Annotated in this window: 66 protein-coding genes and 1 pseudogene (2 of these 67 cut by a window edge); 21 read left to right on the top strand and 46 right to left on the bottom strand. The window is 31.9% G+C overall.

The genetic code is table 11. From position 1 onward, the window contains the following. On the bottom strand, positions 1 to 1,258 hold the 5' portion of the coding sequence (locus tag P8625_RS07100; RefSeq protein ID WP_279652927.1) for a 3-hydroxyacyl-CoA dehydrogenase/enoyl-CoA hydratase family protein. It extends 1,196 nt beyond the left edge of the window; only the first 1,258 of its 2,454 coding nucleotides appear in the window; it begins with the start codon at positions 1,256 to 1,258; its stop codon lies beyond the left edge, outside the window. Further along, the gene (locus tag P8625_RS07095) at positions 1,230 to 1,691 is read right to left on the bottom strand and encodes a MarR family winged helix-turn-helix transcriptional regulator (RefSeq protein ID WP_279652762.1); all 462 of its coding nucleotides are present in this window, start codon (positions 1,689 to 1,691) and stop codon (positions 1,230 to 1,232) included. The genes P8625_RS07100 and P8625_RS07095 overlap by 29 nt, the downstream gene beginning before the upstream one ends. A gap of 190 nt (positions 1,692 to 1,881) precedes the next feature. On the opposite strand from P8625_RS07095, the gene P8625_RS07090 reads away from it, so the two are divergent. The 5 genes and pseudogenes from P8625_RS07090 (at position 1,882) to P8625_RS07070 (ending at position 7,673) form a co-directional block, all read left to right on the top strand. Beyond that, complete coding sequence (locus P8625_RS07090; RefSeq protein ID WP_279652761.1) at positions 1,882 to 2,811, top strand: ABC transporter ATP-binding protein; 930 nt, start codon at positions 1,882 to 1,884, stop codon at positions 2,809 to 2,811. 3 nt (positions 2,812 to 2,814) lie between these two features. Beyond that, a complete protein-coding gene (locus P8625_RS07085; RefSeq protein ID WP_279652760.1) occupies positions 2,815 to 4,137 on the top strand; it encodes an ABC transporter permease in 1,323 nt (440 codons plus the stop codon). A gap of 10 nt (positions 4,138 to 4,147) precedes the next feature. Beyond that, positions 4,148 to 4,993, top strand: coding sequence for a mechanosensitive ion channel family protein (locus P8625_RS07080; protein WP_279652759.1), 846 nt, complete (start codon positions 4,148 to 4,150; stop codon positions 4,991 to 4,993). A gap of 50 nt (positions 4,994 to 5,043) precedes the next feature. Continuing rightward, positions 5,044 to 6,195 (top strand): annotated as a pseudogene (locus tag P8625_RS07075) (sigma-54-dependent transcriptional regulator); the annotation flags it as partial. Between the two features lie 257 nt (positions 6,196 to 6,452). Further along, entirely contained in the window at positions 6,453 to 7,673 is a 1,221-nt protein-coding gene (locus P8625_RS07070; RefSeq protein ID WP_279652134.1) for a transposase, read from the top strand. Positions 7,674 to 8,097: 424 nt separating this feature from the next. On the opposite strand, the gene P8625_RS07065 is transcribed toward P8625_RS07070, so the two are convergent. The 3 genes from P8625_RS07065 to katG all read right to left on the bottom strand — a co-directional run bounded on the left by P8625_RS07065 (position 8,098) and on the right by katG (position 11,204). Then, entirely contained in the window at positions 8,098 to 8,460 is a 363-nt protein-coding gene (locus P8625_RS07065) for a hypothetical protein (protein WP_279652757.1), read from the bottom strand. Next, positions 8,460 to 8,822 (bottom strand): YtxH domain-containing protein, encoded by a 363-nt coding sequence (locus P8625_RS07060; protein ID WP_279652756.1) that lies wholly within the window; start codon positions 8,820 to 8,822, stop codon positions 8,460 to 8,462. The genes P8625_RS07065 and P8625_RS07060 overlap by 1 nt, the downstream gene beginning before the upstream one ends. 183 nt (positions 8,823 to 9,005) lie before the next feature. Continuing rightward, complete coding sequence (gene katG / locus P8625_RS07055) at positions 9,006 to 11,204, bottom strand: catalase/peroxidase HPI (protein ID WP_279652755.1); 2,199 nt, start codon at positions 11,202 to 11,204, stop codon at positions 9,006 to 9,008. Between the two features lie 282 nt (positions 11,205 to 11,486). Here katG and P8625_RS07050 point away from each other — a divergent pair, with 282 nt between their 5' ends. The 3 genes from P8625_RS07050 to P8625_RS07040 all read left to right on the top strand — a co-directional run bounded on the left by P8625_RS07050 (position 11,487) and on the right by P8625_RS07040 (position 12,795). Further along, positions 11,487 to 12,128: a peroxiredoxin gene (locus P8625_RS07050; RefSeq protein ID WP_279652754.1), complete on the top strand. Its 642-nt coding sequence runs from the start codon at positions 11,487 to 11,489 to the stop codon at positions 12,126 to 12,128. Positions 12,129 to 12,226: 98 nt separating this feature from the next. Continuing rightward, a complete protein-coding gene (locus P8625_RS07045) occupies positions 12,227 to 12,535 on the top strand; it encodes a thioredoxin family protein (protein WP_279652753.1) in 309 nt (102 codons plus the stop codon). Positions 12,536 to 12,537: 2 nt separating this feature from the next. Continuing rightward, complete coding sequence (locus P8625_RS07040; RefSeq protein WP_279652752.1) at positions 12,538 to 12,795, top strand: DUF6952 family protein; 258 nt, start codon at positions 12,538 to 12,540, stop codon at positions 12,793 to 12,795. A gap of 610 nt (positions 12,796 to 13,405) precedes the next feature. Here the strand turns inward: P8625_RS07040 and P8625_RS07035 are convergent. From P8625_RS07035 to P8625_RS07025, 3 genes are all read right to left on the bottom strand, one after another. Next, positions 13,406 to 13,582 (bottom strand): hypothetical protein, encoded by a 177-nt coding sequence (locus P8625_RS07035; RefSeq protein ID WP_279652751.1) that lies wholly within the window; start codon positions 13,580 to 13,582, stop codon positions 13,406 to 13,408. Next, positions 13,575 to 15,017 (bottom strand): sodium:solute symporter, encoded by a 1,443-nt coding sequence (locus P8625_RS07030; RefSeq protein WP_279652750.1) that lies wholly within the window; start codon positions 15,015 to 15,017, stop codon positions 13,575 to 13,577. Before P8625_RS07030 ends, P8625_RS07035 begins: the two co-directional genes overlap by 8 nt. A gap of 88 nt (positions 15,018 to 15,105) precedes the next feature. Continuing rightward, a complete protein-coding gene (locus P8625_RS07025; RefSeq protein WP_279652749.1) occupies positions 15,106 to 15,735 on the bottom strand; it encodes an NAD(P)H-dependent oxidoreductase in 630 nt (209 codons plus the stop codon). Between the two features lie 117 nt (positions 15,736 to 15,852). Here P8625_RS07025 and P8625_RS07020 point away from each other — a divergent pair, with 117 nt between their 5' ends. Beyond that, a complete protein-coding gene (locus tag P8625_RS07020) occupies positions 15,853 to 17,124 on the top strand; it encodes a DUF2851 family protein (RefSeq protein ID WP_279652748.1) in 1,272 nt (423 codons plus the stop codon). Positions 17,125 to 17,404: 280 nt separating this feature from the next. Next, positions 17,405 to 18,148: a ThiF family adenylyltransferase gene (locus P8625_RS07015; RefSeq protein ID WP_279652747.1), complete on the top strand. Its 744-nt coding sequence runs from the start codon at positions 17,405 to 17,407 to the stop codon at positions 18,146 to 18,148. A gap of 2 nt (positions 18,149 to 18,150) precedes the next feature. Here P8625_RS07015 and P8625_RS07010 read toward each other — a convergent pair whose 3' ends face one another. Then, a complete protein-coding gene (locus P8625_RS07010; protein ID WP_279652746.1) occupies positions 18,151 to 18,912 on the bottom strand; it encodes a helix-turn-helix domain-containing protein in 762 nt (253 codons plus the stop codon). Positions 18,913 to 19,081: 169 nt separating this feature from the next. Between P8625_RS07010 and P8625_RS07005 the strand changes: the two genes are divergently transcribed. From P8625_RS07005 to P8625_RS06980, 6 genes are all read left to right on the top strand, one after another. Beyond that, entirely contained in the window at positions 19,082 to 19,672 is a 591-nt protein-coding gene (locus tag P8625_RS07005; protein WP_279652745.1) for a hypothetical protein, read from the top strand. Positions 19,673 to 19,742: 70 nt separating this feature from the next. Further along, positions 19,743 to 22,097, top strand: coding sequence for an outer membrane beta-barrel family protein (locus P8625_RS07000; RefSeq protein WP_279652744.1), 2,355 nt, complete (start codon positions 19,743 to 19,745; stop codon positions 22,095 to 22,097). 126 nt (positions 22,098 to 22,223) lie between these two features. Further along, positions 22,224 to 22,430, top strand: a complete 207-nt coding sequence (locus P8625_RS06995) for a hypothetical protein (protein WP_279652743.1) — start codon at positions 22,224 to 22,226, stop codon at positions 22,428 to 22,430. Between the two features lie 69 nt (positions 22,431 to 22,499). Then, positions 22,500 to 22,709, top strand: coding sequence for a hypothetical protein (locus tag P8625_RS06990; protein WP_279652742.1), 210 nt, complete (start codon positions 22,500 to 22,502; stop codon positions 22,707 to 22,709). A 514-nt stretch (positions 22,710 to 23,223) separates the two neighbouring features. Continuing rightward, the gene (locus tag P8625_RS06985; RefSeq protein WP_279652741.1) at positions 23,224 to 24,534 is read left to right on the top strand and encodes a radical SAM/SPASM domain-containing protein; all 1,311 of its coding nucleotides are present in this window, start codon (positions 23,224 to 23,226) and stop codon (positions 24,532 to 24,534) included. Beyond that, a complete protein-coding gene (locus tag P8625_RS06980; protein WP_279652740.1) occupies positions 24,443 to 26,746 on the top strand; it encodes a peptidase domain-containing ABC transporter in 2,304 nt (767 codons plus the stop codon). The genes P8625_RS06985 and P8625_RS06980 overlap by 92 nt, the downstream gene beginning before the upstream one ends. 98 nt (positions 26,747 to 26,844) lie before the next feature. Here P8625_RS06980 and P8625_RS06975 read toward each other — a convergent pair whose 3' ends face one another. The 37 genes from P8625_RS06975 to uvrA form a co-directional block, all read right to left on the bottom strand. Beyond that, complete coding sequence (locus P8625_RS06975) at positions 26,845 to 29,298, bottom strand: alpha-ketoacid dehydrogenase subunit alpha/beta (RefSeq protein ID WP_279652739.1); 2,454 nt, start codon at positions 29,296 to 29,298, stop codon at positions 26,845 to 26,847. Between the two features lie 117 nt (positions 29,299 to 29,415). Further along, the gene (locus tag P8625_RS06970) at positions 29,416 to 32,214 is read right to left on the bottom strand and encodes a gluzincin family metallopeptidase (protein WP_279652738.1); all 2,799 of its coding nucleotides are present in this window, start codon (positions 32,212 to 32,214) and stop codon (positions 29,416 to 29,418) included. Positions 32,215 to 32,369: 155 nt separating this feature from the next. Beyond that, positions 32,370 to 33,080 carry an LOG family protein gene (locus P8625_RS06965; RefSeq protein ID WP_279652737.1) on the bottom strand — a complete coding sequence of 237 codons (711 nt, stop codon included), beginning with the start codon at positions 33,078 to 33,080 and terminating at the stop codon, positions 32,370 to 32,372. A 441-nt stretch (positions 33,081 to 33,521) separates the two neighbouring features. Next, complete coding sequence (locus tag P8625_RS06960; RefSeq protein ID WP_279652736.1) at positions 33,522 to 33,680, bottom strand: hypothetical protein; 159 nt, start codon at positions 33,678 to 33,680, stop codon at positions 33,522 to 33,524. A gap of 432 nt (positions 33,681 to 34,112) precedes the next feature. Continuing rightward, entirely contained in the window at positions 34,113 to 34,298 is a 186-nt protein-coding gene (locus P8625_RS06955; RefSeq protein WP_279652735.1) for a hypothetical protein, read from the bottom strand. 18 nt (positions 34,299 to 34,316) lie between these two features. After that, a complete protein-coding gene (locus P8625_RS06950; protein WP_279652734.1) occupies positions 34,317 to 34,502 on the bottom strand; it encodes a hypothetical protein in 186 nt (61 codons plus the stop codon). 224 nt (positions 34,503 to 34,726) lie between these two features. Further along, positions 34,727 to 34,918 (bottom strand): hypothetical protein, encoded by a 192-nt coding sequence (locus P8625_RS06945; RefSeq protein WP_279652733.1) that lies wholly within the window; start codon positions 34,916 to 34,918, stop codon positions 34,727 to 34,729. Between the two features lie 13 nt (positions 34,919 to 34,931). Beyond that, positions 34,932 to 35,150, bottom strand: coding sequence for a hypothetical protein (locus tag P8625_RS06940; RefSeq protein ID WP_279652732.1), 219 nt, complete (start codon positions 35,148 to 35,150; stop codon positions 34,932 to 34,934). Positions 35,151 to 35,289: 139 nt separating this feature from the next. Next, the gene (locus P8625_RS06935) at positions 35,290 to 35,481 is read right to left on the bottom strand and encodes a hypothetical protein (protein ID WP_279652731.1); all 192 of its coding nucleotides are present in this window, start codon (positions 35,479 to 35,481) and stop codon (positions 35,290 to 35,292) included. 1,107 nt (positions 35,482 to 36,588) lie between these two features. Further along, entirely contained in the window at positions 36,589 to 36,789 is a 201-nt protein-coding gene (locus P8625_RS06930) for a hypothetical protein (protein ID WP_279652730.1), read from the bottom strand. A 154-nt stretch (positions 36,790 to 36,943) separates the two neighbouring features. Next, entirely contained in the window at positions 36,944 to 37,141 is a 198-nt protein-coding gene (locus P8625_RS06925) for a hypothetical protein (RefSeq protein WP_279652729.1), read from the bottom strand. Positions 37,142 to 37,259: 118 nt separating this feature from the next. Further along, on the bottom strand, positions 37,260 to 37,451 hold the full coding sequence (locus P8625_RS06920) for a hypothetical protein (protein ID WP_279652728.1): 192 nt from the start codon (positions 37,449 to 37,451) through the stop codon (positions 37,260 to 37,262). Between the two features lie 104 nt (positions 37,452 to 37,555). Then, positions 37,556 to 37,720 carry a hypothetical protein gene (locus tag P8625_RS06915; protein WP_279652727.1) on the bottom strand — a complete coding sequence of 55 codons (165 nt, stop codon included), beginning with the start codon at positions 37,718 to 37,720 and terminating at the stop codon, positions 37,556 to 37,558. 769 nt (positions 37,721 to 38,489) lie between these two features. Then, positions 38,490 to 38,660, bottom strand: a complete 171-nt coding sequence (locus tag P8625_RS06910; protein ID WP_279652726.1) for a hypothetical protein — start codon at positions 38,658 to 38,660, stop codon at positions 38,490 to 38,492. Positions 38,661 to 39,008: 348 nt separating this feature from the next. Beyond that, entirely contained in the window at positions 39,009 to 39,170 is a 162-nt protein-coding gene (locus P8625_RS06905; RefSeq protein ID WP_279652725.1) for a hypothetical protein, read from the bottom strand. Between the two features lie 84 nt (positions 39,171 to 39,254). Further along, on the bottom strand, positions 39,255 to 40,541 hold the full coding sequence (locus P8625_RS06900; protein ID WP_279652724.1) for an HlyD family secretion protein: 1,287 nt from the start codon (positions 40,539 to 40,541) through the stop codon (positions 39,255 to 39,257). A gap of 73 nt (positions 40,542 to 40,614) precedes the next feature. Beyond that, positions 40,615 to 40,821: a hypothetical protein gene (locus P8625_RS06895; protein ID WP_279652723.1), complete on the bottom strand. Its 207-nt coding sequence runs from the start codon at positions 40,819 to 40,821 to the stop codon at positions 40,615 to 40,617. A gap of 12 nt (positions 40,822 to 40,833) precedes the next feature. Then, positions 40,834 to 41,043 carry a hypothetical protein gene (locus P8625_RS06890; protein WP_279652722.1) on the bottom strand — a complete coding sequence of 70 codons (210 nt, stop codon included), beginning with the start codon at positions 41,041 to 41,043 and terminating at the stop codon, positions 40,834 to 40,836. A gap of 16 nt (positions 41,044 to 41,059) precedes the next feature. After that, positions 41,060 to 41,287 carry a hypothetical protein gene (locus P8625_RS06885; protein WP_279652721.1) on the bottom strand — a complete coding sequence of 76 codons (228 nt, stop codon included), beginning with the start codon at positions 41,285 to 41,287 and terminating at the stop codon, positions 41,060 to 41,062. Positions 41,288 to 41,359: 72 nt separating this feature from the next. Continuing rightward, positions 41,360 to 41,515, bottom strand: coding sequence for a hypothetical protein (locus P8625_RS06880; protein WP_279652720.1), 156 nt, complete (start codon positions 41,513 to 41,515; stop codon positions 41,360 to 41,362). Between the two features lie 30 nt (positions 41,516 to 41,545). Next, positions 41,546 to 41,743: a hypothetical protein gene (locus P8625_RS06875; protein WP_279652719.1), complete on the bottom strand. Its 198-nt coding sequence runs from the start codon at positions 41,741 to 41,743 to the stop codon at positions 41,546 to 41,548. Positions 41,744 to 41,758: 15 nt separating this feature from the next. After that, positions 41,759 to 41,932, bottom strand: a complete 174-nt coding sequence (locus P8625_RS06870; protein WP_279652718.1) for a hypothetical protein — start codon at positions 41,930 to 41,932, stop codon at positions 41,759 to 41,761. A gap of 85 nt (positions 41,933 to 42,017) precedes the next feature. Further along, complete coding sequence (locus tag P8625_RS06865; RefSeq protein WP_279652717.1) at positions 42,018 to 44,204, bottom strand: peptidase domain-containing ABC transporter; 2,187 nt, start codon at positions 44,202 to 44,204, stop codon at positions 42,018 to 42,020. A 67-nt stretch (positions 44,205 to 44,271) separates the two neighbouring features. After that, positions 44,272 to 44,448 (bottom strand): hypothetical protein, encoded by a 177-nt coding sequence (locus tag P8625_RS06860; RefSeq protein ID WP_279652716.1) that lies wholly within the window; start codon positions 44,446 to 44,448, stop codon positions 44,272 to 44,274. 12 nt (positions 44,449 to 44,460) lie between these two features. Beyond that, a complete protein-coding gene (locus P8625_RS06855; RefSeq protein WP_279652715.1) occupies positions 44,461 to 44,616 on the bottom strand; it encodes a hypothetical protein in 156 nt (51 codons plus the stop codon). Positions 44,617 to 44,651: 35 nt separating this feature from the next. After that, positions 44,652 to 44,810, bottom strand: a complete 159-nt coding sequence (locus tag P8625_RS06850) for a hypothetical protein (RefSeq protein WP_279652714.1) — start codon at positions 44,808 to 44,810, stop codon at positions 44,652 to 44,654. 44 nt (positions 44,811 to 44,854) lie between these two features. Further along, positions 44,855 to 45,103, bottom strand: coding sequence for a hypothetical protein (locus P8625_RS06845; protein WP_279652713.1), 249 nt, complete (start codon positions 45,101 to 45,103; stop codon positions 44,855 to 44,857). Positions 45,104 to 45,119: 16 nt separating this feature from the next. Then, on the bottom strand, positions 45,120 to 45,302 hold the full coding sequence (locus tag P8625_RS06840) for a hypothetical protein (RefSeq protein ID WP_279652712.1): 183 nt from the start codon (positions 45,300 to 45,302) through the stop codon (positions 45,120 to 45,122). Between the two features lie 16 nt (positions 45,303 to 45,318). Continuing rightward, positions 45,319 to 45,507 (bottom strand): hypothetical protein, encoded by a 189-nt coding sequence (locus P8625_RS06835; RefSeq protein ID WP_279652711.1) that lies wholly within the window; start codon positions 45,505 to 45,507, stop codon positions 45,319 to 45,321. 47 nt (positions 45,508 to 45,554) lie between these two features. Next, on the bottom strand, positions 45,555 to 45,740 hold the full coding sequence (locus tag P8625_RS06830) for a hypothetical protein (protein WP_279652710.1): 186 nt from the start codon (positions 45,738 to 45,740) through the stop codon (positions 45,555 to 45,557). Between the two features lie 2 nt (positions 45,741 to 45,742). After that, positions 45,743 to 45,901, bottom strand: coding sequence for a hypothetical protein (locus tag P8625_RS06825; RefSeq protein ID WP_279652709.1), 159 nt, complete (start codon positions 45,899 to 45,901; stop codon positions 45,743 to 45,745). 346 nt (positions 45,902 to 46,247) lie between these two features. Further along, on the bottom strand, positions 46,248 to 46,484 hold the full coding sequence (locus tag P8625_RS06820; protein ID WP_279652708.1) for a hypothetical protein: 237 nt from the start codon (positions 46,482 to 46,484) through the stop codon (positions 46,248 to 46,250). Positions 46,485 to 46,495: 11 nt separating this feature from the next. Further along, positions 46,496 to 46,705 carry a hypothetical protein gene (locus P8625_RS06815; RefSeq protein ID WP_279652707.1) on the bottom strand — a complete coding sequence of 70 codons (210 nt, stop codon included), beginning with the start codon at positions 46,703 to 46,705 and terminating at the stop codon, positions 46,496 to 46,498. A gap of 16 nt (positions 46,706 to 46,721) precedes the next feature. Beyond that, positions 46,722 to 46,916, bottom strand: coding sequence for a hypothetical protein (locus tag P8625_RS06810; RefSeq protein ID WP_279652706.1), 195 nt, complete (start codon positions 46,914 to 46,916; stop codon positions 46,722 to 46,724). A gap of 127 nt (positions 46,917 to 47,043) precedes the next feature. Next, positions 47,044 to 48,633: a vitamin K epoxide reductase family protein gene (locus P8625_RS06805; RefSeq protein WP_279652705.1), complete on the bottom strand. Its 1,590-nt coding sequence runs from the start codon at positions 48,631 to 48,633 to the stop codon at positions 47,044 to 47,046. Between the two features lie 115 nt (positions 48,634 to 48,748). After that, complete coding sequence (locus tag P8625_RS06800; protein ID WP_279652704.1) at positions 48,749 to 49,432, bottom strand: DNA-binding response regulator; 684 nt, start codon at positions 49,430 to 49,432, stop codon at positions 48,749 to 48,751. A 138-nt stretch (positions 49,433 to 49,570) separates the two neighbouring features. Next, entirely contained in the window at positions 49,571 to 52,396 is a 2,826-nt protein-coding gene (uvrA, locus tag P8625_RS06795) for an excinuclease ABC subunit UvrA (protein ID WP_279652703.1), read from the bottom strand. A gap of 114 nt (positions 52,397 to 52,510) precedes the next feature. Between uvrA and P8625_RS06790 the strand changes: the two genes are divergently transcribed. The 5 genes from P8625_RS06790 to P8625_RS06770 all read left to right on the top strand — a co-directional run. After that, entirely contained in the window at positions 52,511 to 52,738 is a 228-nt protein-coding gene (locus P8625_RS06790; protein WP_279652702.1) for a PspC domain-containing protein, read from the top strand. Beyond that, positions 52,735 to 53,739: a potassium channel family protein gene (locus P8625_RS06785; protein WP_279652701.1), complete on the top strand. Its 1,005-nt coding sequence runs from the start codon at positions 52,735 to 52,737 to the stop codon at positions 53,737 to 53,739. Before P8625_RS06790 ends, P8625_RS06785 begins: the two co-directional genes overlap by 4 nt. Next, positions 53,739 to 54,638 (top strand): dTDP-4-dehydrorhamnose reductase, encoded by a 900-nt coding sequence (gene rfbD, locus P8625_RS06780; protein ID WP_279652700.1) that lies wholly within the window; start codon positions 53,739 to 53,741, stop codon positions 54,636 to 54,638. Before P8625_RS06785 ends, rfbD begins: the two co-directional genes overlap by 1 nt. A gap of 88 nt (positions 54,639 to 54,726) precedes the next feature. After that, on the top strand, positions 54,727 to 56,343 hold the full coding sequence (locus tag P8625_RS06775; protein ID WP_279652699.1) for an alanine/glycine:cation symporter family protein: 1,617 nt from the start codon (positions 54,727 to 54,729) through the stop codon (positions 56,341 to 56,343). A 90-nt stretch (positions 56,344 to 56,433) separates the two neighbouring features. Beyond that, on the top strand, positions 56,434 to 56,793 hold the start of the coding sequence (locus P8625_RS06770; protein WP_279652698.1) for a ComEA family DNA-binding protein. 477 nt of this gene lie beyond the right edge of the window; only the first 360 of its 837 coding nucleotides appear in the window; its start codon is at positions 56,434 to 56,436; its stop codon lies beyond the right edge, outside the window.

Here is a 56,793-nt window from a genome sequence, read left to right as displayed (position 1 = left end):
CATTTTCCCAACCGAAACCTGCTTTCATGGCATCGTCAATTCGATATAATTCGTCAGAAATTTCTGGAATTCTATTTTGAACATAGGCAAACATAGCTGCAAAGTTCTTGCGGTAGAATTCTCCCGCTTTATCTTTTCCGCCAACTAACACTTTAAATCGGTCAATTGGCTTATCAATTGTTTTCGTTAACTCAAGGGTTGCAAATTTTGCTTTTTTAGACGGACGGTATTCCATCGTGTCTAGGTCTAATGCTAAAATTTCACGTTTTCCTTCAGCATTGGTTGTTTTTTTATAAAACCCTTGTTTTGTTTTATCTCCTAACCATTTATTTTCCATCATGGTATTGATGAAGTCTGGCAACTTAAACAAGTCGTGTGCTTCATCGTTAGGACAGTTGTCATAAATACCGTTCGCAACATGCACTAAGGTATCTAAGCCAACCACATCAACTGTTCGGAACGTAGCTGATTTAGGGCGTCCGATAACAGGTCCTGTTAATTTATCAACCTCTTCAACCGTTAAGCCTAATTCTTTTACTTGATGAAACAACGATTGGATTCCGAAGATACCAATACGGTTGCCTATAAATGCTGGGGTATCTTTGGCTAATACCGAAGTTTTTCCTAAGAACTTAGAGCCGTATTCCATCAAAAAGTCTGTAACCTCTTGTTTACAGTCTGGACCTGGAACAACTTCAAATAATTTTAAATAACGAGGAGGGTTAAAAAAGTGTGTTACTGCAAAGTGCTTACGAAAATCTTCACTACGTCCTTCGTTCATGAATTTAATAGGAATACCAGACGTATTTGTAGAAACGATCGTACCAGGAGTACGGTATTTTTCAACTTGCTCAAATACACTTTTTTTGATATCCAGACGTTCTACAACTACTTCCATTACCCAATCTACCTCTTTAATTTTGTGTAAATCGTCTTCAAGATTTCCAGTGGTAATTCTATCTGCAAATTTTTTATGATAGATAGGTGAGGGTTTTGATTTTAGTGAAGCAGCCAACGCATTATTTACCAAACGGTTACGAACTACGTTGTCTTCTAAGGTAAGTCCTTTTGCTTTTTCTTGGTCGGTCAGTTCTCTTGGAACAATGTCTAGTAATAAGACTTCAACGCCAATGTTAGCAAAATGACATGCAATACCTGAGCCCATGATACCAGAACCGATAATTGCTACTTTTTTTAATTCTTCTTGCCATTTGTTTGTTAGTTTGTTTTTATACAGCTTCTTTATTGATACTTTCATCATATATCAACTTATCTGTAATTAATTTGTTTATAGTTGTTGTTACTTTAAAGAAGGTGTTTAATTCTTCTTCTGTAATATGTTCCCTTACTTTATTATTGAATTGATATACGTGCCCTTTTGAAACTTGGCGCATTTCTTTACCGTATTTGGTAAGTTTTAAAATAACACTTCTGCCGTCATTAGGATTTTTCTCACGGTATATAACTCCTTTGTCTTCCATGGTTTTTAACAAACGAGAAAGACTGGTAGGCTCCATTCCCATTAGCGGTCCTAAAGCTGTCGAAGGGGTTCCATTTTCGTAATCTATATTCAACAAAGCAAAAGCTGTAGCCATCGTACTATCGTGCTTTGCGGCTTGCTCATTATACATTTTAGCAACTGCTTGCCACGTAGCTCTTAATTGGTGATCTATTGATTTGTCTTTGTCCATCGATGCCAAATATATAAAAATTTATTATGCATGCATAGTATTCTGCAAAAAAATTATGCATGCATAGTAAATTTAACAAAAAATTAAACTTGTAACGTTTGGCAATAAGAGTATACTAATTGAGTATAAAAATATGTAAGTTTGTCGCTACTGTTTTTAAACAAGCGGTAATTAATCAACTATAAAATCTATGAACAATTTATTAGAAGTAAATAATGTGGTAAAACGCTATGGCGATTATACGGCATTAAACAACGTTTCCATGCATATTCCTAAAGGAAGTGTATTTGGATTACTTGGACCTAATGGGGCAGGAAAAACATCGTTAATCCGAATTATAAATCAGATAACCATGCCCGATGCTGGTGAAATTATTTTAGATGGAGAAAAACTAGCTCCTAACCATATAGAATATATAGGATATTTACCAGAAGAGCGCGGTTTATATAAAAGTATGAAAGTGGGAGAACAAGCGTTGTATTTAGCTCAATTAAAAGGATTGAGTAGGTCTGAAGCAAAAAAACGATTGAAATATTGGTTTGATAAGTTCGACATAGGTGCTTGGTGGAATAAGAAGATTGAAGAACTTTCAAAAGGAATGGCGCAAAAGGTGCAATTTATTGTTACCGTGCTGCATCAACCTAAATTATTAATTTTTGACGAGCCGTTTTCTGGATTCGATCCTATCAATGCAAAATTGATAGCAAAAGAAATATTACAGTTGCGTGATGAAGGAGCGACCATAATTTTTTCTACTCACAGAATGGAAAGTGTAGAGGAAATGTGTGATTATATCGCTTTAATCAATAAGTCGAATAAAATTTTAGATGGGAAACTAGAAGATATTAAAAAAGAATTTAGAACCAATACCTTTCAAGTGGGCTTGGCAACATCGAAAGCTAAAGAGGTTGAAATGAAGCTCAGAGAAAAATTTACGGTATTGCCTGCGGATTTTAAGTTGTTAAATGACGGACTAAAACTAAACGTAAAATTAACCAGCGGAAATTCAGCAAACGATTTACTATCCTATTTAACCACTCAAGGAGAAGTACAGCATTTTGTAGAGTTAATACCAAGTGCCAATGATATTTTTATTCAAGCAATTCAAAAAAACAGTTAACCAATGAAAAGATTACGATTAATTATAGAACGCGAGTTTATTGCTAAAGTTAGAAATAAATCGTTTATCGTTATGACTTTCTTAAGTCCGTTGTTAATGATTGGTATGGGGGCTTTGGTAATATTCTTAATGAAAAAAAACGATGATAAGGTTAAGAAAATAGTATATGTTGATCATTCAGGCATTTTTTTTAAAGATGTTTTTAAAGACTCAAAAACAGTAAAATACCAAGATTTTACAGCTTTAGGAATTGAAGAATCAAAAAAGAAGGTGGAAGATGGAGATTATTACGGAGCGTTATACATTCCGAAACAAGATAGTTTAGAAGTATTGGCAAAATCAATTGAGTTTTTTTCTAAAGATTCTCCTAGTATGTCGGTAATAGAAAGTATAGAAGATAGTATCGACAAAGAACTACGCCATAAGAAGTTAGAGGGTTTTGGTATAAATATAGCTCATATTGAAGAGTCTAAAATTTCATCAGAAATAAAAATGTTTGATTTTTCTGGCGAAAAATCATCAAAACTCATCAACGGATTAAAAATTGGTGTGGGTACTATTGCAGGGTATTTACTCATGATGTTTGTTATGATTTACGGTACTTCAGTGATGCGGAGTGTTATTGAAGAAAAAACAAGTAGAATTATTGAAGTGATTGTTTCTTCAGTAAAACCTTTTCAATTAATGCTAGGAAAAATTATAGGAAATGCCTCTGCTGGCTTATTACAGTTCTTTATTTGGGGAGTGTTGTTTTTAGTGCTTGGTTTGATAGCATCATCTTTCTTCGGAGTTGATATGATGGAAATGCAATCGGCAAAAGTTTCTTCTGAGCAACTAGATGCTATTCAACAAACAGCAATGAATAAAGGAGAAATGATTGTGCAAGAAATCTTTAGGTTGCCCTTAGTAAAAATGTTCTTCTTATTTATTTTTTATTTCCTTGGAGGGTATATGTTGTATAGCTCTTTGTTTGCAGCCATTGGTGCTGCGGTAGATAATGAAACCGACACACAACAATTTATGATGCCTATTATGTTACCCTTAATGTTAGCGGTGTATGTAGGTTTTGCTACAGTAATAAATGATCCTCACGGCCCAGTATCGGTTGTGTTTTCTTATATACCGTTCACATCACCCATTGTGATGCTTATGAGAATTCCGTTTGGAGTAGCTTGGTGGGAAATAGCCATTTCTATGTTGCTATTAATTCTTACTTTTATCGTAATTGTATGGATTGCTGCCAAAGTGTATCGCGTTGGAATTTTAATGTACGGAAAAAAACCAACGTATAAAGATTTATGGAAGTGGATTCGTTACAGTGGATAATTAATACTTTATGAAAGAAATTATAAAAGAAGTAACTGATTTTTTAAATGTTAGAATTCCCATGGGTGGGAAAGACGTAGATATTACAGTACAGACAGTTTTAGCTTTAATTATAGGTTTAATTCTTGTTAAGTTCTTGCTGAAGTATCTTAAAATGATTGCTAGAAAGAAACTAGATAAAGAAGATAAAAATAAATTTGACACCATTTTTTCATTTACCAGCTGGTTGGCATACGTAATTGTTTTTTCAATAGTATTGAGTTCAGCGGGTGTAGATTTGAGCGCTATCTTAGTAGCCTCATCTGCATTGTTAATCGGTGTTGGGTTGGCTTTGCAAACTTTTTTTCAAGATATTATTTCTGGAGTTTTTATCATTCTAGATAAGAGTGTGCATGTTGGAGATATTATTGAGTTAGAAGGAAAGATTGGTAGAGTTGAAGAAATTAAGTTAAGAACCACAAGAGCGGTAACTATTGAAAATAAAGTATTGGTAATTCCTAATCACAAATATTTAACTCATAGTTTATATAACTGGACTCAAAACGGAACGACTACTCGTGAAAGTGTTACAGTTGGAGTGGCATACGGAAGTGATGTAGCGTTGGTTAAAAAGTTGTTGTTAAAAGCGGCAAATGAACACCCAAAAGTATTTCAACATCCAGCGCCCATGGTGGTTTTTGAAAACTTTGGAGATAGTGCTCTAGAGTTTAAATTAGTGTTTACCTTAGGCGATAGTTTTCAGGCGCTCATCCCACAAAGTGATATTCGATACAGAATAGACGAATTGTTTAGAGAGCACAATATAAGTATTCCATTTCCTCAAAGAGATATTCATATTATAAGGAATAAGGAATAGTGGCTTAATTATTGTACCTCACAAAAATGTATTAAAAGAATAAATAACGTATGGCTAAAATATTATTAATCGAAGATGAAGCTGCAATTCGCAGAGTATTAAAAAAAATTATTTCTGAAGAAAACGATTCTTATGAAGTTGAAGAAGCCGAAGATGGCTTGCAAGGAATTGAAATGATTAAAAAAACAGATTACGATTTGGTACTTTGTGATATTAAAATGCCTAAAATGGACGGTGTTGAGGTGTTAGAAAAAGCTCGAAAGTTAAAACCAGAAATACCCATGGTAATGATTTCTGGTCATGGAGATTTAGACACTGCTGTAAACACGATGCGATTAGGAGCCTTTGATTATATTTCGAAACCACCAGATTTAAACCGTTTGTTAAATACGGTGAGGAATGCATTAGACAGAAAAGAACTGGTGGTAGAAAACAAACGCCTAAAAAAGAAGGTGAGTAAAAACTATGAAATGATTGGTGAAAGTGATGCCATTACTCATATTAAAGAAATTATTGAAAAAGTTGCAGGTACCGATGCTAGAGTGTTAATTACAGGACCTAATGGAACTGGAAAAGAATTGGTAGCGCATTGGCTGCATGAAAAATCAGATCGTTCAAAAGCACCTATGATCGAAGTGAATTGTGCTGCTATTCCTACAGAATTGATAGAAAGTGAATTGTTTGGGCATGTAAAAGGAAGTTTTACAGGGGCAAACAAAGATAGAGCAGGGAAGTTTGAAGCTGCTAACGGAGGAACGATTTTTTTAGATGAAATTGGTGATATGAGTTTGTCGGCGCAAGCCAAAGTTTTGCGTGCATTACAAGAAAATAAAATTCAGCGTGTAGGTTCTGATAAAGATATCAAGGTGAATGTACGCGTAGTTGCCGCAACGAATAAAGATTTAAAGAAAGAAATTGAAGAAGGACGCTTTCGAGAAGATTTATACCATCGATTGGCTGTAATTTTAATTAAAGTACCTGCACTGAATGATAGGAGAGAAGATATTCCTTTATTAGTAGATTTTTTTGCTAACAAAATCTCGGAAGAGCAAGGAATGCCTAAAAAAGAATTTGAAGAAAAAGCGATTAAAAAATTACAAGATTACGACTGGACAGGTAATATAAGAGAGTTGAGAAATGTAGTTGAGCGGTTACTTATTTTAGGTGAAAAGAAAGTTTCAGAGAATGATGTAAAACTATTTGGGCACTTTCATAAAATAGAAATCCCTTGTTTTTACAGGGGATTTGTTGTACCTTATCTTCAAAACAAACCCCGAAAATCACCTAAAAAGGCAAAAAACGGGGTTTTCACATTACTTAATTATGAAAATACGAAGAATTTCTGAAATGCAACACCGTATTTCAATTTTTTCCCCTAAGCGAGAATTATGATGCTCATTATGCACGTTTTTTAGAGGGAGATTTAGGCAAAATCCATGCTGCTATTCCTTGGGATGATTTGGTAAATACTTTTGGTATCCACGAACAATCAACAGGGCGAAACTATCTTTTTAGTCCTAAAGGGAGGCTTGGTTTAATGTTTTTGAAGCATTACGCTAATTGTTCAGATAAGAAATTAATAGAGCAATTAAATTCTAATCTTGATTATCAATTTTTTTGTGATATTGAACTAGGATTTGAACGTTTGACCAATTATAAAATAGTAAGTCAAATACGTTGTGAATTATCAGAGAAATTAGAGATTAGTTCAGTTGAAAAAGTTCTTTTTTCTTTTTGGAAAGGTCAAATAGAGAGCGCCAATCAAATAGTTATGGATGCAACTTGTTATGAGAGTGAACTATCTTATCCTAGCATTCAAAAATTACTTTGGCAGTCTGTGCATTGGCTTTATAAACAACTACAAAAAACCTGCTCAGTGTTAGGAGTTAAAATGATTCGAAGTAAGTATTTGAAATGGAAGAAACGGTATCAAGGGTTTAGTAAAATGCGAAGAAAAACCAAATCAAAACGAATCTCATTAACTAGAGCATTATTAAAATTACTATTGAAGTTTATCAATTTTGAAAAAGAACTACAAATCCATTCTAACCTAGAGTTTACCCCACAATATTATAAGAGAATAACTACAATTCAAAAGATTTACGAGCAACAAAAGCATCACTTTGATACAGGAGAGAAAATAAAGGATAGAATTGTGAGTATTCATAAGGATTATATTCGTCCTATTGTCAGGGGAAAAGAAGTAAAACCTGTTGAATTTGGAGCAAAAGTGAACAAAGTTCAAATAGACGGGATTAGTTTTATAGAACACATCAATTTTAATGCTTTTCACGAGGGAAATCGTTTTATACAAACGGTTCAAAAAGTGCAAGGATTAACTCGAAAGAAAGTAAAAATAGCTGGAGCAGATAAAATTTATGCCACCAATAAAAACAGAAAATACTGTAGTTCTAAAGCTATACAAACAGACTTTATTCCTAAGGGGAAAAAATCTAAAAACCACAAAGAAAAACAGAAACTTAGAGCTATTATTTCCAAAGAAAGAGCTACAAGATTAGAAGGGTCTTTTGGTAAGGATAAAGAACATTATCATTTAAAAAAGATAAAGGCTAAAACTAAAAAAAATGAGATTCTTTGGATTTTCTTTGGAATACACACAGGGAACGCACTTGAAATTGGTCGTAGAAAAGCGAGAGAAATAGACAAAAAAACAGCCTAATTTTAAAGCCCAAAAATAAGGTTAATGAGAGAGGTATGTCTTGTCGGATCTTTTTCCTAAAATTTTACCTTGAAGAAACTCAAAAAAGCCACTAAAATCAAAAATCGGGATTAAATTTGTAAAATTCGAATACCGATTTTTCTTAAATCTCAGAAAACAATCTGTTTTCTGAAAGTGCCTATTTGCTAGCAAATAAAATAAAATCCCTAGAAGTAACTAACTGCTAGGGATATTTTATTACCTTAAGATTCTTCTGGTTAGATTAAAAATACCGAATTTACCAAAAGCTTGAAGTGCTGTTTTTAACCAACTATTGAGCGATAAGTCTTCTTGAAATTGCCTTTTCACAAGCTTTATTTCCTCTAGAGAAATATCTCGTTTTAACTTTAGTAGCTTTAGTTCTCTTTGTATCTCACTATTATTTTTATAATATTTCTTCATCGTCAAAATATTTCTTTGATAAGTTTTTTATAATGAAAGACTCTACATTCTTTCTTAAAAGATAGGCTATTAACGCTAATAAAATAAACAACAAAGCTACTACTAGGTATCCTAACACCATGCTGTTTAGATATTCTCCTATAGTTGCTGCCATGGTTACAGCAAAAAACACAAAAGCAATGAGCGAAAAAATGCCGATAATAGCAAAATTAAATACTAGGGCTAAAGTATACGTTAATACCTGAAAAACTTTAAGCTTGTAATATTTTTCAGAGTATTTGATAAATTCTTTACCCTTTTCAATTGCTTTGTCTGAATTGTTATGTAATGATTCGAAAATAGACATTACTTTGTTTGTAATTTTTTATTCTTTGCTTTTAACACTTTTAACTTTTTTTCTAATTCTGAAATCACATCATCAGCTTTGTAGCTAGCATCTGTAACTATCGTGTCTAATTGTTCTTCTAACGTGTTGCTTTTGTTTTGTAATGTGTCTGAAACATTATTTTTTAAGGTTTCAGCTCTTTGTGCAACTTCCTCTTTAAGATGTGTTGCTTCAGACACAATAGTATCTCTTGCTGAGGCTGCTCCATCCGCTATTTTTTGCCTAGTTTTACTTCCCTTATCGGGGGCAAATAAGATACCTAAGCCAGCGCCTATTGCCGCTCCTACTAATAAACCAAAAATACTGTTGCTCTCGTTACTCATAATATTTTTTTTAGATTGCTATTAATTACTTTAAACACAAAGATAAATTAGTCTTATTTAAGTGTTTGACTCTATACGTTTAAATATTAACTCAGTTGCCATAAATAAAGGAGTTGAGAAGTTTTTTTCTCAAAAAAAGAAGGATTTTTTTACTTCTTTCCTTGTTTTTATTTTGAGTAGTATTTATGCTAAATCGTACCTGTCAGCATTCATTACTTTAGTCCATGCAGCAACAAAATCTTTTACAAATTTTTCTTTGTTGTCATCTTGTGCATATACTTCAGCATACGATCGAAGAATTGAATTTGAACCAAAAATTAAATCCACCCTTGTAGCTGTCCATTTGGTAGCACCTGTTTTACGATCGACAATGTTGTAAAGGTTGTCATCTACTGGTTTCCAAGAAAATTTCATATCGGTAAGGTTTACAAAGAAATCATTACTCAGTACGCCTTCATTATCAGTAAATACACCGTGTTTTGTGTTTCCGTAGTTGGTTCCTAAGACACGCATTCCTCCAATTAAAACGGTCATTTCAGGAGCGGTAAGTCCCATAAGTTGTGTTCTGTCTAATAATAATTCTTCGGGCTTTACATTGTAATTTTTCTTCAACCAATTTCTGTATCCATCGTGTATGGGTTCTAAGGCATTAAAAGAAGGAGCATCTGTCACTTCAGCAGTAGCATCACCTCTTCCTGGCGCAAAAGGAACGTTGATATCGAATCCACCATCTTTTGCAGCCTCTTCAATAGCGGCAGTTCCTCCTAAAACAATTAAATCAGCAATACTTACTTTTTTGTGTAAGCTAGATTGAATTTCGGTTAAAGTATTCAATACCTTATTTAGTCTTGTAGGTTCATTTCCTTCCCAATTTTTTTGAGGGGCTAAACGAATACGTGCTCCATTAGCGCCTCCTCTAAAGTCTGAACCTCTATAGGTTCTAGCGCTATCCCAAGCAGTATTAATCAATTCGGTTCTGGTAAGACCACTGTTTAGTAGTTTGTCTTTAAGAGTTTCAATTTCAGATTCATTCAAGGTATAATCTACACTAGGAACCGGGTCTTGCCAAATAAGATCTTCTTCAGGGGCATCAGTGCCTAAGTAACGTGTATTAGGACCTAAATCACGATGCGTTAATTTAAACCAAGCACGAGCGAAAGTTTCGTCAAAATACTTAGGATCTTTGTAGAATTTTTCAGAAATTTTTCTGTATTCAGGATCCATTTTCATTGCCATATCAGCATCGGTCATAATAGGGTTTCTCTTGATGTTTGGGTTGTGAGCATCGACAGGTTTGTCTGCTTCATCCATATCAATGGGCTCCCATTGCCATGCTCCAGCGGGACTCTTTTTTAGCTCCCATTCATGATTTAATAATAAATGAAAATAGGTATGGTTCCATCTGTCAGGAGTAGTGGTCCATGCACCTTCCAAACCACTGGTTACTGTATTTTCAGCGTTTCCACTACCTTTAGGGTTCATCCATCCGAAACCTTGATGCTGAATTTCTGCACCTTCAGGACTTGCACCTAGTACACTATCGTCTCCATTACCATGAGCTTTTCCAACAGTATGTCCTCCCGCCGTCAAAGCAACGGTTTCTTCATCGTTCATAGCCATTCGTTCAAAAGTTTCGCGAACGTCTTTTGCTGTTCTAAGTGGGTCGGGTTTTCCATCAACACCTTCGGGGTTTACATAAATTAATCCCATTTGAACGGCAGCCAAAGGATTTTCGAGAGATTCACGATTTTCATCGTTGTCGTATCTACTTTTAGTAGGCGCTAGCCATTCTTTTTCTGCGCCCCAATAAATATCTTTTTCAGGGTGCCAAATATCTTCACGTCCTCCAGCAAAACCAAATGTTTTGAATCCCATCGATTCATAGGCTATGTTGCCAGCCAAAATGATGAGGTCTGCCCAAGATAATTTATTACCATATTTTTTCTTTATAGGCCATAATAGACGTCTAGCTTTATCAAGGTTTCCGTTGTCTGGCCAACTATTTAATGGAGCGAATCGCTGATTTCCAGTATTGCTACCGCCTCTACCGTCGGCAATTCTGTAGGTGCCTGCCGCATGCCATGCCATACGAATCATCAGTCCTCCGTAATGCCCCCAATCTGCAGGCCACCAATCTTGGCTATCGGTCATTAAATTTTTAAGATCGTTTTTAACCGCTTCTAAGTCTAATTTTTTAAACGCTTCGGCATAATTAAAGTCGTTGCCTAATGGGTTTGTTTTAGTGTCGTGTTGATGTAAAATATCTAGATTCAGTGATTTAGGCCACCATTCCATAACATTATCATGTATCTCTGTGTTAGCACCTTGAGAAAAAGGACATTTTGCTTTGTTATGAGAAGAGTTTGGGTTAGCATCTTTCATATTGTTTATTTTTTACAGGTTAGAATATAAACTCAAATCTACGATAAAACAATGGATAATTTTTATCTATATTTTTTATTTCAGCATAGTATTTTCTTATTTAATTTTTTTAAGTTGTTGATTTTAAATATTGTATTTGTTTTTATGATAGTAATGCTTTTATAGTATTGATTATTCTTATCATGTGATAAAAAAATATTTTTAGATTCATTCTTTTAATGATAAGAAACAAAATACCTTTGTAATAAGGTAAAATTATTAATTAATAAAAAAGATTATAGAATGGCAACAGCAGTAGGAAAAAAGTTTCCAGATTTAAATGTAGACGCAATGAATGAAATGGGTGATACGTTTAAATTAAATGTATTAGAAGAAGCAGTTAACAACAAGAAAAAAGTGTTATTATTTTGGTACCCAAAAGATTTTACTTTTGTTTGTCCAACTGAGTTACACGCTTTTCAAGCTGCATTATCAGAATTTGAAAAAAGAAACACAATAGTTATTGGAGCTTCATGTGATACGCCTGAGGTTCATTTTGCTTGGTTAAACCAAAGCAAAGATAACGGAGGTATTGAGGGAGTTACGTATCCTTTATTAGCAGATAGTAATCGTAATTTATCGTCTGTTTTAGGTATATTAGACATCACTAACGAGGTTTATGATGAAGCTACAGGAACTGTTCAAGTAGAAGGAGATAACGTAACTTATAGAGCTACTTATTTAATAGATGAAGAAGGAACTGTTTTTCATGAAGGAATAAATCACATGCCTGTTGGGCGTAATGTAAACGAATACTTACGTTTAATTGATGCCTATACTCATGTGCAAGAAAAAGGCGAGGTTTGTCCTGCAAACTGGGAAGAGGGTAAAGAAGCAATGCAAGCAAATGCGAAAGCAACTGCAGCATATTTAGCAGCAAACTAAGATATTTAACTTACTAAAGAAAGGAAATATGCTCGTGTAAGATAGGTGAAGGGGTCGAACACGAGCTCCTTCCTTTCGAAAGAATCAATTTTAAGTTTATGTTACAAGAATTAAGTCAAGATAATTTATCGGAAATTGTCGCAGATAACAAAAAGGTAATAGTTCAGTTTTCGGCTACTTGGTGTGGTAACTGCCGTATCATGAAACCGAAGTTTAAGAAGTTATCTTCTGAAAATGACGATATAGTTTTCGTTATTGCTGATGCTGAAAAGTTTCCTGAAAGTAGAAAATTAGCCGATGTGAGTAATTTACCAACATTTGCAACTTTTGTAGATGGTAAGTTTTTTAATCAAACACAAACAAACAAGTTTGATGTATTGAAGGATTTAGTAAACGAAGTTGCTTGATTATGAAATTACCTGTAATTAAACACTTAACTTCATTTATTGAAGAAAACGACCAAGACTACCTATTAGAAACCATTGAAACTTTAGAGGCTCTTACAGAAGTTCCGTCATTAAAAGATGAAGAATTGGATGTAATTGGTGAACTAATCTCAAATATGTATGGGGCGATTGAAGTTCATAAAATGATTAAAGAAGGAACACCTAAAAAAGAAGCATTGAACAGTTTTATGCAACGTGTTTTAGGTTCTATTGATAAATAAAAAAAACGAGTTTTGCTCGTTTTTTTTATGACTTATTATTTTAAAGTGCTTTCCGTGTTGTTATACGATTTATGGTTTCTTATTTCGCATTTAGGTCTATTGTCTCTTCGAGTAAAATTAGTTGAATGAAATGAAAACAATTTTGTATCGAGAAGTGAAGCTTGGTTCTCGATAGCTTTACTTAGCGTAGCCAACGTATACTTTTTAACTCATTACCATTCTTAAAAACCACTACCATTGACATCTTTTCTTGACGACTTAGATTTTACATGGAATACTCTTTTTTCTAAACTGTTTTTCTTTTTCCATTGATGAGAACCCTTCGGCTACGCTCAGGATAAAACAAGACAAAAAATCTAGTCTTAACCAGCCTGCACTTAAAAATAACCATCTTCGAGTCTAAATTAAAATAACTCGCTACCACCCAAACAGATTTTAATTTTTAACGATTCTTGCGGTGTTATTTTTGGCTAGTCTGCTTATGACGAGGTGCTTTTTAGTATTCTCGTTAATCAAAGTAATTTGTCTTTCAAAAATAACTCTATAGCTGTCATTACATTTGCTTGACAATTTTTTGTCTGTTGTCTCGAACTGACAGTACATGAAAAAATTATTCGTAAATTGTATTAGTACTTATTTCTTTTTGCTCGTTTGCTTTTTTAATAATTGCCTTCAAACGTTCTTTAGTTCGCTGTTTTTCTAAACGAAGTTTATTTTCTTTCTGTTTTAGCAAGCGTGTATGTTTTGCTTTGTTCACTGTGTTTTTTGCTTTTCCTTTTTTAGGCATTTTTTGATGTTTTAATGGCCAACAATCCTAAGAAAGTTAAGCATCCGTTTACTATTAGTATAAAGAAACCAAAATCAAACCCGAACTGCTCTTTGCTGTAAAAACTTATAAAATAAGTTACTATGGGAGCAATTAAGCAAACTATGGGTACCAATTTATCTTTTATGTCTAGTTTGGTAAATAATCCGAAAGCATATAAACCTAATAGTGGACCATAGGTATAACCAGCAAACTGAAATATTTTTGCAATCACACTTTTATCAGCAATGGAATACCTAAAAATTAAGATAGTGGCTACTAAAATAAAAGAGAAAAGTACATGTATTTTTTTACGAATACGTTCCTGTTCTTCTTTGTCTTTCTTTTTTTCTACTTCAAGAATATCGATGCTAAACGAAGTGGTTAAAGAGGTTAATGCGCTATCGGCACTTGAGTAAGCAGCAGCAATTAAACCTAATAAAAAGAACAGCGACGTAGCGATGCCCAAATCGCCACTCATGGCTATGGTAGGAAATAATTCGTCTTTATGCGCATTGATTTCATTTGCGGTGGCATAATCTGTTAACAATACTCCAAGAGCTAAGAAGAAAAAATTTACAATGACTAACACGATAGTAAACCAAAACATATTTTTTTGTGCGTCTTTTAAATTTCGACACGTTAGGTTTTTTTGCATCATATCTTGATCTAATCCTGTCATTACAATCGAAATAAAAGCTCCAGAAAAAAACTGTTTCCAGAAATAATTTCCTGCTTTTACATCGTCAAAAAAGAAGGTTTTTGATAAGCGATTGTCTGCGATATATGAAAACAAATTATCAATTTGCATTTCATTCTTTATCATCACAATACATACACCAACGGCAATTAGCATGAACAAAGTTTGTAAGGTATCTGTCCATACAATAGTTTTAATTCCTCCTTTAAAAGTATATAGCCAAATTAGTAAAATGGTAATGGTTACGGTTACCCAAAACGGAATTCCATAATCATTGAACAAAATAAGTTGTAATACATAAGCCACTAAAAATAAGCGAAAGGCAGCACCAATAGTTCTAGAGAGTAAGAAAAATGAAGCACCTGTTTTATAGGAGTACCTACCAAAACGTTCTTCTAAATAAGTATAAATAGAAGTTAGATTTAATCGGTAATAAAGCGGAAGTAACACCAGCCCAATAACAGCATACCCTAATACATAGCCTAGTACCATTTGCATATAGCTCATTTTGTTTCCTTCAACCCAACCCGGCACAGAGATAAAAGTAACACCTGATAGTGAAGCGCCAATCATACCAAAAGCAACTAAGTACCAAGGGGAAGAGTTATTTGCCTTAAAAAATGTTTGATTGTTTGCCGACTTACCTGTAATGTGCGAAATAAGAATTAATACACCGAAATAGGCTAAGATAAGGAGGAGTATATGTAGTGGTTGCATAGGGTTACTTACGAATTATAAAGTACGAATGTACTAATTTAGTTTTTAGCTCACGCAAATTTATAATTCGTAAGTAACAATTAAAAAATTACAGTTCTATAACTACTTCTTCTGTTTTTTTACGAACCTTTTTAAGATCTTTCATATAGTCGTCTTCTGCTCTAAAACCTACGGGAAGTGCCAAAACCGATTGCAAGCCGTATTTTTCTAAGCCTAAGATTTCATCATATTTTTCAGGAACAAAACCTTCCATGGGACAGCTATCAATTTTTTCATTGGCAGCTACAGTCATTAGGTTTCCCAGTGCAATATAGGCCTGGTTTTTCATCCAATGAAACAATACTTCTGGAGATTTATTTTTGATATCGTTTACTAAGAATTCTTTAAATGGATTTAAAATTTCATCAGGTGTATTTCGAATATCTTTTACTAATTTAAAGTAGTTCTCAACATCGGTAGTAGTTAATGTTTTAGGAATACATAGCACTAGTAAGTGAGAAGCTTGCACCACTTGATGTTGGTTCCAAGAATGAGCAACTAATTGTTGTTGTACGTCTTTATCCTTTAATACGACCATTTTAACAGGTTGTAATCCGTACGAGGTAGCCGTTAGGTTAAAAGCTTCTTTTAAAATATTGAGTTGTTCTTCGGAAAGAAATTTATGTTCGTCAAATTTTTTTACAGCGTAGCGCCATTGTAAATTTTCTATGCTATTCATGTGGTTTATTTTGATGTTACAAAAATAGTAGAATATATGGTCGTTGAGAAATACTTGGAATCATAAAAATTGATAGCATTATAAGAATATTTTGTATCTTGTAAGATAAAAAAGCTAATGAAGGAAGATTTTCTACATTTTTTGTGGCAGTACAAATTATTTAATCAAGCCAACTTACAGTCTGTAAAAAACGAATCTATAGAAATTATAAATTCGGGAGGATATAACACTAATTCTGGACCTGATTTTTTAAATGCAACATTGAAAATTGATCGTCAGCTATGGGTAGGAAATATTGAAATTCACATAAAATCATCTGATTGGTATGTACACCATCATGAAAAAGATGTGAATTACGATGCCGTTATTTTACATGTTGTATGGGAACATGATACGGATGTTTTCATGAAGAATAATCATCCACTCACTACTTTAGAGCTACAAAAAATAGCCCCAAAAGATGTTTTACAAAACTATGAAAAACTGTTTTCAAAAGAGCAACGTTGGATTCCTTGTGAAAAACAGATACCTGAAGTAAGCTCTTTTTTACTGAATAACTGGTTGGAGCGCTTGTATTTCGAACGATTAGAGCACAAGTCTATTGCAATTAGAGAGTTGTTACAAAAGTTTCATAATGATTATGAGGCGGTATTATTTCAGTTGTTAGCTAAGAATTTTGGATTAAAAGTAAACGGAACTGCTTTTTTACAACTAGCACAATCGTTTGATTTTTCTGTGTTGCGTAAAGTACGCTTCAAGGAAGAACAGTTGTCAGCTTTATTGTTCGGACAAGCAGGTTTTTTAGAAGATGAAATAGAAGATAGCTATTATGAAAAACTACAAAAAGAATATACCTACCTGAAACATAAATACAAGCTAAAACCATTGCCAAAACATCATTTTCAGTTTTTTAGAATGCGACCCAGCAACTTTCCTACGATTCGGATAGCACAACTGGTATCTTTGTACTATAAGTATCAAAAATTGTTTTCAGTTTTGATGAAAGCGGACAGCGTGATAGAAATTTATGGGTTGTTTACTATCGAAGTAAATGATTTCTGGAAAGTGCATTATACCTTTCAAACGACCTCAAAGAAGTCACCTAAAAAACTCACTAAAGGTTTTGTAGATCTGTTAATTATCAATACCATCATTCCTTTGAAATTTGCGTATCAGCAGGCTAGAGGAGAGGTTGAAGAAGACAGTTTATTGAATTTGATACAAGAGTTACAACCTGAAAAAAATTCGATTATAAGTAAATTTTCTGAACTCAAAATTAAAGGAAAAAATGCTTTTGAAACGCAAGCCTTATTGGAGCTTAAAAATAATTATTGCTCAAAAAAACGTTGTTTACAGTGTGCTATTGGGAATAGTTTATTGCGAAAATAAATAGGCTTAGGGATAAAAAATACCGTGAATTTAAAATTCACGGTATTTTTTGTTTTTTATATTACAGTGAGTTTAATACAAACTCTTAAATTTGGTTGGTTTTGCTTCGTGCATAATTTCGTATACTTTTTCAAAAACATCTTCAGCAGATGGTTTAGAAAAATAGTCCCCATCGGTACCATAAGCAGGTCTGTGGGCTTTTCAAGAGACTACCTCAAAGAGTAGTGTTATAGTAACTTATTAAAGTTATATTTGTACAATATATTGTACATTTTTGGAAATGAGATATAATAGAAATAGAATTTACCTTGATAATGCAGATCAGCAAAAGATTAAACAAATTCCTATCCTACTAGGAGGAGCAGGTATAGGAAGTGTTATTGCGGAGTGTGCATTACGATTTGGCTTTGAAAATATTACTATTGTAGATGGTGATTTTGTAGAGTTAACCAATTTAAATAGACAAAATTATATTGAAGATGATATTGGCATAAGTAAAGTAATGGCTTTAAAAAAAAGACTTTTAAATATTAATTCAAATGCTAAAATTCAAACGTATAATTGTTTTATAAACAAAAAAAATATTAAATCAATAATTGATGGACATCAAATAGCAATAAATGCACTTGATTTTACTACAAATATCCCTATTTTATTTGATCAAATATGTAGGGAGAAACAAATACCAGTTTTACACCCTTACAATCTTGGCTGGGGAGGTTTGGTAGTTGTGATTGATTCCAGTAGCTTGCCTTTAAATTCTATAGTAAGAGATAAGAAGAGTTTTAATGAACTACATGTTGTGGAATATGTTTCAAGCTATATGAAGTTTTGGGGAAAGCCTCAAAACTGGCTTGAAGATATAGTTGAATCTTACAAGAAAGAAAAAGAAACATTACCACCACCTCAACTTGCGGTTGCATCTTGGTTAGTAGCGTCTATTTGTACAAACTTGTTGTACAAAATAGCGACCAATAAAAAACTAAAAATATTTCCTGAGTTTTATATGTCAACAATTGAGTGATGCTAAATTAACTTATTATTTATCGTGTATGATATAGCCTCAGCTATATTGGCTACTTCTAATTTTTCAAATAGTTTTTTTCTATGGAATTTTACAGTGTCAGAACAGACAAAAATAGATTTAGCAATTTCGTTGATTGTAAAACCCCTAATTGAAAATCTTAATATCTCTTTCTCTCTTTTAGTTAATTCTATTTTTTTTATCTTTTTCCAGTAATTTCCTTTTAAATCGTAATAATTTATAATGTTATCTCCCTCTCTGTATATTCTTATGTTTCCAGATTTTTCTTCCGTAGATAAAGAAACAATACACATTGCCTTCCAAATTTTACCCTCGCTTGTCAAAAATATTGGTGTTAATTTTTGATTGATTAATATTTTTTTAGATTCCTTATTTTCTATATGAAAATCGTACGAAATAGTGTAGTGCAATCTATCCTCTATAGGAAGTTTGTCATAAAAGTCAAAACCAATTGTGTTAATGGATAACAATAAGTCCAAATCTTTTTCTTCTACATAATTAAAATAAAAAGCATACCCCATTTTTTGAACTTCTTCGGCAGTATGTCCACATAAAAAAAGAGGGTTTTCAGAAACATACTCAAAACCTTTCTTTTCATAATCAATTATATATATGCTTTTATAGGTTACTCTAGCAAAAGCCTTTACAGCCGATAAATAGTCAGCCGCTTTTTTTCGTTCTTCATCTAAAATAGAGTCAACACTATTTTTGATAGAGAAAAAATCATCAATTTTTTTCTTCATTACTATAAATTTCGAGGACTTATTGTAAAACTAATAAAAAAATAAGAAATACGTGTTAAAAAACTACCTTTTTGAGTAGTTTTTTAACATAAATTACTTTTCTACTCTTAAGTGTAGTAGAAACTTGCTTTTCTAAGGATAAATTTGACTATATAAATAATTAGTATCTATGAGTTTTAATATTAGTTCCCCAGTCGAAAGAAAAGAAATCTCTGAAATAATAAAATTTGTTATTCAACAAAATTTTAACTATCACTATGATGAAGAAACAAATATCAGCTTAAAGAGTGATTATAAAGAAATATACAAAGAAGAGGTAGGTTTTTTAAAAAACTCAAGAATCTTTGTTTTTAAAAATGATGATAATGAAATACAGGGCTCTATAAGATTAGTAAAATGGAACTATAGAGACATTTTACCCATTCAAAGAGTTTTTAAGATTAACCCAATAGAAGTTATTGGAAATTCTCCGATAAGACACACATGGCATATAGGACGATTTGCTGTAAAAAAAGGTAACAGATCGCTTTTTAAAAAGTTAATGGTGAAAGCATTAGAACCTGTATGTAAGTATAAAAATTCAGTTGTTTTTGCAGAGTGTGATAGTAAGTTATTAAGAGTAATGAATGCTATGGGAATTAAAACAAATCAGATAGGAAATTCTTTAAATTATTTAGGATCTAAAACTGTTCCTGTTGTAATGTATTTTGATGACATTATCGATTTTTATGATAAAAATAAGCACCTAATTTTTACTTAGCAGATAAAATACATTTCAGTTGAATAGTCTTAATAATCATATCAATACGTTTTTTTAAATTTTAATATTAATGAAAAAATATTTTACCGCTTTTTGTTTAAGCCTTCAGATTTTTTGTTTTTCTCAAGTTACTCTTACTGGAAAAGTATTAAATACAAACAATGAACCTATTGAGTTGGCTGATGCAGTACTAATTGATTACAATAAAAAGATTATTGCAGGAGTTACAACGAACGATATGGGTGAATTTAAGTTAGAGGTAAAAACAGGAGTTTATACTCTAAAAGTTAGTTTTTTGGGGTATAAGATTTGGAATAAAATCGTGGATTTGACCTCTGATAAAGAAGAGATTATTCACTTACTAGAAGATAGTACAAAGTTAGATGAAGTACAAATAGAAACATCTAATAGAACTTTTAGTAGATCGGCCGACAGATTAATATTTGACGTGAAAAATAGTTTAATAGGAAAGGCTAATGGAGACATGACAGAATTGTTAAATTTTACACCAAGTGTCATTGTAGAGGGAGAAAGTATACAAGTATTAGGAAAAGATGGAGTACGTGTTTTGGTTAACGGAAGGGATTTAAAACTTTCAGGAAGCTCTTTAACAGCTTTTTTGAGATCCTTAAAAGCGTCAGATATAGATAGTATTGAACTTATTCAAAACCCGCCTGCTAAATATGAAGCAGAAGGGGACATAGCTATAATAAATATTCTTACTAAGAAAAAAGAAGTAGAATTTTGGAATAGCAATATTACGGGGGCATACCGTCAAGGGTACTATGGTATAGCTTCCTATAATGGAGCATTTAATTATAATAAAAAGAAGTTCTCTTTCTCTACAAATGTAGCTGGCGCTGATGGTTTTAGCAGAGGTGAAGAGAAAAATGAAATCTTTTACCCAGATAACTTTTGGAATCAAGAAACCTATTATAAATATCAAACTAAATATATAACAACAAATATCTCTTCGGAATATAGGATTAGTTCTCATTTATTAGTTGGAGCTCAGTATACAGGAAGTTTTAGCGAGCCAAACTCTACAAATAATGGTAATATTCGAATTCAAGAAAAAGCTCAGGCTAATAATGTTACTGAAGTAAATAATATTGGGGAGGAAGAGGGTGACAAACAGTTTAATGCCGCAAACTTTCATGCTGTTATCAATTTAACACCCAAAAGAGTTATCAATATAGATTTTGATTATTTCGACTACGAAAGAGATCAGAAAAGTGTAGTAAACTCTTTTTTTAGTCCAAGTGGAGATGAAAGCAGTATTAGTAACTCTTCTTTACAAAATGTTTCTAATTTTTCTTCAAAGATTGATGTTGAATATCCTTTCAAAAACGTGTCATTAAACTTTGGAAGTAAGCTGTCATTCTCTGAAACGAATAATCATGTATTCATAACAGGGGTTGTAAATTTCGACCAACAAAGTAGTTTTAACTACAAGGAAGATGTTCAGGCATTATACGCTTCATTGAGTAGTAGTCTTGGGCTTTCAGAATGGAGTTTTCAGTCTGGATTGAGAATGGAAAGAACAGAAACATTCGCAAAAGAAAATATGTTAGGAAGTGAAGTTAAAAATGATTATGTGAATTTTTTTCCTTCTATATATATAAACTACAAACCAAACCAACTTCATAATTTATCCTTAAACTATTCAAAAAGAATTCTTAGACCGAGATTTGATGCCTTAAATCCTTTTAGAATATATACAAGTCCGTTTTCGTATTCAGAAGGAAACCCCAATTTGCAACCTGTTTTATTAACAAACATTGGTTTAAGTCATTTGTACAAAAACTTTTTAAATACAGAAATTTATTTTTCACAAACAAAAAATGGTTCAGGACAAGTTGCGGTTTTAGATGAAGATAATTTAACACAATCTATAACTAGATTGAATTATTTTGATAGTTATGATGTTGGATTATGGGTAAATTACTTATATAATAAAAAGAAGTGGTGGCAAAGTTTAAATACCTTTCATATTTATTACAATGAGTCAACTTCAAAAATTTACCCATTAACGCCAAAATCTGTGAATGGAGTTGTAGGAATTCTTAAAACAACTAATCATTTTTCAATAGATAAAAATAACAAAACTACTATAGGGTTTGATTTTTCGTATCGTTTTCCAAATACATCTAAGGAGTTAATATATAATTATGAGCAGTATATATTAAATGCATTTGTCAAGTATAATGTGAATAATAATCTTCAAATGTCGTTAAACGCAAACAATATTTTAAGAGAATATAATTTCAACAACAAGAGTACTAGAAATCAAATAGAGGCCATATATAAAGGTTATTATGATACGCAATACGTGAAATTTTCCATTAACTACAATTTTGGTAATAAAAAGGTTAGAAGAACAAATAGAAAATTGGGAAATAAAGATGAAAAAAATAGAACATAAGAATATATAAAAAATAGTTTGTGATTGCTTTATAATGCGCAGTATAAAATAATTGTAAGCTAAAGTTGCAACAAAAGAAAAGAGGTATACTTCTTAAAATTAATTTAATTAATAAAAATTTTAATCATGAAAAAACAATTTGATTTAACAAAATTTGAAAAGTTAGAAACTTCAAATGACTCTTTAAAAGGAGGGTTTTCACAAGCATTATCTGCTACTGGAGGAATTAGTAACATTGAGTTAGACATCAACTTAGCTAGAAACTGTGGTTCTACAAATTCTGGATGTAATTTAGTTGCAGGATGTGGTGGTAGTAAAGAAATAAGTGCTTAATAAATAGGATGTTAAAAGTTATGAAGATATGTTTCGGCATATCTTCATATTAAAGTAAAAATTTTAATTATGAATAATAAAAAATTTGATTTAGCAAAATTTGAAAGATTAGAAATTTCAAATGACTCTTTAGAAGGTGGGTTTTCACAAGCATTATCTGCGACTGGAGGAATTAGTAATATTGAGCTAGATATCAACTTAGCTAAAAACTGTGGTTCTACAAATTCTGGATGTAATTTAGTTGCAGGATGTGGTGGTAGTAAAGAAATAAGTGCTTAATAAATACGATGTTAAAAATTATGAAGATATGTTTCGGCATATCTTCATATTAAAGTAAAAAAATTAATTATTAATAATAAGAAATTGGAATTAGGAAAATTTGAAAGATTAGAAATTTCAAATGACTCTTTAGAAGGTGGGATTTCACTAGTGCTCTCAGTAACAAAAGGGATAAGTACTGCTTCATTGGATATATTAACTTAACTAGAAGTTGTAGTGTAACTAATTGGTAATTTACTGGCTAGGTGTTGTAAAGAGCAAATTAGATTAAATAAAGAGACATTAAAATACCTCTTTAGAATATTAAATTATTATCATCAAATATAATTTGATAGAAAAAATATAAAAAATCAAAAGAGATCAATTTCTTAAAAAGCTAATCATTTTAGAAATTTTCAGAAATATCCCTATATCAGAGATGAGCTTTGGTCTTTATTTTTAACTATTTAATAATTGTTTTATTAAAGCAAAATATTGATTAGAAAAACAATATCAATTTATAAACTCGTAAATTATGAAATACAGTCAATTTAATTCAATAATCCCTTATAATAATCAGTTTGCATTATACAATGCATTCGAAGATAAAGTTATTTTTTTAGAAAATGATTTGAAAGAACTTCTTACAGCAGGTAAGCGTGAAGGAATAGATGAATTAGAGCATATACATCCGGCCTTTTATAAATATCTTTCAGAGAATAAGTTTTTAGTAGATAATAATGTAGATGAAGTCGATAAAGTAAGAGAGGTTGCGAGAAAGGTAGACGAACAAACTTCTATGTTTCAGTTAACTATTAATCCAACAATGAATTGTAACTTTAAATGTTGGTATTGTTATGAAGATCATATAAAAGCTTCTCGTTTAAAGAGTAGTATGGTGATTAAAGTAAATAAGTTTATTACGAAAAAACTTCAAGATGAGTTTATAAAATATTTTCATGTTGGATTTTTTGGAGGAGAACCTTTGTTGTATTTTAAAAGAAACGTTATTCCTATTATCGATCATTTAGCAGCAGAAAGCAAAGCGTTTGGTAAAGAATTTGGCATAAATTTCACATCAAACGGATATTTAGTGAATCAAGATTTTGTAGACTATTTTCACAGTAAAGATCTTACATGTAATTTACAAATTACTCTTGATGGTTATAGAGAAGAGCATGACAAAGTACGATTTGTGTCTAAAACAAAAGGATCCTATTTTGAAATTGTAAACAATATAAAACTGTTAATAAGAAACGGCTTTCACGTGCGTCTTCGTATAAATTATACAAGTGAAAACTTAAAAGATACGTTTAAAATTATTGACGATTTTTCTGATGTTGACTTGAAGTATATAAAGAGAAATTTAATTGTAGATTATCATAGAGTTTGGCAAGATGATGCAGTAGATGATTTAGACACTGTTTTAAACGAAAACATGGAAATTATTAAAGCAAAAGGTTTTAATGTAACTGGAACTTTCTCTGCAAATAATGTAATTAATTCTTGTTATGCTGATAAAAGAAATAGCGCAGTAATTAACTACAATGGAGACTTATATAAATGTACTGCTAGAGATTTTAGCTCAGAAAGTAGAAATGGTTTTATAGATAGTGAAGGAGAATTGATATGGGATGATGGATACGTTGAAAAGAGAATGAAGTCAAAGCTTCATAACAAGCCTTGTTTAAGCTGTAGAATAATGCCTCTTTGCAATGGAGGATGTAGTCAACATGCTATGGAAAACCTTGATAATGAAGAAGGATATTGTGTATATGCATTTGATGAAACTCAAAAAGATAAAGTTATTTATGCTAAGGTTACAGACATACTTAAAACCGCCTAATAGAAAGGTTAAAAAACTTCCATTTTTTTATCAACTGACAAGTACAGATTGTGCCGCTGCTTGTTTGTGCATGATTGTTAATTACTTTGATAAAAAGGCCAGTTTAAATGATATAAAAGGATATTTTGAGTTTACTAGGAATGGTGTTTCTATAAATGATATTGTCGATACCTCAGAAAGATTAGGATTGTCTGCTACTGTTTTAAAAGTGAGTTCAGAAGAATTGGCTACTATTCCTTACCCTACAATTCTATATTGGAAACAAGAGCATTTTTTAGTATTTGATAGAGCAATAGAGAGCAATGAAACTTTAACTTTTCATTTAGCCGATCCTGCCTATGGAAAAGTTAAATTAGATAAAGAAACCTTTGAAAATGAATGGAAAGGTATCAATGAAAAAGGGATTGCTATTGTATTACAGCCAACCGAGAGTTTTGATGCGTTAGATATAAATAGGAATGAAAATGTTTTAAAATCTTTTTCTAGCCCAATTATTAAATATATAAAAAAGTTTTTATTAAAAAACCGACTAAAGTATATTCTAGCACTTAGTTTATTAATTATTAGCCTTGTAGCTAACTGGGCTATTCCATTTGTTTTTCAGAAAATAATTGATGAGGGAGTTATGTCTAAGAGTATGAATATCGTGTACTTTTTTTTAATGTCTCAGGTAGTTTTATTCTTGTCATACTTTGTCTCTGATTTTTTTAGTAGATTGATTTTAACAAAATTTAATTTTTCATTAAGTGTTGATTTAAAAGAAAATTTATTATTGAAGCTTATTAAATTACCTATTAATTACTTTGATACTCGATTGAATACTGAAACGTTACAAAGAATTAATGATCAAAATAGGATTCAAACGTATATGACTTGGAAAGGTCCAGAGTTAATAATCAGTGCTCTAAATATCTTAATTTTTGGAAGTATTTTATTATATTATAATACAACAGTCTTTTTATCATATTTTATTTTAAGCGTAATTTCATTTGTTTGGGTTTTCTTATTTTTAAAAAGGAGAGCAATCTTAGAGTATGCGATGTTTTTGAAAAAATCTGAAAATAGTAATCATATTTATGAATTTATTATGAATATGCCTGAAATAAAAATAAACAATGCTCAAAATAACATTATAAACAAAATAACTAATATTCAGGATAAGTTAAACGATATAGAATTACGTTCACTATACCTGAATACCTATCAGTTAATAGGTGTTAATGTATTAACCAAGATCAAAGAGATTGTGGCTATTGGGGTTTGTGCTTATTTTATTATTCAAGGTCAAATAACTTTAGGAGCTTTAATAAGTATATCGTATGTGATAGGTCAACTCACTGGGCCTATGAATAATATTATTAGCTTTATTAAGGATACACAAGATGCAAAATTATCAAACGATAGAATTAATGATATTTATACCACAAAGGAAGAAAATAAGGACAGAAACATTGATTTTTCTACCAGAAAAGTTTCAAATATCAATATACAGAACCTTTCGTTTAAATACCCAGGTAAGTTTAGCCCAACAATTCTTGAAAATATTAGTTTTAAAATAGAGAAAAACACAGTTACAGCTATTGTCGGTGCTAGCGGAAGTGGGAAAACTACTCTGCTAAAATTACTGTTGTCTTTTTATGAAACTGAACGTAATGCCATTTCAATTGATGGTATTGATATGAATACTATTATTCCTTCAACTTGGAGACAGCAATGTGGAATTGTTATGCAAGATGGAAATATTTTTAGTGGAACAGTTGCAGATAACATAGCATTGTCTGATGGTGAAGTAGATTTTGATAGGTTAAAAAAAGCTTGTGAAATATCTAGTGCTTATGAGTTTATTAAATACTTGCCAATGGGATTTAATACTAAAATAGGTAATTCTGGTCTACAACTAAGCGGAGGACAAAAGCAACGAATCTTAATAGCAAGAGCTATTTATAAAAACCCAGACTATATCTTTTTAGATGAAGCAACAAGTGCATTGGATGCAGAAAATGAAAAAATAATACATAACAACCTTCAAGAATTTTTTATAGGTAAAACTGTTGTTATTATTGCTCACAGATTATCTACTGTGAAGAATGCAGATAATATAATTGTTTTGAAAAAGGGAAAAATAGTTGAATTGGGAAAACACAAAGAGTTAACCGAAAAAAGAGGAGAATATTATAACTTAGTAAAAAATCAGTTGGAGCTTGGCAGCTAATACCGAACTTTGAAGAAAGTTTTTTTCAGAACTAATGGCTGTGCACACCACAAATAATTTTTTTGTGGTGTAAAAGAAAAAATTAAATAAACTACTATCTAATACAAACTCTTAAATTTAGTTGGTTTTGCTTCGTGCATAATTTCGTATACTTTTTCAAAAACATCTTCTGCAGATGGTTTAGAAAAATAGTCTCCATCGGTACCATAAGCAGGTCTGTGGGCTTTTGCTGTTAGGGTTTGAGGCTTGCTGTCTAAATGTACATAGCCATTTTGGTTTTCAATAATTTCCTGTAATAAATACGCTGAAGCCCCACCAGGAACATCTTCATCAACCACCAATAAACGGTTTGTTTTTGCTAGAGATTTTACAGTATCGTGATTAACATCAAAAGGTAACAAACTTTGTGCATCTATAATTTCTACGTCGATACCAACTTGGGCTAAATCTTTCGCAGCTTCTTCAACAATACGTAACGTAGAGCCATAAGAAACAACAGTAATATCGCTTCCTTCTTTAATGGTTTCAACAACACCAATTGGTGTTTTAAACTCACCTAAGTTTGTTGGTAGTTCCTCTTTTAAGCGGTATCCATTTAAGCATTCTACTACCAAGGCAGGGTCATCACCTTCTAGTAAGGCATTGTAAAATCCAGCAGCTTTGGTCATGTTACGAGGAACTAAAACATGAATTCCTCTTACATTGTTTATAATTCCGCCCATTGGCGAACCAGAGTGCCAAATTCCTTCTAAACGATGACCACGTGTACGGATAATCAACGGTGCTTTTTGCTTTCCAAAAGTACGGTAGCGAAGTGTGGCTAAATCGTCACTCATAATTTGCAAAGCATATAGTAAATAGTCTAAATATTGAATTTCAGCAATTGGACGTAAACCACGCATTGCCATACCAATACCTTGACCTACAATGGTAGCTTCACGAATTCCAGTATCTGAAACACGTAGTGCACCAAATTTTTCTTGTAAGCCTTCCAATCCTTGATTTACATCACCAATATATCCGGCATCTTCCCCAAAAATTAATACTTCTGGATGCTTTGTTAAAATAGCCTCGAAGTTATCACGCATTACAATACGTGCATCTACCATTTTCTTTTCAGAAGCGTATGTTGGGGCTTCGGCGGCAACATTTTGTACAGCCAATTCGTCTTCACTTAATAAATGAGCAGAATATTTTATGGCTGCTTTATCAATAGAAGATTTGATGAAGTTTTGAAGTGCTTTTTTTTCAGTAAAATCTTCATCTTTTAGGTAGCGTAAGCTCTTGCGAACGGCAATTAGAACGTCCTTTCTTATGGGTTCAGCTATGGAAGCTAAATCATTTTTATATTTTGTAATAAAAGACCCATTATTGCTTTTTTGCGCTACAGCCTCTAGTAATGCAGTGGCTTTGGAAACTTCTGCTTTTATTTCATTGGTATAAGCACTCCAAGCATCTCGTTTTGCTTGGCTTACCTCTTTTTTAGCCTCTTTTTCAATAGTCATTAACTCTTCTTCTGAGTCAACAAACCTCAGCGTTTCTCCATGTTCATTTTCAAGTTCAAACTCTAAAATCCACTTGCGCATTTGCGCAATACAATCAAATTCTTGTTCCCATTGTAAACGTTCTGTTGATTTGTAACGCTCGTGTGAACCTGAGGTAGAGTGTCCTTGCGGTTGTGTTAACTCTTTTACATGAATTAATACAGGTATGTGTTGTTCTCTTGCTATTCGAGAAGCTTTATTATAAGTGTCTATTAACTGAACGTAATCCCAACCATTAACCACAAAAATTTCATACCCATTGGTTTTGTTTTCGCGTTGGAATCCTTTCAAGATTTCTGAAATACTTTCTTTAGTTGTTTGATGGCGTGCGTGAACTGAAATACCATATTCATCATCCCAAACATTCATAATCATGGGCACTTGCAAAACTCCAGCGGCGTTAATTGTTTCAAAAAACAAGCCTTCACTGGTACTAGCATTGCCAATAGTACCCCAAGCTACCTCATTTCCGTTGATTGAAAAGTTTGTGTGATTTTCTAAACCTTTAACATTTCGATATATTTTCGATGCTTGTGCCAATCCTAATAAGCGAGGCATTTGACCTGCCGTTGGAGAAATATCAGCAGAGGAGTTTTTTTGTGCTGTTAAGTTTTTCCATTTTCCATTTTCATCTAAAGAGTGGGTTGCAAAATGCCCTCCCATTTGCCTTCCTGCCGACATGGGTTCAATTTCAATATCTGTATGTGCATACAAACCAGCAAAAAACTGTTGCGCAGTTAATTCGCCTATTGCCATCATAAACGTTTGATCGCGGTAGTAACCTGACCTGAAATCACCATTTTGAAAAGCTTTAGCCATCGCCAATTGAGGTACTTCTTTACCATCTCCAAAAATTCCAAATTTAGCTTTACCTGTTAACACTTCTCTTCTTCCTAATAAACTACATTCTCTACTAATACGAGCAGTTTTGTAATCGTTTAAAACTTCATTTTTGAAATCTTGAAAAGAAAGTTCTTGAGTATTAGCTATATCGGTACTTTGCATCATAATCGTTTAATTTAGGTATGGTTACAAAGATAAGTTTTTTAGTTGAAATTTAAAAATACGAATTTTTATTGCATATTTTTCAATAAAAGATAAAAAAATAAGGGATTATTGAAGTATCTATAATATTCCTCTTCTAATAAAATTATAAATTCTATCTATATCTGTAGAGATAATAAACCTAATTTTTGAAGCATATGCTTTTTTACTAACCTCAAATCCTTCGTTTGTGTATACTGGAAAGTAAAACTCAAAAATTTCTGGAAGAAAATTTAGCCGAATACCATTTTCATAAAAGAACTTAGGGGCAGTACTTTTGTTTTTTAACATAGCAACGTCGTTATAAATTTCTGCCCATTTCCATACACTTACACTCGTGTTTAAAGAAGTTATGAGTTGATTTGCAAAATGAGGTTGGCTAAATTTAGATTTGAAGCCTCCTTGTCCTATCACAAATTGCTGACTAAAAATACCTTCATTTTCTGATCTTCCAAATAAATTTTGTTCAAAGAGGTAGTCGCTTCCACGATTTAATCCGAAACTAAAGTAATCTCCTTCAGTTTCATTAGATAAAAAGAGTCCGCCAAAAAATCGGATTTGAAAACTTTCGTTTGTAGTAAAAAATTTTCTGTAACGAATATCCGTCGATATTTTACTGAAATTGGAGTTTATTTCTAGATTGGCAGCATACCTAATTCTTCGTACGGCATCAAACGTATTGTTAATATAACGAAGGTTAAAAATATTGTAATTGTCTCGGTCGCTTTTGATTTGATTTTGTGCAATTTCTTTATGAACACTTACCATACGGGCGATTAGGAATTTAGACCCTATATGGCGCAGAGTTTTTCTTCTAAGCTGAAAACTAATGTACGGACTTAAGGTATTGTAGCCCAATTCTGGTGCGTAATGATAGTTGCTTCCAGAAATACCGTATCGTATTTTATAGAGTTTTGATTCTTTTAAAAATTGATTATACCCTACTGAAAAAGAACCAGTTAAATTTTTACTTTTAAGACTGTAGTTGGGGGTAATGCTAAAATCAAAATTATGATTAACGATAGAACGGTTGTTGATATTAACTCCAAGAATTAGCCCGTCGTATAAATTGTATTTTATATCAGGATAATAAAACAACTGATTGTAATAAGGGTTTTCAAAATCTTTAAAAAATCGAAATTGAAGAGGTTTGCTTATAATGCTATTGTTAACATTTCTAAAGTTGTCTAAAGAGTTGAACTCCGGATAATTGTTTTCATAGTTTAGCGCTAGTTTATTAAAGTCTCCTCTCTTTATTTTTATGGTTTTAGTAGAATCGATGTTCGTAACCCAAGTCTTAAATTTAACGGTTTTCTTTTGTATTCCATATAAAGCAGCAGGTGCTGTAAAGTTTCTTCTATTTTTAATAGTTACTTGCAAAGAATCTTTATTTTTAGTGTAAGATACTTTTTGTATTGTGTGGTCAATTTTTTTGTTGGTAGTTAGATAATCTCCGAAAAACCATTGTAAATTTTTAGAAGTTTTACTTTGAAGAATTTTAGCAAAGTCTTTACTGTTTGATGGTTTTAATTGATTTTGGGCATAAAATTCTTTTACAGCGTTTATTACAATATCATTACCTAAAAAATCAGCTAAATATTTTATTCCTAAACCTGCCTTGTATTTACTAACAACTTTTCTGTTAAAGTTAGATAAGGAGTCACTTGAGGTTGTTAATGGCTGGTCGAAGAATTTACGAGAGCTAAACTGATACACAAGTGCATATTTATCGTTTTGTTTTAATTGTGAAATATTATAGGTTTTTATAGGCCAGTAGTTAGAGTATTTGCCTAAAATTGTAATATTAGGATAATATTTTTTTACATATTCAATCATTAAGAATGTTTGTAATCCATCAGATAACCAATAATCTTTTCTTGGATTTTGAATAATTACATCATCAAAATATTTTTGTGTAAGAGCATAGAAAAAGCCTGTTTCCCATCTAAAGTTTTTGGGAAATGGTTTTAACCAACTTGGAATACCATAAATTTCGTGTAATGAGTTTTTTCTAACGGTACGCGAATCTACAAGAATTTCTGGATGAGGGTGTTTTCCAATAAAATCTTCTATAAACTGTATTTGTCTGTCAATAATTTTAGTTATTTCTTGATTCGAAACTTTTCTTGGGTAAGCATCGGTTTTTATTTCTTTATCTTTTATTTTAAAAGATTTGAATGTTTTTTCAGTGCTAATATGTACTATAATGTCTTTTTTTTGAGTGCCTACCAAGTAGTAATTATTATAATCACCGTTATCGGTTTTGTATTGATATAGGTTGCTTTCTATATAATATTTTTTAGGAACATCAATAGATATGTTGTATTTAGAAAGAGACTGGTATAGGTCGTCTAAGTTTAAATTACTCATTAGTTGCCATTCTTCATCATAAATGGCAGGGGTTAGGTGCCAAAAGCGTAAGTGATATCCTGTATTTGTTTTACCGTAGCCTGTGTATTTTGCATTAGGTATTTTAACATCATAAGTCGAACGAATAACGATGCTATCTTTTGGTTTTAAGGGAGCGTTAAGAGTTATTTTTACAATGTCTTGTTGGTTTTTTAATTCACTAAACGAAACATTTTGAAAGTTAACGGTTAAATTTTTAATCTTGCCATAGCCTCTGTCTTTTTCTTTAGAGAAGTAAAAGTTTTTTTTGTAATCTTCAATAAAGCGTTTTGCTAGAGGTGTGTTATGATTCTTAAAACTGTTTGCCCAGTTATGCAAATAAATGGTGTTTAAATTAACAGAGGAGTGGTTGTGAAAAGTCGTGGTTTGTAAAATTTGAATTAAGTCGCTCTCTGAGTTCAACTTAGCTTTTATTTTTATAGCGTTTTCTTGTGCTGTAATGGTGTAACAACATAGCGTAAAAACTATCAAAAAATATATTTTTTGTCTCAATATTAGAAACATATTTTAGCGTTTATTCAAGAGTAACTTTTAAAAATCATAATTTTATAAAAGTAATTGTTTTAAACCATTTGAAAATAAAAAAAGCTTATTGAATTCTCAATAAGCTTTTATACAAAATTATTCTAGAAATTTGGTTTAAGTTGATATTTGGCATAAAATTTATTAAAGTGTTCAACAGCTTCGTCGGCAGTGTCTACAACTCTAAATAAATTCAAGTCTTTTTCACTAATATTACCTTCTTCTAGCAAGGTGTTTTTAATCCAATCTAGTAATCCTGCCCAAAACTTTTTGCCAACCAGTACGATGGGGAAGCGGCCAATTTTATTTGTTTGAATCAAGGTAATTGCTTCGAAAAGCTCATCCATGGTACCAAAGCCACCTGGCATGACAACAAAACCTTGAGAATACTTCACAAACATTACTTTACGAACAAAGAAGTAATCAAAATTTAGATTTTTATCACTATCAATCCAAGGGTTATCGTGTTGTTCAAAAGGAAGTTCTATATTGAGTCCTACAGAAGTTCCTTTGCCACGGTGTGCGCCTTTATTACCTGCCTCCATAATACCCGGGCCACCACCTGTAATTACGCCAAAACCACTTTGGGTTAGTTTAAAAGCTACTTCTTCTGCTAATTTATAATAGGTATGGTTGGTTTTTGTACGAGCAGAACCAAAAATAGAAACACAAGGTCCTATTTTACTTAATTTTTCATACCCTTCTACAAACTCAGACATAATTTTAAAAATGGCCCAAGAATCGTTTGTTTTTATCTCATTCCATGTTTTTTGTTGTAATTTTTCTCTAATTTTTCTGTCATCATTCGGACTCATAATTCTTCTTCTTTATATAATTAATAAATAGTGATACTGCCAAAATTACGCTTTTAGCAAGCCTGCTAATTTAGTTCTTTTTTAATGATAGAAAAAAGATAAAAGAAAAAAACTACCTTAAACTTAAGGTAGTTTTACGGTATTTTCAATAAATAAGTTTAATGTTCAGGCTCACAACATGTTTGTTGCCTAAATATTGTAACACATGAGTATTTAGAATATTCAAAATCTTCTTGTGAGTATCCTCCTATGATTTTTAACCGAAGGGAGATAGTCAAATGTTTAATTTTTAGAGACTAGTGTCGAAAATAGTAAATAATTTTTTTGAATAACCAGTATGCTAGCATTGGGGGAGTTTATTGCCAATTTTAATCGCTTTTTAAAGAGTTAATGGCATGAGAATAATTTATATATTCTCATGCCAATGTTAATTAAACCGCATCAAACTCCGCAGTAGTGACATCTACCAAATTCGTTTTCACACCACCCCCAAAAGTCACAACTTTTGCCATCTCCTGGGGCATATACCCATCCTCCATTAATGTTTTCTTGTTCCGCTTTGTTTAAAGCCTTACCTAAGTTTAAAATTGATTTTTTCATGATTAAAAATTTAAAAATTTAATTAATCCTTGAACAGTTTAAAGACACTCAAGGTTTGTGTCTATTCTTCGCGAAAGAATTTTTTACATACAGTTTTAAGGAAACTCTCAGTTTTCATGTATACTTTGTCGTTTCTTATACTCTAATATTTAAAAACACATATTGTTGATAATTAAAGCTTAAAAAACAAGTCGTAATTTTAAAGCCAGCTTCAAAATTAACTTAAAAGCAGATATTTAATTCTTACTGTTATTGTCCATCTGGATCGTGCATACACACATCTGTGCATATACCCCCACTATCATAAATAAAACAAGGGTCGTTAAGGGTGCATAAATAAGGGTCAAGACCTCCATTTACTTTTCTTTGTTCAGCTTTATTTAAAGCTTTTCCTACGTTTAAAATTGATTTTTCATGACTAAAAATTTGAGATTAATAAAAATGACAACCGTCTCCACGACACCGTCCAGTATCACAAAATTCTCCCCAAGAGTAATATTGACAGCATGTATTATCAAGCAGTTGGTAGCACTCACCACCATAGTTAATCCCTCCATTAATTTGTTTTTGGGAAGTTTTGTTTAAAGCTTTACCCAAGTTTAAAATTGATTTTTTCATGATTAAAAATTTTTAAGGTTAATACCAAAAACAACCGAACGTACCACACTTACCTGCATCACAAAACTCTCCCCAAGAATAGTACTGGCAACATATATGAACAGATTTTTGATAGCAGCCACCACCATAATTAGCTCCACCATTAATTTGTTTTTGGGAAGTTTTATTTAAAGCTTTACCTAAGTTTAGAATTGATTTTTTCATGATTAAAAAAATTAAAAATTAATTAATCCTTGAACAGTTTAAAGACACTCAAGGTTTGTGTCTGTTTTTTGATAAAACATTAGAGAATGCCATTTTAAAAATGAATTAGTTTCAAGTAAGAATGTAAATACATTCAAATAACAGATACTATTTGACTCATATCACGTATCGTTTTTTATTTATTCAAATTCATTTTTATTCTAGTATACCTTAGTTCTTTAGAATTAAGGCCATGTAGGAGCAATCATGCAAGTAAAACCGCAACCAGAAACGTACACCCATGGGCTTATACATTCCACATCGGCAACAGGCTGCTCGTAGCAACCTCTAGAGTTGGGTTCATCATTACCTCCATTTACTTTTTTTTGTTCAGGTTTACTAAGAATTTTACCTAAGTTAAAAATTTGATTTTTCATAATTTTATTAATTTTAATTGATGCAGCATTCATTATTATTAATTACACCTCGACAGTAATCTCCGTAGCCAAATAATACAGCACATGTATCACCTTCAGAAGTGCCACCAGAGACCCAATTGTCTGAATAGCAATTTCCAGAAGAGCATCTAAGTATTACCATACCTCCTTGTACTCGTTTTTGTTCAACTTTGTTTAAGGTTTTCCCTAAGTTTAAAATTGATTTTTTCATAATTAGAAAATTAAAAATTAATTAATCCTTGAACAGTTTAAAGACACTCAAGGTTCATGTCCACTCTTCGCGAAAGAATTTTTTAGATGTTCTTTTACAAATTCTTCTTTTTATTATAAGTTTTAATTGATTCTAGTGTTTAAACAATATTGCAGAAAGCGTCGTATTGAGAGTCAAAGCTTAAGCAAACCCCATGACAACATCTTAGTCTATACGAATCACAATCTAAATCTGTATTACATCCGAACTCACCAAAACCAACACTTCCTTTAATTTTTTTTAGTTCTTTTTTATTGAGTACTTTCCCTAAGTTAAAAATTTGATTTTTCATGATTAAAAATTTAATAAATCCTTGAACCGTTTAAAGACACTCAAGGTTTGTGTCTATTCTTCGTGAAAGAATTTTATATTGAATACTATTTTTTAAGTTGACAGAAAAAGAATCTATCAAACGCAATCATCTTGTAGCTATATCAATAGCTTCTTTTTGTTTTTAGAAGGAATCTTAAAATTTTGGTTGTTATAGCTACAAGTTTTTACATATTTTAAGTGAAGATTTACAAACAATTCTATTTTGTTAGAAACGTTACATGATTTAAAGTTAATTTTTGTTTAATAAATTATAAATCATAACACTCATTTATTAGTATTTTATAGATGATTCTTATACTCAATTAATAGGTAAAGTATCAAAAGCGATGCAATCTAGTACATAAAAGAACAATGATTACTATATTTTTATGTATACGAAATTATGGCAGTTTTACTAATAAATTTTTCTAAACTTAAAATTTATCTTTTATAGATTTTATCCATTGTAGTAACACCTCCCTGCTATAATGATGCATGAAACTTCGTTATATGGTGGACAGATAGCATAGTGAATACAGTTTACTTCCCTGCCTCCATTAATTTTTTGTCTCTCAGTTTTGTTTAGAACTTTACCTAATTTTAAAATTTGATTTTTCATGATTAAAAATTTAAAAATTTAATTAATCCTTGAACCGTTTAAAGACACTCAAGGCTTGTGTCTATTCTTCGCGAAAGAATTTTTTATTTGATTATATTTTTAGTTTGATAGAAAAGTATTTTATTAAACGTGAATTTTTAGTTATAATGTTTACTATTCCTTTCCTTTCGAGTGTGAAAGAAATAATTTAGTTTTATAGTAGTAAGACCGTTGCAGGGTTGAAAAGCATAGTTTATCTGCGCTTTTGTATTTTTTACAAAAAAGATAAAAATCTAATTATTTTTATGTTTAAAATCGTTTTTCACAAAAGGAAATCGTTTTTTATTACAATAATAACCAGAATGTTATTCCTGCAACGGTCTTATAATATTAGTTTAACTAATACCATTTTCTTTTTCTAATAAAGATAAAAATGTTTTGATCTTTAATTAAAATAGAAGGGTGAGTCCTCTACGGCTCTTAATTGAATTAGAACGTAGCAAAACAAAAGGGTAATCCTCCACCTGGACATGTACTTACTCCGTCACAAGGAGCATGACCAATTAGAATAAGAGGGTAGCTTCCTGGTTCATAACAGTCACCCATTGGAGCATCATTTCCACCACTAATTTGTTTTTGTTTAGATTTGCTTATAGCTTTACCTAAGTTTAAAATTGATTTTTTCATCATTAAAAATTTAAAGTTGTTTAATCCCTAGGAAACTCAATGCCTATTAGTGCTTTTACTTTTTTAAAAATATTTAATAGTAAATAAGACTAAAATGCTAGTTCACAGGGGGAAAATAAAAATAATACAGGAAATATTTCCTACTAAGTTCTTTCAATTATAAAGGAGGCAGTCCTGGGTATGAACAATACCAATCACCACCACTACTGTTCTTGCCCCAAAAACAGTGATTTTCAACACACGTTGCTTCATCTTGTATTTTACTACATCGAGTCGTTATGTGACCTTTTCCTTTAATTTCTTGTTGTTCGTTTCTACTTAAAGTCTTACCTAAGTTTAAAATTGATTTTTTCATAATTTAAAAATTTAATTAATCCTTGAACCGTTTAAAGACACTCAAGGCTTGTTGTCTATTCTTCGCGAAAGAATTTTTACTTTTTATTCAATACTTACTACGAGAGTAAAGAAACTAATTAGTATGCCATGACACAGCAATTGTTGAAGCAGAATGTTGGAGCTCCTGGTAGAATAGTATTTATACATTCTCTACAATTGTTTACGTAGTATTTTTCAGGACCATCACAAGTATTTCCAAGTTTCCCGTTTATTTTTCTTAGTTCTTTTTTGTTTAAAACTTTTCCTAAAATTAAAATTGATTTCTTCATGATTAAAAATTTAATTAATCCTTGAACCTTTTAAAAGATACTCAAGGTTTTTGTTTTACAATGTTATTTATTAGGTTAAAAGAGTTTTTTATTTTCTTTTATATTTAGAATAGTGGACAAACACACCTCCACTTGTTTGTGTAAGCGTCTAACCCCCAAAAACAACCTGCGGCAAGACACTCTTCTTGCGTTCTATAGCTACCTCCGTTAATTTGTTTTTGGTCAATCTTGTTTAAAGTTCTTCCTAAGTTTAAAATTGATTTTTTCATGATTAAAAATTTAAAAATTTGATTAATCCTTGAACCGTTTAAAGACACTCAAGGTTTGTGTCTATATCTTCGCGAGAGATTTTTTTATTTAATACTATTTTTAAGTTGATAGAAAAAACGTTCTATCAAGCGTAAATCTTCAGTTAGGATGTCTTCTGTTCCTTTCATCTCTTGTCTGAAAGGAATGGTTTTGTTATAGGTTGTTTTGAGTCTTTTGTCGATTTAATCTTAATAGTTTTTTCCAATAATTTTAAGTAATAATGTATCCTTACAGGAAGCATTGTTTTCAATAGCAGCTAGAACATCTCTTTCAGAAACACTATCGTCTTTCTTTATGAAAAAGGTTTGGAATTATCCTTCTTATTTTTACTTAGATTTTTTCACTAGTCGTAGTGTTGATAATTATCACTACAGTAGAAAAATTAAATCATTGCATTTTATGAATACAGCAATATAGCATGACAAATAAGCATGATGTTGTCTCAATGAATTAGCTAATTGGTATATGGGATAAGGTTTCTAGAACCTCTTTAGTTCTAATTTCTATGTCGGTTTTGATTTGTTTAATAACAAATAATGTACGATTCAATTTGTTTAAAGTGAGGAGAATTAGAATTTCTCCTCACACATAGTTTTTAGAAATTTCAAAAGAATAAAATGCATTGTCGTAAATTAGTACGATACCATTTCTGCATACTTTCAATTAGAACCTTTGCAAAAGTATTTTTCTTATATCCCTTTTTACCTCTTCATTTCTCAAAGTTTTACATTAACAACATCTTCTGTAACCTTCGGATGCTCGCTGTTGAGAGGTTGCATAAGGACATGTATATTCGTTCCATCCCAAATCTTCACAGGTAGCTTGCATATCTCCTCCGTTGATTTGTTTTTGATATGCTTTATTTAAAGTTTTTCCTAAGTCTAAAATTGATTTTTTCATGATTAAAAAATTTAAAAATTAATTAACCCTTGAACAGTTTAAAGACACTCAAGGTTTGTGTCTATTCTTCGCGAAAGAATTTTTTATTTAATACTATTTTTAAGTTGATAGAAAAAACGTTCTATCAAACGTAAATCTTCAGTTACAATGTCTGCTGGTCCTTTCATTTTGGTAAGAAAGTGAAGGATTGTTATATTACCTTTATTTTAAATTATATAGGCATAGGTGTTCTGGGTTAAAGTTAACTGGATACCAACTCACATACTTTGTATTGTATTTTGAGATTAAGATATAGGGAAAAATTCCCTCTACCTATTAAGGAGGTTTAAGAGAATCCTTTACTCAGCTCTAATAAGAGCAACAGCCTAAATAAAAGACTCCATCAAAACGTTCGTACAAACAATAATCTTTACATTTTTGTTCATCAGGAATTGCAGGATAACCACCATTAATTTGTTTTTGGGAAGTTTTATTTAAAGCTTTACCTAAGTTTAAAATTGATTTTTTCATGATTAAAAAATTTAAAAAATTAATTAACCCTTGAACTGTTTAAAGACACTCAAGGTTTGTGTCTATTCTTCGCGAAAGAATTTTTTATTTAATAATATTTTTAAGTTGATAGAAAAAACGTTCTATCAAACGTAAATCTTCAGTAACAATGTCTGCTGCTCCCTTCATTTCCTGTCTGAAAGGAATGGTTTTGTTATAGGTTGTTTTTAAGTCTTGTGGTAGTTGTACATCAACTAGATAATTCCCTTCTTCATTAGGAATTAACGAAATAGATTTTACGGTTCCATTTAATTCACCGAATTCATCAGAAGGATAGTTTAATAGTTTGATTTGCACTTTTTGTCCTTTCTTTATTTTCCCAGAGTTAGCGGCAGGTGCTTCGATTTTTCCTATAAAAGAGTTTCCTTTATCAGGAATAATGGTAAAAATTAAGTCGCCCATATTCACAGTTTGGTTTTTGTTCCAAAAAGAAAGAAAAGATACTTTTCCGTTAATAGAAGAAGTTAAGGCGTATTGTTTTTCCCAATCTTTAATTGCTTTTTTAAGATATAACAAAGATTGAATCGCTTTCTTTTTTAATCGGGTATCTTGTTGTGTTTTTTTAATAGAGGTTCCTTCTAAGTTTTTTGCAGAGTTATTAATTAATTCTCTTATTTGTGAGATGGAAGATTCTAAGGTTTTATAAGCGCGTTTGGCTTGTAAATATTCTATTTCTCTTTGATCTTTTTCTTTAGCAGAAATAACACCTTGTTCAAACATTTTTCTACTACGCTCTAAATCTTTTTGTTTGTATTCGAGTTCTTTTGAGTTCAGTTCTTTTTGCGATAATAAAATTTGCAATCTACTTTTAGCTTCTAAGACAGACATTTGGTTCGCAAAATTTTCAGATTTAAACGGAGTTAATTGCTCATTTAAAACATACTCGGAATAGTCGTTTTCAAACTGCGAGTAGCTGGCAGTGATATCTCCCAAAATTAAAGGAGGCACTTCGTCAATAGGAAAAGAGAAATTTTGTTGATTAAATTTAATAGTGTCTACAATACTTTTAAGTAGTAATACGTCTTTATAGGAAGCACTGTTTTCAATAACTGCTAAAATGTCTCCTTCAGAAACACTTTTGCCTTCGCTAGTTAAAAAGGTTTCGAATTGTCCTGTGGATTTTGCATATATTTTTTCAGGAGGCGTAGCGGTAGTAACCATTACTTCGGTAGAAATTACATCAGGATACTTTACGAACCATGAAATAAATAACAGTATTACAATGAGACAAAGAAGTAAGGTATTTCCCCAACGAATCATCCAATTGGGTACATGTGTTAAGATTTCTTGTACTTCTTCACTTCTAATTTCTATGTTAGAATTGTTTGGCATTAAGTCTTTAAAATGTTTTAACAGAGAGAAAGTAGGTTAAACTTTCTCTCTGTAGTTTGTTATAATTATTTTTTTACACGCAACACTGTCCGTTTTTTATAACTCCTCTGTTGACTCCTCCTCTTCCATTTGGAACAGCACAAGCATCACCCTCTTGGCAGTCAAAAGCACAAAAGAAATAATCAAAGCATTTGTGGAATAGAAATCCGCCTCCACCGTTGATTTGTTGTTGTTCGATTTTGTTTAAAGTATTTCCTAGTTTTAAAATTGATTTTTTCATGTTATTTTGTTTTTAGACGGCACATTCACAGTAACCTTGGTTATTACATATAGCATCCATATCGCAATTTCTGTTACTCCCATGATAACACCTAATTTTTGATTGTGATTCTTGATCACACTCACCATCTGAATCACCTACAGGAATAAAATACCCTCCATTGATTTGTTGTTGTTCAATTTTGTTTAAAGTATTTCCTAGTTTTGAAATTGATTTTTTCATTTTCTTATTTTTTTAATTACATACCGAAGCAATAATGTCCAACTCTAACTTTGCTTTGACAGCTAGGAGGAAGGTTGTTGTAGTCACTACAACTACCGCAATAGACACCTCCACCAAATAACTCTGTGTCAGGACTGCCATAGTAACAGTCAATAGGAGGGCATGATTGAGTTCCTCCACCATTGATTGATTTTTGTTTTATTTTATTTAAGTTTTTTCCTAAGTTTAAAATTGATTTTTTCATGTTTAAAATTTATTAAGTTAAATACTAAGAAGTTTGTATTATAGTTACCTCTTTGGAAAATTACATTACCAATTATAATGGCTCACAAGGTTCAGAGCAGGTACCAGTAATATAATTACATCTTCCACAACAAGGAAATCCATGCATCCAGCATACTGCTCCTCCATTGATTTGTTGTTGTTCGATTTTGTTTAAAGTTTTTCCTAGTTTTAAAATTGTTTTTTTCATAATTAAATAGTTTAAATAATTGATTATGTATTATTTTAAACTATTGATGTCTAATTCACATCCAAAAAGAACATACCAACAGTCTCCAGACATACAACAACCAAATAATTCCTCGTGATCACAATCTGAATTTCTAAGACACGCAACAGGTTTTATTTTTCCGCCGCTAATCTCTTGTTGTTCTAGTTTGTTTAAAGCTTTTCCTAGTTTTAAAATTGCTTTTTTCATGATATTGTTTTTTGATTATTGTATTTGACTAGGACACATGTTCCAACATTCTGAAATACTAGATGCTTTACCTACGTACTTACCATTACAATAGCAATCGAAACTTGCTTTAACAGCAACACTTCCATTAATTTGTTGTAGTTCTGCTTTACTAATGACTTTTCCTAAGTCTAAAATTGATTTTTTCATGATTAAAAAATTTAGAAATTTAATTAATCCTTGAACCGTTTAAAGACACTCAAGGTTTGTGTCTATTCTTCGCGATAGAATGTTTTTATTTACCTAAATCTAGTTGGTTTTTAACTAGATGATAATAATTTCCTTTTAGTTTAATGAGTTCTTCGTGTGTTCCTTTTTCAATTATTTTTCCTTTATCCAATACCACGATTTGATGTGCATTTTTTACTGTACTTAATCGGTGTGCTATAACCACGGCTGTTTTATTCGCAAAAAAGGTATTCAATTTTTCCATAATCACTTTTTCGTTATTGGCATCTAATGCGCTGGTAGCTTCATCGAAGAATAAGAACTTTGGGTTTTTATAAACAGATCTTGCTATTAACAATCGTTGTTTTTGACCGGTACTGAGTCCGTTACCTTCACTACCAATTTTAGTATTGTATCCGAGAGGTAATCCTTCAATGTAATCATCAATATTGGCTACATCAATAGCATGAGCTAATTTTTCTTTATCAACGAAATCTTCACCTACAGCAATGTTTTTAGCAATAGAGTCATTAAAAATATATCCTTCTTGCATTACGACTCCACAATTTCGCCTCCATTCTCTTTGCGAGATGTTTTTGAGGTTAAAATTGTTAATCATAATATCTCCTTCATCTACCTGATAAAAACCGAGTAACAACTTCATTAGTGTACTTTTACCGCTTCCACTAACCCCCACAATCGCTGTGGTTTTATTAGCTGGTATTTCAAGAGATAAATTTTTTAAGACAGGTTCTAATCCCCCTGTATATCTAAATGAAATATTGTTTAATTTTATAGAAGCGTTTTCAGGAATGTTTGTTACTTTTTCATCACCAGGTTTTTCTTCGTCTTCCATGTTATGTATTTCACCAAGTCGATCTAAAGAGATTTGAGCATCTTGTATATCTCTCATAAAATTAATTAGCTGTGTAATCGGTCCGTTTAACTGCCCAACGATGTAGCTAATGGCCATCATCATCCCTAGCGTAATTTGTCCCTCAATAACCAGCTTGGCAGATAATACGGTAATAAACATGTTTTTAAGTTCGTTAATAAAGTTAGACCCTACACTTTGAGTTTGCTCTAACGCAAGGCTTTTGGTGGCTACTTTAAATAAACGAGCTTGTACATATTCCCAATTCCAACGCATACGTCTTTCAGCATTATGAAGCTTTATTTCTTGCATTCCGTTGATAAGTTCAATTACTTTACTTTGTTCTTGACTTACTTGTGAGAAACGCTTGTAGTCTAATTCTTTTCGTTTTTTAAAGAAGAACAACACCCATCCAAAATAGAGTACACTACCTAGTACAAATACCCCAAAAATTTGAAGGCTATAATAGGCTAAGACTAAACTAAATATGATAAGGTTGAAAAAAGAGAACAATACCGTTAACGAAGAGGTGGTTAAAATTCTTTCAATACGTTTGTGGTCGTTAATTCTTTGTAATAAATCTCCTGTCATTCGTACATCGAAGTAGGAGATGGGTAACTTCATTAATTTGATAAAGAAGTCTGATATTAACGAAATATTAATCCGAGTACTTAGGTGTAATAAAATCCAGCTTCGAATAATTTCTAGGGAAGCTTTTCCTATGAATAAGAATAATTGAGCGAATAATATCAAATACACAAAGTTTAGATCTTGGTTTTTAATCCCTACATCAACGATACTTTGTGTTAAAAAAGGCAGTATTAATTGTAATAAACTACCCGCAAGAAGTCCAATGATTAATTGAACGATAAATTTTTTATACTTGAATAGGTATTTGAAAATGAATGAAAAACCAAACTTTTCATCCTCTTCAAATTCTTCTTGGTAAAATTTAGGAGTTGGTTCAACAAGTAAAGCGATTCCTTCTTCTGTATTTTCATCAGCATTGTTGCCAATCCAATGTTGTATGAACTCCTCTTTGTTGAAAGTAATCAATCCGTGTGCTGGGTCAGATATATAAACGGTATCTTTCTTTATTTTGTAAAGAACTACATAATGGTTTTTATTCCAATGAATAATGCAAGGAAGAGGTGCTTCTTTAAGTTTACTAAAGGCTAATTTAATTCCTAAAGATTTAAAACCAATAGACTCAACAGCTTCACTTAAACCAAGAAGACTACTGCCTTCTCTAGTGGTTTCACTGAGTTTTCTTAATTGTTGCGTGTTAATGGTTTTACCATAGTATTTTGCTATGATTTTTATACACGTAGGTCCGCAATCTTTTGCTTCTGTTTGTTTGTAATTTGGGAATTTTTTCAAGTTCAATTTTGTTATAATGTATAACTAGGTTAGAAATATACAATTTCTAACCTAGTTATAGTAATTATTATGAGCAATAAGGTTGCAAAAAGGCGTAACTAGTGTTTATACATGTACCTCCTGAGCAACAATCATATCTACCTGAGCAATCTGAGGATCTTACACAAGAAAAAAAACCTCCATTAATTTTAGATTGTTGTTTTTTATCTAAAGCTTTCCCTAAATTTAAAATTTGTTTTTTCATTTGTTTTGCTTTTTAATTATCACAATACATTCTGTAATCTTCTCCTTCCATACATAATCCAACATAAGGGCTGTCTTTACAGCATCCCATGTGTCTAGGGCAATCTGCATGAGAGTAGCATGCGATAGCTATACCCCCATTAATTTTAGTTTGTTCTGCCTTTGGCAAAATTTTTCCTAATCTTAAAATTTGTTTTTTCATGATTAAATAGATATTAATTGGCAGTAAGTTTCTGCACATCTCCAACCAAAGTCTTCACATATGCGGTCTCCATTGATGTCGCATTGCCTTCTACCTCCATTAATTTGAGTTTGTTTTGCTTTGTTTAAAACTTTACCTAAGTTTAAAAGTTGTTTTTTCATTTGTTTTGTTTTTTAATATTAATATTGTTAAATTGATTGTTATTTTATGCGTAGTAGCAACAGGTGTCGTACTCGTTTTCACAAAATCTATGAGGATTAATACACCCAGACCCACCACCACCAGGTCCACCTCCCGATGAATGGTCTTTGACACAGAAATCGTTTTCGCAATAACTTCCAGCTGGGCAATTTCCTTGATAGTCACAAAAACCAATGATGTCGTCACCTCCATTAATTAGTTTTTGAGTTGTTTTGTCTAAAACTGTACCCAAGTTTGAAATTTGTTTTTTCATGATTTTTAGTTTTTGATTAATAGCACCAAAAGCATTTTCCGTTGCAGTAATCTGTGCCAAAGAGCCCATATTCACAGTGTAAAGAATCTATTTCCATACCTCCTGTACCACCACAACACTGTGGATCACGTCCCCCATTAATGAATTGTTGTTCCGATTTATTTAAAGGTTTACCTAAGTTTAAAATCTGTTTTTTCATGATGTTTAGTTTTTAATTAATAACAAGCCCAGCATTGTCCGTTACAGTAATCTGTTCCGTAAGTTCCCATTGAACAGTGTGCAGAGTTTACTATTATACCCCCAGTACCACCACAACATGCAAGTAGTGGGTTACGTCCTCCACTAACTTTTTTTTGTTCTGCTTTTTTTAAAGCGTTACCTAATTTTAAAATTTGTTTTTTCATTGTTAAGTTTTTAAAGGTTTCAAGACCTAATGTTTAGGTTCTACTTTTTATGTTGGAATACAAACTCTATTGATGCAATGAACAGGGTAGCCATCATTCTCTTCAGTACAACAATCTGAATTAAAACGACATGCACCAAAAAAGGGTGAACAAGATCTAAGACCGCCTCCACTAATAATTTTTTGTTCAGCTTTGTTTAAAGCTTTACCTAAGTTTAAAATTGATTTTCTCATGATTAAAAAGGCATTAATTGGCAGTAAGTTTCTGCACATTTCCAGCCAAAGTCTTCACATATACGGTCTCTATTAGCATCGCATTGCATTCTACCTCCGTTAATTAAAGTTTGTTCTGCTTTGTTTAAAACTTTACCTAAGTTTAAAAGTTGTTTTTTCATATTTAGAAGTTTAAAGTTGTTTTTAAAAAATTAAAGAAAGCTCAACTTATAAATCATATGTATTACATAATATATTTCAAAAGTTACAATGGTTTTTAAATGAGCTTACGTTTGAATTGAAAACTATTCTAACTTAAGGCAGGGTTGAGCAGGGCAATTGCCTGTAGGATAGTTAGGAGCTGAGGGGTAATAACATATATTACTACAACAGTGTTGTCCACCTCCACAGTCAGAGTCACATTGACAATATGTTGGTCTTCCTCCGTTAATTCGGGTTTGTTCTGCTTTATTTAAAGCGTTACCTAAATTTAAAATTTGTTTTTTCATGATCTTTAGTTTTTACTGATTAACACCCTGTACAGCTAATGCCGCCATTTGGACAAAACTGCCACGGATGAGTACAATTGTTACTGCCACCTGCACCATTATCATTATCTACATAGCAATAAAATCCGTTACAATATTGACCAGAAGGGCAACTGTTATTCTCGTCACAAAAACCTACAGGATTATCACCTCCATTAATTAGCTTTTGAGTTGCTTTGTCTAAAATAGTACCCAAGTTTAAAATTTGTTTTTTCATGATAAATGTTTTTAGATACAACACTCTGTTGCTGGATGGTATTGGCAGCCTGAAATATATGTTCCTCCACAACTGGCATTGTTTTGAGCTAAATGACTTGTGGTACAGCATCTCAGTGCTGGATCACAACATAGAGTAGGCTTTAATTTTAAACCTCCATTAATTTGAGTTTGTTCTGCTTTATTTAAAGCGTTACCTAAGTTTAAAATCTGTTTTTTCATGATGTTTAGTTTTTAATTAATAACAAGCCCAGCATCGTCCGTTACAGTAATCTGTTCCGTAAGTTCCCATTGAACAGTGTACAGAGTTTACTATTATACCCCCAGTACCACCACAACATTCACGTGGAGAGATAATATGTCCTCCTCCACTAACTTTTTTTTGTTCCGCTTTTTTTAAAGCTTTACCTAAGTTTAAAATTTGTTTTTTCATAATTCAAATATTAAGGTTACTTTTGCGGCGAACATTTAAAGACACTCACCATTGTGTCTATTCTTCGCGAGAGAATTTTGTTCAAACATGCAAAGCCCTTTACGGGGCTTTGTCTTTTATATATAGCTTACATACTACTCATTAAAACTTGAGAATTTTCTTCTAGGTCTTCAATAAATAGTATTAAATCAGTTCTTTTGTATTCTTTTGGAAATGATCTTCCATTAATTAATATTTCTGGAGTAAAGTTGATAGCGTTTTCTGTACACCATTTTTTTTCTTCTTCTAGTACAGCAATATATGGCTCTTTATTTTCACAGGTACCCCATTCTTTTAACCAATCGGCAGGTTTTTGCCCTTCGTAAATAGCGTCCATGGCAGTTAGGCACTCTTTTTCACCCTTGGTGTTGTATATTTCTATAAGCCTACTAGTAATCTTTACAATATCATTTTCTTTATCTTCTGTATTGATGTTGAAACGTATCTTGATTTTTACCTTATCTTGATACCTTTTAAAAATTTCATCAACATGGGCATGAACAGGCTTACAATGTCCGCAAAAAGGATTGGTGATAATGGTTAATTCTAGGTTAGCGTTTGGATTGCCAAATACAATTTCTTGACTATTATCTAATTGCGTGTCGATTTGAGGCGATTTTTGAAGTAAATTATCAAATAGCGCATAGTTTCTTTTGAATTTTACACTTTCAATTTTTTCTTTTTTAAGTTCATTAACTTCAGTAAATAAAGGTTTTATATAGTTCCATGTAATCCATGTTAGAGTAGCAACCAATCCAAAGGTAATAAAATCAGCTACGACAAATTCCTCTATATAGCTATTGCTTAAAACGGGAATTAAAGCTTGTAGCCATAGTACTCCAACAATACTCAAACACAAAAGACACCATTTTTTTACCACAGCGTATTGGTAGTATAAAGAGTATAGAGTAATAGGTACAGCGAGTAAACTGATAGTGTAAGATATTACAGGATTAGAAATTTGTATAAAGGTTAAAAGTGATAACCCAGAAAAATAAAGGATACAGAAATCACTTAATTTATACCCCTTAAAAACTTCTGCGCCTTTAGAGGTTAACACGGCATCACAGTCTTTTTTATCGTCAGTACCTGAGCAAAAAGCATCTCCAATAGAGGTTTTTAGCCCTAATTCTTGCTTAACAATGGCAACGCTAATAAAAACGCCTACTATCGATAGCAGAAAAAAGAAAGTGCTGTACCAAGAAGAGGTGTTGTTGAATACATGAAATAATGCTAGACCAATAATTAGAGAAAAGCCGACAGCTTTTGCTAGCTTAGTATTGTCTTTAGGTGCTTGATAATTTTCTGTTTCTTCAACAGCTACGATAATACCTGTAAACTTACTAAGAAAATCATCTTCAGATATTTTTTCTTTTTTATTTTCTGAATTATGAATAATGTATTCAATGTCGTTTTTTTCGATAACAACTAAATCTTGACCATAATCGGTGTTTATTTGTGCAATAAAGCAATCGGGCAGTTGTGAGAGCGTTTCTGAATTTACAGGAACGTCGGCAGCAACATTTTCAATGTTAAAATGATCTAATACACCTGTTATTGCATGTAAACTCGGATAAGAAGGATGGCTTTGAATTTGAAAAGCCAACTCTTCTTTGTCAAAAGAAATTTTGTTTTTCTTAAGTAATTTTTGTACTAAATTGATTAATGTGTCTTTCAATGGTAAAGGATTTTAAAGAATAACTATTTTAATTTTTTCCCAAAACTAATTTTTGATTTTGATCTTTTTTATAGAAAAACCATAAAAAAAGTAAGGAAAAATCGTATTTTTATTTCTAAATAAAGCCTTTTTCTTTGGCTATTAATATCAACTCCCTATCTCCTTTAGCTTTTACATTAAAAACTTTTTTTAGATGTCTTTTACGCTTTTCAATGCTTGCAGCAGAAAGAGGGATGTAATTAGGCATTTCTTTCATTTTAGAGCCTAAGGAAAGTTCATATAAAATTTTACGGTCTAATGAATCTATAGAAAAGTTGTTAGAAACTTCTTTTCTTAAAAGACTTAAAACTGTTTTGCTGTAGTAAGGAATATTGTTTGTTATATTCTTTATTGCGTTTTTTAGTTCTTTTGAAGTTAAGTCGTTTTTTATAATAAAACCTTCTGGATTTAAACTTTTAAAAACACTATGAATTCTGTAGTTGTCATTACAGTCAGTACAAATAATTATTTTGGTACTGGGTAATAACTTTCTTACTAAAAGTCCAAGATCTTCTCCAGAAAGTATTTTTCTATTATTAGAAGGAGAGAGCTTTAAGTCTAAAACAATAAAATTTAGAGTAGTTTCTTTTTCAATTGTTTTCTTCACAATGTCGTAAGCTCCATTACAATTGTAAGTAATATCAGTGTTAAAACTAAAATTAGGATTTAGTCTAGCAATTTTAGATATTATATTCTGGTATGTCTCGCAAATTAACGGACAATTATCTGCAATTAACACAGATTGTTTTTCTATTCTCATGGTCAAATAATTTCGGGGGCAATACTATTGATTTTAATAAATGCTTAAAATCAGATTATAAATCTAAGCAAACTATTTTAAAAAATCAAAAGTTATATGTTAAAAATAAGTTATTAAAACGAGAATATTGTTAAGAATTTAATTTTTTAACTCTTTTCTTAAGAATTTTGCCGTGTAGCTTTTCTTGTGCTGAGCAACTTCTTCAGGAGTGCCAAAAGTTACTAATTCTCCTCCTTTTTTGCCCCCTTCCATGCCAATGTCGATGATATAGTCGGCGAGTTTAATAACATCGAGGTTGTGTTCTATAATAAGTACAGTATTTCCTTTATCAGTGAGTTTGTTTAAAACATTCATAAGCACACGAATGTCTTCAAAATGCAACCCTGTAGTAGGTTCATCGAGAATATAAAAGGTGTTTCCTGTGTCTCTTTTTGATAGTTCAGAAGCCAATTTAATTCGTTGTGCTTCGCCACCAGATAAGGTGGTAGACTGTTGCCCAAGTGTAATATATCCCAAACCAACGTCTTTGATGGTTTTTAGTTTTCGATGTATTTTAGGAATGTGTTCAAAAAAAGCAGTCGCTTCGTTAATAGTCATTTCTAATATATCTGAAATTGATTTACCTTTATAACGAATTTCTAAGGTTTCTCGATTAAAGCGTTTTCCTTGGCAAGTTTCGCATTCTACATGAACGTCGGGGAGAAAATTCATTTCAATAACACGAACTCCACCACCTTGGCAAGTTTCGCAGCGTCCGCCTTTTACATTAAAGCTAAATCGGCCAGGTTTATAGCCTCGAATGGATGCTTCTGGGGTTTTAGCAAATAAACTTCTAATTTCACCAAACACTCCTGTGTATGTAGCAGGGTTAGAGCGCGGAGTTCTACCGATAGGAGATTGGTCAATGTCAATCACTTTGTCGATATGTTCTAATCCGTCAACTTTTTTATAGGGCATCGGTTTTTTTACCGCTCTATAAATGTGGGCATTTAAAATAGGGTATAAGGTTTCGTTAATTAAGGTAGATTTCCCACTTCCTGAAACTCCTGTAACACATATCATTTTTCCTAACGGAAATTCAACCGAAACATTTTTTAAGTTGTTGCCAGAAGCTCCTTTTAAAGAGATTGTTTTTCCGTTTCCTCCACGACGTTTTTTAGGAACCTCAATTTCTTTTCTTTTAGATAAGTAATCTGCGGTTAGCGTATCATGGTCTTTTAAATCGTTAAAAGTTCCTTTACTTACAATTTCACCTCCGTGGCGCCCTGCACCAGGACCAATATCTAAAACGAAATCGGCATTCTTTATCATGTCTTCATCATGCTCAACTACTAAAACAGAATTTCCTACATCACGAAGTTTGATTAGCGAGTCGATTAATTTTTGATTATCACGTTGATGTAAGCCAATACTTGGTTCATCTAAAATATATAATACACCTACAAGTTGTGAGCCTATTTGTGTTGCCAGTCGTATACGTTGTGCTTCTCCACCAGATAGCGATTTAGACGTTCTGTCTAAAGTTAAATAATCCAATCCCACATCTAATAGAAATTGAATTCTGGTACGGATTTCTTTTAAAATTTCGGTAGCAATAGTGCGCTGTTTTTCAGATAATTTTGTGTCAACTTTTTGAAACCAATCAGCCAATTCTAGAATGTCCATCTGTGCTAAATCGCTAATGTTTTTGTCAGTAATTTTAAAGTGAAGGGCTTCTTTTTTTAGACGCTTCCCTTCACAAACTGAACAATTGACTTCATCCATAAATCCTTTTGCCCATCGTTTTATAGAGGTGCTTTCAGAGTTTTTATACTGATTTTCAATAAAAGCAATAATTCCTTCAAAATCAATTTCATAGTTTCTTGTAACTCCAGCTGCTTTTGATTGGATTTCAAATGTTTCTTTCCCGCCATGTAAAATAACGTTCATAGCTTCTTTTGGAATACTTTTTATAGTATCAGTTAATTTAAAGCGATAACGCTCGGCAATAGTTTGTAACTGTTTAAAAATCCAACTGTTTTTTTGTTCTCCTAAGGGAACGATACCTCCGTTTTTAATAGAAATACTCTCATCTGGAATTATTTTTCTAGGGTTTATCTCGTTAGTGATTCCTAAGCCGTTACAGTGAGGACATGCACCTTTTGGCGAGTTGAAAGAAAATGTATTCGGTTCAGGATTTGGATAAGCGATGCCTGTAGTAGGACACATGAGTTCACGACTAAAATAACGAGGCTTTTCATCATCAACATCAATTACCATTAATATATTATCACCCGTATATAAAGCTGTTTTAATCGTTTCTTCTAAGCGTTTTTCAGCGGCGTTATTTACGACTAAACGGTCGATAACCACTTCGATATCGTGTGTTTTGTAACGGTCGAGTTTCATGCCTTTTTCTATCTCGCGAATTTCTCCATCGACACGAACACGAATAAAACCTTGTTTAGAAATTTGTTCGAATAATTCACGATAATGTCCTTTTCTCGATTTAATTAATGGAGCAAGAATAGCAATACGTTTTCCGTCAAAATCTTTTAAAATTAGATTTTTGATTTGCTCGTCAGAATAGCTCACCATTTTCTCACCTGTATTATATGAATATGCATCGGCAGCACGTGAGAAAAGCAATCTTAAAAAATCGTATATTTCAGTAATCGTTCCAACTGTAGAGCGTGGACTCTTATTGGTTGTTTTTTGTTCAATAGAAATTACTGGCGAGAGTCCGTCAATTTTATCTACATCAGGTCTTTCCAAGCCACCTAAAAACTGACGTGCATAAGCAGAAAATGTTTCAATATAACGACGTTGCCCTTCTGCATAAATAGTATCGAATGCTAAAGAAGATTTTCCGCTTCCGCTTAACCCCGTAATAACTACAAGTTTTTCACGAGGAATTTTAACATCAATATTTTTTAAATTATGAGCACGGGCTCCGTAAACTTCTATGTATTCTTGTTCTTTCAAAGTGAGTATTTTACCAAAAACAGCAAAGTTACCAAAACCAAATTTATTTTGAAGTAGTGATTGTTAACAAATGATTTGAAATTGGTATCTTGCGATTAAACTTAAACAAGTAAAATGAAGTTGATTAATTCTGTACGACATTTTTTTGAACGGTATGGGTTCAATGTGTCTTCACGGTTTGCAGACCGTTTAGGTATTCGAGCAACCAATGTTCGTTTGTTTTTTATATACATGTCATTTGTAACCATAGGACTGTCATTCGGATTGTATTTAACAATGGCATTTTTATTACGATTAAAAGATATGATTTACACCAAAAGAACCTCCGTTTTTGATTTATGATTAGTACTGTAATTCAATCAAGGCTATATAAGGCTGTAACCTTTTCTGTATTGATCGTTTCAGTAGGAGTATTGGGGTATATCTTGTTATTTGGATATTCTGTAGTGGATGCCATTTATATGACAATCATAACAATTAGTACGGTTGGTTTTGGAGAAGTACATCCTTTTGGAACAGGAGAAAAACTATTTACGATAGGTTTAATCATATCCAGTTTATTTATCTTCGGGTATGCAGTATCATCATTTTCAGAATATTTAATTAGTGGGCAATTTTTTCATCAAATAAAAATAAAAAAAGTGCAAAAAAGAATTGAACAATTAAACGGACACACCATAGTATGTGGTTACGGAAGAAACGGAAAACAAGCTATTTCAAAACTAGAGAGTTATAAAAAAGAAGTAGTAGTTGTTGAAAAATTTGAGAGTATGGTGAAACAGATAGAAGCAAGAGGAGTGCTGGCTATAGAAGGAGATGCTACGCTCGATGAAACATTAGTAAGAGCCGGAATTATGAAGGCTGCAAACCTAATAACAGCCTTGCCTTCTGATGCAGATAATTTATTTGTGGTATTAACCGCAAAGCAACTAAATAAAAACTGCAAAGTAATTAGTCGAGCATCTAAAGAAACCTCCTATAGCAAGTTAAAAATAGCTGGGGCAGATAATGTAATTATGCCAGATAAGTTAGGAGGGTCTCACATGGCTTCTTTAGTGGTTACCCCAGATGTTATTGAGTTTGTTGATAGACTAACTATTGAAGGAGAAACTACAGCAAACTTAGAAGAAGTAGTTATTAATGATTTGCCAGAGAGATATATCGATAAAACAATTTTAGATTTAGATTTACGTAGAAGAACAGGATGTACAGTTATAGGATATCGTACTCCAAATAAAGACTATATTATTAACCCTGAAGCATCAGTAAAACTAGAAGCAGGAGGAAATTTAATTGTGTTAGGGCGTCCTGAACAAATTAAAACGCTGAGAGAAATTTTTTAATGAAAAAGATTGTTATTACGGGAAGTAATGGTTTGTTAGGGCAAACCTTAGTAAACCTCTTGCTAGAAGAAAAAGAAGCGTATGAGGTTGTAGGTTTTTCAAAAGGAGAGAATAGAAGTGGAAGAGATGATTTTGAATACCTCTCAATAGATATTACAAACCAAGAACTTCTTTATAAAGCACTTGTACATTATAAACCAGATGTAATTGTAAACACAGCGGCAATGACAGATGTCGATGCTTGTGAAACTAATAAACAGGTTTGTGATAAATTAAATGTAGCTGCAGTTGAGTATCTGAAAAACTACTCGGAAAAGAAGAATACTCACCTCATTCATATTTCAACAGATTTTATTTTTGATGGAAAAAACGGACCCTACAAGGAAACCGATAAACCTAATCCGTTAAGTTATTACGGACTCTCCAAGTTGAAGTCTGAAGAAGTTTTAACGAACTCTAATGTACAATATACTATTTTACGAACCATATTGGTTTACGGAAAAGTAAAAAATATGTCACGAAATAACATTGTGTTATGGGTAAAGAAATCGTTAGAAGAAGGCAAAGAACTCACCATAGTAAACGACCAGTTTCGTATGCCAACCTATGTTGGCGATTTGGCTTTCGCCTGCAAACAGTCAATTGATAAAAAAGCAGTTGGAATATTTAATGTTTCATCTAATAAGTTATTGAGTATTTACGAAATAGCGCAGCAAATAGCTGAGGTTTTTAATCTGAATAAAAACTTAATAAAGCCAGTTTCAACCGTAGAGTTAAATCAAGTAGCACACCGTCCTGCTAAAACAGGTTTTGATTTAACAAAAACTCAAAGAAAATTAGATTTGCATCCAAAATCTTTTAAAGAAGATTTACAAAAAAATAAACAAAGCCTAACATAAAAAACATATTTAACAATGAAAACTTGTCGTAAGTGCATTTTTTTATGATATTGCAGGCAACAAAATCAAAAAATAATCAAAAACAATTATGAATAAAAGATTACTGACACTGCTTTTTACTCTAGCACCAATGTTTACTTTCGCTTTTGAAAGTACAACAGACAAAATAGATTCGATTTTTAAAGATTATACAGGGTGGTTTGTAAATGCAATATTTTACGAAATTCCATTTTCGGAAAATTTTAAAATACCTTGGGTGTTAATTGTTTTGATAGGTGGTGCACTATATTTTACCTTTTATTTTAAATTTATAAACTTCGTAGGTTTTAAAACTGCTATACAAGTAGTAAGAGGAAAATATGAAGACATAGAAAAGCACGGTGTTGATAAATTATACGGAGATCAAACCCCAGGGGGAGATATTTTTGAAACGATAAGAGACGAATCGGTAGACGGTGAGGTTTCTCACTTTCAAGCGTTAACCGCAGCTCTTTCTGCGACTGTAGGTTTAGGTAATATAGCAGGTGTTGCTGTTGCATTATCTATTGGTGGTCCAGGAGCTACTTTCTGGATGATTTTGGCAGGTTTGCTAGGAATGGCTTCTAAATTTGCAGAGTGTACCTTAGGGGTAAAATATAGAGATGTAGGTGAAGATGGAACCGTATACGGAGGACCCATGTATTACCTAACAAAGGGATTAAAAGAAAAAGGAGTAGGAGGAATAGGTAAAGTTTTAGCAGTTTTATTTGCAATCTTTGTTATAGGAGGTTCGTTTGGTGGAGGAAATATGTTTCAAGCCAATCAGGCAGCTGCTCAGTTTACTAAACTTTTTGAATTAACAGGGCCAAACTCAGGATTGTATTTTGGTTTGGTAATGGCTGTTTTAGTTGCGGTAGTAATTATTGGAGGAATAAAAAGAATTGCTTCGGTAACTGAAAAAGTAGTTCCTTTTATGGCAGGAATTTATGTGCTAGCAGCGGTAATTATATTGTTTGCAAACTTTAGTTTAATAGACGATGCTTTTGGGTTAATCTTTGAAGGTGCATTTTCAGGTTTAGGAATAGCAGGAGGTTTAATAGGAGTTATGATTCAAGGTATTCGAAGAGGAGCCTTTTCTAACGAAGCAGGGGTAGGTTCAGCCGCCATAGCGCACTCAGCAGTTCGTACCAAGTACCCAGCAAGTGAGGGTATTGTTGCATTATTAGAGCCATTTGTTGATACCGTTGTTATTTGTACAATGACAGCTTTGGTTATCATTATTACAAATTTTGATGGTCAGTTTATGGAATATGGAGTTCCAATTAAAGAAGGAGTTGAGTTAACAGCAATAGCTTTTGATTCTGTAATACCTCACTTTTCAATTGTATTGACTATTGCCGTAATCCTTTTCGCATTCTCAACAATGATATCATGGTCTTATTATGGAATGCAAGGTTGGAAATTCTTATTCGGGAAAGGAAAAATTACTGATTTAGTGTATAAAATTTTATTCTTATTCTTTGTAGTAGTTGGGGCATCTATTAGTTTAGGCGCTGTAATTGATTTCTCTGATGCAATGATTTTTGCGATGGTAGTGCCAAATATTATTGGGGTAGTAATGTTATCACCAGTAATTAAAAAAGAACTATCTAAATACATGAATGCAATTAACAAGAAAGAAGAAGCAATTGAAGATGGAGCAGTAGACGTTAATAACCATCTGTAATCATAATAAATGAAAATATGTAAACCCCATTTCTGGTATTACAAACGCCAAAGAAATGGGGTTTTCTTTTTGCTGTTTACAATTGTTGTATTGCAAATCATTTATATGTTTGTCGATTTTTCTGCGGAAGAAGTTCAAGAGATAAAAACAAGTGAGTTACTAGCGTTTCAATATCAGGTAGACAGTTTAAAACAGGTTGAATTAACCAACAGAAAACCGAAATTATATCCATTTAATCCCAATTATATTACCGATTTTAAAGGGTATCAATTAGGAATGTCTGTAGAAGAGATTGATAGACTGCACAACTACAGAAAACAACAAAAATGGATTAACTCTGCTGAAGACTTTAAACAAGTAACAAAAATATCAGATAGCTTATTAAGTGAAATAGCTCCGTATTTTAAATTCCCAGATTGGGTCACTGCTAAAAATAAGAGAAAACCTCAG

The organism is Tenacibaculum tangerinum (genome assembly GCF_029853675.1).
Lineage (GTDB): Bacteria > Bacteroidota > Bacteroidia > Flavobacteriales > Flavobacteriaceae > Polaribacter > Polaribacter tangerinum_A.
This window is presented reverse-complemented; position numbering and strand designations above follow the sequence as displayed.

What these genes read in the sequence shown, in the direction of transcription:
- P8625_RS07065 (WP_279652757.1), bottom strand. Translation starts at nt 8,460, where the DNA reads ATGTCTATTTTCGAATCATTACATAACAATTCAGACAAAGCAATTGAA.
- P8625_RS06920 (WP_279652728.1), bottom strand. Translation starts at nt 37,451, where the DNA reads ATGAAGAAATCAATTTTAATTTTAGGAAAAGTTTTAAACAAAAAAGAA.
- P8625_RS06890 (WP_279652722.1), bottom strand. Translation starts at nt 41,043, where the DNA reads ATGAAAAAATCAATTTCAAAACTAGGAAATACTTTAAACAAAATTGAA.
- katG (WP_279652755.1), bottom strand. Translation starts at nt 11,204, where the DNA reads ATGAAAGATGCTAACCCAAACTCTTCTCATAACAAAGCAAAATGTCCT.
- P8625_RS07040 (WP_279652752.1), top strand. Translation starts at nt 12,538, where the DNA reads ATGAAATTACCTGTAATTAAACACTTAACTTCATTTATTGAAGAAAAC.
- P8625_RS07035 (WP_279652751.1), bottom strand. Translation starts at nt 13,582, where the DNA reads ATGCCTAAAAAAGGAAAAGCAAAAAACACAGTGAACAAAGCAAAACAT.
- P8625_RS06860 (WP_279652716.1), bottom strand. Translation starts at nt 44,448, where the DNA reads ATGAAAAAACAAATTTTAAATTTAGGGAAAGCTTTAGATAAAAAACAA.
- P8625_RS06930 (WP_279652730.1), bottom strand. Translation starts at nt 36,789, where the DNA reads ATGATGAAAAAATCAATTTTAAACTTAGGTAAAGCTATAAGCAAATCT.
- P8625_RS06935 (WP_279652731.1), bottom strand. Translation starts at nt 35,481, where the DNA reads ATGAAAAATCAAATTTTTAACTTAGGGAAAGTACTCAATAAAAAAGAA.
- P8625_RS07020 (WP_279652748.1), top strand. Translation starts at nt 15,853, where the DNA reads ATGAAGGAAGATTTTCTACATTTTTTGTGGCAGTACAAATTATTTAAT.
- P8625_RS06870 (WP_279652718.1), bottom strand. Translation starts at nt 41,932, where the DNA reads ATGAAAAAATCAATTTTAGACTTAGGAAAAGTCATTAGTAAAGCAGAA.
- P8625_RS06830 (WP_279652710.1), bottom strand. Translation starts at nt 45,740, where the DNA reads ATGAGAAAATCAATTTTAAACTTAGGTAAAGCTTTAAACAAAGCTGAA.
- P8625_RS06790 (WP_279652702.1), top strand. Translation starts at nt 52,511, where the DNA reads ATGAAGTTGATTAATTCTGTACGACATTTTTTTGAACGGTATGGGTTC.
- P8625_RS06775 (WP_279652699.1), top strand. Translation starts at nt 54,727, where the DNA reads ATGAATAAAAGATTACTGACACTGCTTTTTACTCTAGCACCAATGTTT.
- P8625_RS06840 (WP_279652712.1), bottom strand. Translation starts at nt 45,302, where the DNA reads ATGAAAAAACAGATTTTAAACTTAGGTAAACCTTTAAATAAATCGGAA.
- P8625_RS06875 (WP_279652719.1), bottom strand. Translation starts at nt 41,743, where the DNA reads ATGAAAAAAGCAATTTTAAAACTAGGAAAAGCTTTAAACAAACTAGAA.
- P8625_RS06815 (WP_279652707.1), bottom strand. Translation starts at nt 46,705, where the DNA reads ATGAAAAAACAGATTTTAAACTTAGGTAACGCTTTAAATAAAGCAGAA.
- P8625_RS06915 (WP_279652727.1), bottom strand. Translation starts at nt 37,720, where the DNA reads ATGAAAAAATCAATTTTAAACTTAGGAAGAACTTTAAACAAGATTGAC.
- P8625_RS06950 (WP_279652734.1), bottom strand. Translation starts at nt 34,502, where the DNA reads ATGAAAAAATCAATTCTAAACTTAGGTAAAGCTTTAAATAAAACTTCC.
- P8625_RS07095 (WP_279652762.1), bottom strand. Translation starts at nt 1,691, where the DNA reads ATGGACAAAGACAAATCAATAGATCACCAATTAAGAGCTACGTGGCAA.
- P8625_RS07025 (WP_279652749.1), bottom strand. Translation starts at nt 15,735, where the DNA reads ATGAATAGCATAGAAAATTTACAATGGCGCTACGCTGTAAAAAAATTT.
- rfbD (WP_279652700.1), top strand. Translation starts at nt 53,739, where the DNA reads ATGAAAAAGATTGTTATTACGGGAAGTAATGGTTTGTTAGGGCAAACC.
- P8625_RS06880 (WP_279652720.1), bottom strand. Translation starts at nt 41,515, where the DNA reads ATGAAAAAAACAATTTTAAAACTAGGAAAAACTTTAAACAAAATCGAA.
- P8625_RS06980 (WP_279652740.1), top strand. Translation starts at nt 24,443, where the DNA reads ATGAAGAAGGATATTGTGTATATGCATTTGATGAAACTCAAAAAGATA.
- P8625_RS07060 (WP_279652756.1), bottom strand. Translation starts at nt 8,822, where the DNA reads ATGAGTAACGAGAGCAACAGTATTTTTGGTTTATTAGTAGGAGCGGCA.
- P8625_RS06810 (WP_279652706.1), bottom strand. Translation starts at nt 46,916, where the DNA reads ATGAAAAAACAAATTTTAAACTTAGGTAAAGCTTTAAAAAAAGCGGAA.
- P8625_RS06785 (WP_279652701.1), top strand. Translation starts at nt 52,735, where the DNA reads ATGATTAGTACTGTAATTCAATCAAGGCTATATAAGGCTGTAACCTTT.
- P8625_RS06825 (WP_279652709.1), bottom strand. Translation starts at nt 45,901, where the DNA reads ATGAAAAAACAACTTTTAAACTTAGGTAAAGTTTTAAACAAAGCAGAA.
- P8625_RS06905 (WP_279652725.1), bottom strand. Translation starts at nt 39,170, where the DNA reads ATGAAAAAATCAATTTTAAACTTAGGTAAAGCTTTAAATAAAACTTCC.
- P8625_RS06910 (WP_279652726.1), bottom strand. Translation starts at nt 38,660, where the DNA reads ATGAAAAAATCAATTTTAGACTTAGGAAAAACTTTAAATAAAGCATAT.
- P8625_RS06955 (WP_279652735.1), bottom strand. Translation starts at nt 34,298, where the DNA reads ATGAAAAAATCAATTTTAAACTTGGGTAAAGCTTTAAACAAAACTTCC.
- P8625_RS07085 (WP_279652760.1), top strand. Translation starts at nt 2,815, where the DNA reads ATGAAAAGATTACGATTAATTATAGAACGCGAGTTTATTGCTAAAGTT.
- P8625_RS06985 (WP_279652741.1), top strand. Translation starts at nt 23,224, where the DNA reads ATGAAATACAGTCAATTTAATTCAATAATCCCTTATAATAATCAGTTT.
- P8625_RS06820 (WP_279652708.1), bottom strand. Translation starts at nt 46,484, where the DNA reads ATGAAAAAACAAATTTTAAACTTGGGTACTATTTTAGACAAAGCAACT.
- P8625_RS06850 (WP_279652714.1), bottom strand. Translation starts at nt 44,810, where the DNA reads ATGAAAAAACAACTTTTAAACTTAGGTAAAGTTTTAAACAAAGCAAAA.
- P8625_RS07030 (WP_279652750.1), bottom strand. Translation starts at nt 15,017, where the DNA reads ATGCAACCACTACATATACTCCTCCTTATCTTAGCCTATTTCGGTGTA.
- P8625_RS06895 (WP_279652723.1), bottom strand. Translation starts at nt 40,821, where the DNA reads ATGAAAAAATCAATTTTAAAACTAGGAAATACTTTAAACAAAATCGAA.
- P8625_RS07080 (WP_279652759.1), top strand. Translation starts at nt 4,148, where the DNA reads ATGAAAGAAATTATAAAAGAAGTAACTGATTTTTTAAATGTTAGAATT.
- P8625_RS06835 (WP_279652711.1), bottom strand. Translation starts at nt 45,507, where the DNA reads ATGAAAAAACAAATTTTAAAATTAGGTAACGCTTTAAAAAAAGCAGAA.
- P8625_RS06845 (WP_279652713.1), bottom strand. Translation starts at nt 45,103, where the DNA reads ATGAAAAAACAAATTTCAAACTTGGGTACAGTTTTAGACAAAACAACT.
- P8625_RS06925 (WP_279652729.1), bottom strand. Translation starts at nt 37,141, where the DNA reads ATGAAAAAATCAATTTTAAACTTAGGTAAGACTTTAAGTAGAAACGAA.
- P8625_RS07005 (WP_279652745.1), top strand. Translation starts at nt 19,082, where the DNA reads ATGAGTTTTAATATTAGTTCCCCAGTCGAAAGAAAAGAAATCTCTGAA.
- P8625_RS07015 (WP_279652747.1), top strand. Translation starts at nt 17,405, where the DNA reads ATGAGATATAATAGAAATAGAATTTACCTTGATAATGCAGATCAGCAA.
- P8625_RS06995 (WP_279652743.1), top strand. Translation starts at nt 22,224, where the DNA reads ATGAAAAAACAATTTGATTTAACAAAATTTGAAAAGTTAGAAACTTCA.
- P8625_RS06900 (WP_279652724.1), bottom strand. Translation starts at nt 40,541, where the DNA reads ATGCCAAACAATTCTAACATAGAAATTAGAAGTGAAGAAGTACAAGAA.
- P8625_RS06885 (WP_279652721.1), bottom strand. Translation starts at nt 41,287, where the DNA reads ATGAAAAAATCAATTTTAAACTTAGGAAAAAACTTAAATAAAATAAAA.
- P8625_RS06965 (WP_279652737.1), bottom strand. Translation starts at nt 33,080, where the DNA reads ATGAGTCCGAATGATGACAGAAAAATTAGAGAAAAATTACAACAAAAA.
- P8625_RS06940 (WP_279652732.1), bottom strand. Translation starts at nt 35,150, where the DNA reads ATGAAAAAATCAATTTTAAACTTAGGGAAAACCTTAAACAAAGTTGAA.
- P8625_RS06975 (WP_279652739.1), bottom strand. Translation starts at nt 29,298, where the DNA reads ATGATGCAAAGTACCGATATAGCTAATACTCAAGAACTTTCTTTTCAA.
- P8625_RS07045 (WP_279652753.1), top strand. Translation starts at nt 12,227, where the DNA reads ATGTTACAAGAATTAAGTCAAGATAATTTATCGGAAATTGTCGCAGAT.
- P8625_RS07090 (WP_279652761.1), top strand. Translation starts at nt 1,882, where the DNA reads ATGAACAATTTATTAGAAGTAAATAATGTGGTAAAACGCTATGGCGAT.
- P8625_RS06945 (WP_279652733.1), bottom strand. Translation starts at nt 34,918, where the DNA reads ATGAAAAATCAAATTTTTAACTTAGGTAAAATTCTTAGTAAACCTGAA.
- P8625_RS07010 (WP_279652746.1), bottom strand. Translation starts at nt 18,912, where the DNA reads ATGAAGAAAAAAATTGATGATTTTTTCTCTATCAAAAATAGTGTTGAC.
- P8625_RS06960 (WP_279652736.1), bottom strand. Translation starts at nt 33,680, where the DNA reads ATGAAAAAATCAATTTTAAACTTAGGTAAGGCTTTAAACAAAGCGGAA.
- P8625_RS06800 (WP_279652704.1), bottom strand. Translation starts at nt 49,432, where the DNA reads ATGAGAATAGAAAAACAATCTGTGTTAATTGCAGATAATTGTCCGTTA.
- P8625_RS07050 (WP_279652754.1), top strand. Translation starts at nt 11,487, where the DNA reads ATGGCAACAGCAGTAGGAAAAAAGTTTCCAGATTTAAATGTAGACGCA.
- P8625_RS06990 (WP_279652742.1), top strand. Translation starts at nt 22,500, where the DNA reads ATGAATAATAAAAAATTTGATTTAGCAAAATTTGAAAGATTAGAAATT.
- P8625_RS07000 (WP_279652744.1), top strand. Translation starts at nt 19,743, where the DNA reads ATGAAAAAATATTTTACCGCTTTTTGTTTAAGCCTTCAGATTTTTTGT.